The organism is Billgrantia endophytica (assembly GCF_002879615.1).
In the GTDB taxonomy this organism is placed as follows: Bacteria; Pseudomonadota; Gammaproteobacteria; order Pseudomonadales; family Halomonadaceae; genus Halomonas; species Halomonas endophytica.
Genome location: NZ_PNRF01000050.1, coordinates 57672 through 98240, shown reverse-complemented (window position 1 = coordinate 98240; position 40569 = coordinate 57672). Strand labels below are relative to the sequence as shown.

Here is a 40569-nt window from a genome sequence, read left to right as displayed (position 1 = left end):
GCTGGCTCCAACAGCTGTGTATCTCTCCCTTGGTGGAAAATATCGCTGTTGGAGCGCCGCTTTGCGTCGCGACTGGCGCCGGTAGGCGCCTCGGCAGTGTCGCGAAGGCACGAGCCCCCCCTGTCGCGAGCTGAAGCTGGCTCCTACAGCTGTGTATCTCCCCTTGGTGGAAAATATCGCTGTTGGAGCGCTGGTCCCCATCGCGACTGGCGCCGGAGGCGCCTCCTGCATTTTCCACGTTGCCGAAGCCAGTCAGGCGTGGTGCAGTTCCTTGCCGCCTTCCGCGAAGGTGGGCGGCGAGTTGGCGCTGACGATGACACATTCCTCTTCGCCAATGTTGCGGAAGCGGTGGGGCAGGCGCGAGTCGAAATAATAGGCGTCGCCGGCGCTCAGTACCCGGGATTCACCGGCTACCGATATCTCGATCTCGCCCGAGACCACCACACCGCCTTCCTCGCCTTCATGCTCCAGCATGGTATCCCCCGTATCCGCTCCTGGTGGATATCGCTCGTGAATGATCGACATGCTGCGGTCGGACCGGCGAGCGGCTACCAGGCGCCAGGACAGATGGCCGTCTCCAATTTCAGTCAGTTCATTGGCCTGATAGAACGCGCGAGGTGGGGCGGGTTCATCGCCGGCAAAGAAAGCACTGATCGATACGGGCAGGGCGTCGAGGATTTTCTTGAGCGAGCTGACCGATGGGCTGACGCTGTTCTGTTCGATCAGTGAAATCGTGCTGTTGGTGACGCCTGCGCGCTTTGCCAGCTCACGCTGGGAAAGTTTTCTGGCCGTACGCAGTTCGCGCAGTCGAGTGCCTACGTTAAGTCCTTCCATCGTCAAAGTCCGTCGGGTCCGTTCGATTTGTTTGACACATGATACTCGCTGACGCCCTCATGTATAAGCGTTGTGGCTGACGCGCATCATGGCGATTGCCGGATCGGGGGGCTCATCATGGCACCCCGGCGCCGGCTGAGGCATCATGAGGGAAAGCCCGGATTCGACCAGCAGGAGCCGCAATGAACCCGCTAAACGATGTGACTGGCTTGATCCTGGCCGGTGGGCAGGGCCGTCGAATGGGTGGCCGCGACAAGGGACTGGAACCCTTCAACGGCCGCCCGCTGGTTGCCCATGTGCGTGATCGCCTGTCCGGAAGGGTCGCCACTCTATTGGTCAATGCCAACCGCCATCTGGATCGCTACCAGGATCTCGGCGACCGGGTCATCACCGATATCGAGGGTGATTTTCAGGGCCCGTTGATGGGGATCTACAGCGGGCTGAGTGCCGCCACCACGCCCTGGGTGCTGGTCGTGCCCTGTGACACGCCGACCCTGCCCGACGATTTGGTATCACGTCTCGTCGAGGGTATCGGCGGTGCCGATATCGCCGTGGCGGATGATGGGGAGCGCCTGCATCCCGTGGTGGCCCTGGTGCGTACCTCGCTGGTCGAGGACCTGCATGCTGCCCTGGTCAGCGGCGAGCGCAAGATCGATCGCTGGTATGCCCGGCATGCCTGGTGTCGTGTGGACTTCGGCGATTGCCCCCAGGCCTTCACCAACCTCAATACCGACGCTGACAAGACACGCCTCGAAGCACACCTGCGTGAGGAGACCCGCACACCATGAGTGCCCATGCCCCTCTTGGCTTCGATGATCGGCTGCCATTGCTGGGTATTGCGGCCTGGAGCGGCACCGGCAAGACCACGCTGCTGGAGCGATTGTTACCGGCGCTCGAGGGGCGAGGTTTGCGTACGGCAGTGATCAAGCATGCGCATCATGGCTTCGATGTGGATCAGCCGGGCAAGGATAGTCATCGCCTGCGGCAGGCGGGCGCCGCGCCGATGCTGGTGGCATCCCGGGCCCGGTGGGCACTGATGATGGAGACCCCGGGCCAGCGGGAAGCCGATCTGGCGCAGCTGGTCGAGATGGTGCGTCCGCTGTGGCCCGACCTGGTACTGGTCGAAGGCTTCAAGGCCTGGCCATTGCCGAAGCTGGAGCTCTACCGTGAGGAAGTCGGCAAGCCCCTGCGGGTGGCGGGCGATCCCTGGGTGAAAGCCGTCGCCAGCGTACCCGCGGTGGCCGTTCCAGAGGGGGTCGACTCCCTGCCACTCGACGACGTGGAAGCGATTGCCGACTGGGTGGCGGCCTGGCCTGCCCGCTGGCCAGCGGAGCAGCGGCCCCGAGGGGTGATCGGCCCATGAGTCTCTCCTGTTTCGACTTCGGCGAGCGCATGCTGACGGTGGAGGAGGCAAAGACGATCATTGCGGGCCTGGTTACGTCCACGATGACGAGTGAATGGCAACCGCTGGCAACCTTGCATGGACGGGTCCTGGCCGAGGCAATGACCTCCCCCATCGACGTGCCCCAGAACACCAACGCCGCCATGGACGGTATCGCCCTGGCCTGGCCGCAGGCTGATGCGCCACGCCCCGGTAGCTGGCCCCTGGTCGGGGAGGTGCTGGCCGGCCACCACCGTGATGCTCCGCTGCCGCCAGGCGAGTGCGTACGCATCACCACTGGGGCACCGCTGCCGTCCGGTGCCGATACGGTCATCATGCGCGAACAGCTCGAAGAACAGGAGGGTCGAATCCGAATCCTGCAAACCGAGTCGGTCAGGCGTGGACAGCACGTTCGTCTCGCCGGCGAGGACATCGCCCGTGGCGTCGTCGCGCTGGAAGCGGGTACCCGGCTGAAGGCCGCGGAGCTGGGGCTTCTGGCATCGCTGGGGGTGGCGGGTGCGCAGGTATACCGGCGTCCGCGAGTCGCCATCTTCTCGACCGGCGACGAGGTGACCGCCCCCGGCGAGCCGTTGCCGCCAGCGGGCATCTTCGATGCCAACCGCTTCACCTTGCGCGGCCTGGTCGCGGAGCATGGCGGCGAGGTCGAGGATATCGGTATCCTCCCTGACGATCGCGACGCTCTGGTGGCGGCGCTTGCCGCAGCGGCTGTCGATGCGGATCTGGTCATTACCAGCGGCGGTGTCTCGGTGGGAGAGGCGGATCAGGTGCGTGCCGCCCTTGACGAGGTGGGCGAGCTGGGCTTCTGGAAGATTGCGATTCGCCCCGGACGCCCAATGGCCTGCGGCCGCCTCGGGCCTCGAGGCACTCCCTTCTTTGGCTTGCCCGGGAACCCGGTGGCGGCCATGGTCACGTTTCTCCAGTTCGTGGCCCCGCTGCTGGCCAGGCTGCAGGGGCGCGGAGAGTGGCCTTGTCGCCGGCTCACTGCCCTGGCCGAGGCGGACCTGCCAAGCCGCTCGGGGCGCGTCGACTTCCTGCGAGGCGTGTTTTACAGCGATGCGCAGGGCCGGCTCCGGGTGCGCAGCACCGGCCGACAGGGCTCGGGTATTCTCTCTTCAATGGTGGCCGCCAATTGCCTGGTCGAGATCCCCTCCGACAGGAAGGGCATCGCTCGCGGCGAGGCCGTTTCCATCCAACCGTTTGCTGATATCGACTGAGGCTTCCTCTATGTCCCTGACCCATCTCAATCAACGCGGTGAAGCCCATATGGTGGACGTCGCCGACAAGCCGGAGAGCCGCCGGGAGGCGAGTGCGTCCGGTTATATCCAGATGAAGCCCGAGACCCTGGCGCTGCTCCGCGAAGGTGGCCTACCCAAGGGAGACGTGCTGGCAACGGCGAGAATCGCCGCCATCCAGGCTGCCAAGCGTACCCACGAACTGATTCCGCTTTGCCACGCCTTGGCCCTGTCGAAAGTGAGCGTCGATTTCCGCCTGGACGAGGCGGCATCCCGGGTCGAGGTCACGGCCTCCTGCCGACTCAATGGCCGTACCGGGGTCGAAATGGAAGCGCTGACGGCGGTCTCGGTGGCATGTCTGACCCTCTATGACATGTGCAAGGCAGTGGACAAGGACATGGAAATAGGCGGTGTTCATCTCGATACCAAGCGGGGTGGAAAATCGGGTGACTACAGCCGCGGCTCCATACCGGCACCGTCGCCCATCGTGACGGGAGAAGGGGTTGCCGGGCAGGTATCGATCGGGACGCGCTGCGATATCGCTTCACCCTGTGTTCGGGTCAAGTGCCTTGCCGAGCTGCGCGAGCGGCTCGGTGTCAGTGAGCTGGTTGTCCCCCTGGACAGTCTCGCCAGTACCGACGTGGGAGGGTTGAAGGCGGCACTGGTAGAGCGTGACGAACGTTTTGCGGGACTCTCGGAGGGCCGGGTGCTATGTGCCGTCAATCAGGTGATGGCGGTGGACGCTACCCCCATCACCCACGATGATGAGATTGCCTTCTTCCCACCGGTCACGGGAGGTTGATGATGCAGCGGTTACGTGAAATCCGGGTCCAGGAGCCACCTTTCGATGCCGGTATCGAGCAGGCGGCGCTCCTGGCGGGGCGTTCCGATATCGGCGCCGTGGTGAGCTTCACCGGCCTGGTCCGAGACTTCAACGAGCAGCCCGATGTCACCGCGCTGACCCTCGAGCACTACCCGGGCATGACGGAAGCGGCCCTGGACGATATCGTGACGCAGGCCGAGGCTCGCTGGCCGCTACAGGGCGCGCGTGTCATCCATCGGGTTGGACGAATGACCCCGGGAGACCCTATCGTACTGGTAGTGGTGGCCAGCGCGCATCGTCGCGCGGCCTTCGAGGCCTGTGATTTCATCATGGACTACCTCAAGACACGGGCCCCCTTCTGGAAGAAAGAGCACAGTGCCAATGGCGACTATTGGGTCGCCGAGCGTGAGTCGGACCACAAGGATGCCAGCCGCTGGGAGAGCGATGATGACGATAGCCCCTGAGCTGATGGACGATTTCGGAAGACGGGTGCGTTACGTGCGTATTTCCGTGACGGACCGTTGTGACTTTCGCTGCGTCTACTGCATGAGTGAAGAGATGACCTTCCTGCCCCGCGCCCAGGTATTGACCCTGGAAGAGCTGGGCACGGTGGCTCGCGCGTTCATCGAAATGGGGGTGGAGAAAGTTCGCCTGACCGGTGGCGAGCCTTTGGTCAGGCGGGACATCGACCACCTGGTCGCCGAGATCGGGAGCATGCCCGGGCTCAAGGATTTCGCCATGACCACGAACGGTGCCGGTCTGGTGAAACATGCGAAACGCCTGCGTGAGGCGGGTCTGGGGCGGCTCAATATCAGCCTCGATACCCTGGACCCGGAACGCTTCCGCCAGTTGACCCGTACCGGCGAGCTGGGGCGGGTGCTGGATGGCCTGCGTGCCGCTCGCGAAGCGGGGTTTGATCGTATCAAGCTCAACGCCGTGATCCTGAAGGGTCGCAACGACGATGAAGTGGTCGATCTGGTGGCGTTCGCCAGGGCCGAGGGCGTGGATATCAGCTTTATCGAAGAGATGCCCCTGGGTGACGTATCGGACCATTCCCGGGCGGAAACCTTCTGTTCCAGCGATGACGTACAGGCTCTGATCGAGCGTCAATATGCCCTGATACCCACGACCGAAACCACCCTGGGGCCGTCCCGTTATTTCCGCATGGCCGACAGTGACAGCCGGGTCGGTTTCATCTCGCCTCACAGTCACAATTTCTGTTCGACCTGCAATCGTGTCCGGGTCACTGTCGAAGGGCGCTTACTGCTGTGCCTGGGGAATGAACATTCGGTCGATCTACGTGCCGTAATGCGTCGTTATCCTGGCGATCTCGATGCGCTGAAAAAGGCCATCGTCGAGGCCATGCCTCTCAAGCCGGAGCGGCACCATTTCACCACCGATGGCAATGTTCAGGTGGTTCGCTTCATGAACATGACGGGCGGTTAACGAGAAGAGCATTCCGCTTTCCTTGCCCATGATTGTTCAAAAAGCCTGTCAGGCTCCCTCTTGCTTTTCTTGCCTATTTACCATCAAGGCATATACTTTTGACGAGCAAGCCATTCAGCTTGCCCGTCGCAATCATGCATGGAGGAGGCCAATGTCCAGTGAAACCTTGGAGCGTATCGCCCGTAACAAGAACGTGGCTCGTGCTGCGGCCCGCCAACTGAGTATGGAGCAGCTGCACAAGCTCTTGGACGTCATTGGCGAGGTCATCGAACAGAAAAAAGAAGAAGACAAGCTCCGTGAGCAGGAGGAAGCGGACAAGGAAAGGAAGTTGGCCGAGATTCGTGAAGCCATGAGCGACGCCGGTCTCTCCGTGGAAGATCTCGTCGGTGAGCCACCGCGTCGTCGTCGCGGTCGGCCACCGAAAAATGCCAGTGGCTCGTGAACGGGAATACCTTGTCATTGCAGGGGCGAACCGATAGGTCTCGCCCCTGCCACTTCAATTTGCCACATCATTCCCGATCATCGAATGTCGGCGACTCCATTGCCAATAGCTGAAGGTGAACATCCGGCAATTGGCGCAAATGTTCTGCCAGCCAGGCGATGATCAATGGCTGCAGTGCAATGCGTAGCTGTGCCAGTGTCTCGGCCTCCAGTCCTTCCAGCCGCTCGTCCAGCCATTCCGCGAAGGCATCCTCATCCAGCGCACTGACCCGATGGGCATCCAGCATCAGCCGGCCGATTCGTACCCAGCCGCTGCCGGTGGACGCGATCGGCAAGGCGAGATGGAGGATGCCATGGCGAGAAGAGCCCCGTTCGGCGGCAAGCCCCGGCAACGGCGTGACGGCATTCTGGCTGACGATGCAGGGATTCTGGGGGTGGCGCGCCTCGAGGGTGAGCCCATCCCCGTCGAGCCGGACAAGGTCGCCATTGACTGGCGCCAACGGTGCATCGATCCCCATCGATTCGGCCAGTTCCCGATGGGCCCGCTGATGGTAGGCCTCCCCATGCACTGGCAGCAGATGGCGAGGCTTGGTCCAGCCATAGAGGATACGCAGCTCATCCTGGGCCGGATGGCCGGATGCATGTAGTTCGGGGTGATTGAATTCATCCCATAGGGTGACGTTCAAGCGTTTCAGGGCCCGCTTCAGCCGTTCGATCTGGGGTTCGTTGCCCGGTATCGCCTTGGTCGAGAAGATGACGGTGTCCTCCGCCAACAGCTCGAGGCTGGGATGTCGGCCGTTGGCGAGTCGACTCAGCGCCGCGCGCGGTTCGCCCTGGCTGCCGGTGGCGATCACCAGCACTTCCTCCGGGGGCAGGTACCCCAGGTCCCGCACCGGCACCAGGGGAGGCATGTCGCCCAGATAACCCAGCCCGCGGGCCACTCCCACCATTCGCTCCATGGCGCGACCCATCAGGCTGACCCGGCGGCCGCAGCTTTCGGCAGCCAGTGCGATGGCCAGAACCCTGGCCAGGTTGCTGGCGAAGCAGGTCACGACCACACGCCCGGAGCACTGGCCCAGCCTGTGCTCCAGGGCCCTGGCCACCTCTCCCTCGCTACGGGAGTGCCCAGGCAGGGGAGCGTTGGTCGAGTCCCCCACCACCAGGTCCACGGGTGCCAGGGCGCGGAACAGGGCCCCTTTCACCGGCGGGCCGATCAGTGGTTCGGGGTCGAGTTTCCAGTCACCGGTGTGCAGTACACGATACTCCCCGGCGGCGATGAGCAGGGCACAGCTTTCGGGTATGGAGTGGGTCAAGGGGAGATAGCGCAGGGTGAAGGGACCCGCTTCCAGCGCTTCACCTGGTTCGATTACCTGAATCGCATCGGTCGCGAGCCCTCGCTCGGTGAACTTGGCGCGCAGCAGGCCGGCGGCCAGCGGCGTGGCGTGAACGGGACACTGCCATCTGGGCCAGAGCCAGGCCACGGCGCCGATGTGATCCTCATGCCCATGGGTGATGATCAAGGCGGAAGGGGAGATGCCGAGCGCCTCGGGGGTTTCCAGGCTGGGTACCTGCAACGGGCTGTCCGGCAGGTCCTGCCGGATCATCATTCCACAATCGACGGCAATCCATTCGTCATCGTGGCCATACAACCCCAGATTCATGCCGATCTCACCGCACCCCCCCAGTGGCAGGAAGTAAAGCGGCGTGCGGCGGCGAGGACGAATCGTGACGCGGGGTGCAGGCATCGGCTTGCGTGATCCAGGTAATGGAGTCTTCTTCACTATACGGGATGGGCGCGACCCTTAACAATGCGATGCCCCCGGTGCGATTCAAGGTTTTCACGTGTTCTGGCGCCTGCGAGTTCGCTACACTGTGCGCACTCCGATTCACGCTTGGCTCCTTGATGGCTACCTATGTCCCATTACTATCGTCTCGTCGTTTCCTGTCCTGATCGCCGCGGTATCGTGGCGCGTGTTTCCGGCTTCATTGCCGGTCATGGCGGCTCCATTACCGAAGCCAGTCAACACTCCGATCTCGAAGCGGGGCGGTTCTTCATGCGCTACGAGATTCTGGCCGACTCCATCGGTATGTCGTCCGATGAGCTGAGAGAGGCTTTCGCGCCCGTGGCAAGGGAATTCGACATGGAGTGGGCCTTGCGTGACACCCGGCGACGCCCCAGAGTGGTCGTCTTGGTATCCAGGGAATCCCACTGCCTGGTGGACCTGCTTTATCGCTGGACCGCTGGCGAGATGGAGGGCGATATCGTGGGTGTCATCTCCAATCACGACGACATGCGCGGTCTGGTGGAATGGCATGATCTACCTTATTTTCACGTCCCGGTCGCCGCGGACGGCAAGGAGGCGGCCTTTGGCGAGGTGGAACGACGGGTGGAGGAGCTGGCCGCCGATACGGTTGTGCTGGCCCGCTACATGCAAATACTGCCTCCCGCCTTGTGCCAGCGCTATGCGGGGCGGGTCATCAATATCCATCATAGCTTTCTGCCCTCCTTCGCGGGCGCGCGCCCCTATCATCAAGCCTATGCCAGGGGCGTGAAGCTGATCGGAGCCACCTGTCACTACGTGACGGAAGAACTCGACGCCGGGCCGATCATCGAACAGGATATCCACCGGGTCAGCCACTGCCATACGCCCGGTGAACTGGTGCGCTTTGGTCGGGATGTCGAAAAGGCCGTGCTGGCTCGCGGCTTGCGCTGGCACCTCGAGGACCGCGTGCTGATCCATGGCAACAAGACCGTCGTCTTTGCCTGAGCCATGTGTCAACGAGGCAAGCCATGTCATTTTCCGAGACCGTACTCGCCCCCTGGCTATTGAGCCTGGCTGCCCTGGTCTCACTGGGGATGGTGGGGCTTGCCCTTCTCCAGCGGCCATGGGAAATACTCCTGGCGGATCGCGGCCTGCAGCACCGCTGGCTGGCGGCTACCGTGGCCGTGGTGTTGTTCTGGCAGCTTCGCGCCCAGGCGATAGACTGGCTGACGATGCATCTCCTGTTCACGGCCTTGATGACCCTCGTCTTCAAGGCGCCTCTGGCCCTGCTCACCAATGTTGCCGCCAACCTCTCCCTGGTCCTGCTCGGCAAGGCCACCTGGCCCTTGCTGGGTGTCAATGTCCTGGTGACGGGGGTGGTACCGACGCTGATCATGGTCGTGGTCTGGCGGCTGGTGGACCGGCGCCTGCCCGACAACCTGATGCTCTTTCTCTTCCTGTGCGGTTTCTTCGGCGCGGCGCTTGCCACCCTGGGGGCGGGGCTGGCTGCCGTTGGGCTGGTCATGCTCGGGGCGACCGATCCCGAGGTGATCCATCAGTCACGCGAATACGCCCGGTTCCTGCCGCTGCTGATGCCCTCGGAAGCCTTCATTACCGGCATGCTGTTGAGCATCCTGATGGTCTACCATCCGGGTTGGGTGGCGACCTTCAACGATCATCGCTACATCGACACCAAATAAGGAGGCCCGGCTGAGTGAACCGTCCAACTATTGGGGGGCAGTCACACCTGACGGGCCTGCCTCAGAGCGGCAGCACGAGCTGGCGTCGGGCCTCCTCCGATACCAGTCTGACGCCGACTCCCAGCAGCCGTACGGGGCGTTCCCGCCTTGCCCAGGCCTGTTCCAGCAAGGTGGAAAACGTCTCGCTGGTCAGCGCGCCGCCACGTCCTTCCATCGTGGTAAGGCTGAAATCGTTGAAGCGCACCTTGACGAACAGGCCCGCTACCGGCGGGTGCCCATGCCGGGCCAGGCGTGCCTGGAGGCGTTCGCAGAGTGGCGCCAGCTCTTGCCGGCAGTGGGGGAGGGCCGGCAGGTCAGTGGCAAAGGTCGTCTCGACGCTGACGGACTTTCGTTCACGCTCCACGCGGACAGGCCTCTCGTCGATGCCACGGGCGAGTTCGAAGAGCCGGCGGCCGAACTTGCCGAATTCCTCGATCAGCCGCTCCTGGGGCAGACGCTGGAGATCATCGCACGTGGCGATCTCGAGGGCATGAAGCCGCCTGGCGGTCGCGGGGCCGACGCCATGGAGCTTGGTGACCGGTAGCGCCTGCAGAAAGGAATCGACCTTTGCCGGAGAAATTACCGTGAGGCCATTCGGCTTTTCCCAGTCGCTGGCAATCTTGGCCAGGAACTTGCTCGGTGCGGCACCGACGGAGACGGTAATACCGACCCGGCGTTGGCACTCCTCCTTCAGCCAGCGTGCCATCCAGGTAGCGCTGCCCGAAAAGCGCGTCACATCGGTGACGTCGAGAAAGGCTTCATCCAGTGACAGGGGCTCCACCAACGGCGTCAGCTCATGAAAGATGCCAAGCAGCTGCTTCGATGCGTCGCGATAGCGGTCGAAATCGCCGGGCATCAAGGTAAGGTGAGGGCAAAGGCGAAGGGCGCGGGCCGTCGGCATGGCGGAATGGATGCCATAGGCCCGAGCGGGGTAGTTGCAGGTGGCGATGACGCCGCGCCCTTCGGGAGAGCCGCCGATGGCCAGCGGGATCTCGCGCAGCGCGGGGTTGTCGCGCATTTCCACCGCGGCGTAGAAGCAGTCGCAATCGGCATGCAGGATCTTGCGCACATGGCTCATGGGGGATCTGCCGGCGTACTGGGAAACTGGCTGAACGCAGACGGCGTCAGCCCAAAGCCTGGCCGCTGCCGCCACGGATGACTCCCACCCCGATGCCCTCTATCTCGAGCGCCTGGTGGCGAAGGTCCACGACGATGGCCGGAAAGTCGTCGTTCTCCGCTTCGAGAGTCACGTGATGACCGTTGCGATGGAAGCGCTTGACGGTGACTTCATCGTCAAGGCGGGCCACGACGATCTGGCCGTCACGAACCCGCTCGGTACGGTGTACCGCCAGCAGATCGCCTTCCAGAATGCCGATGTCCTTCATGGAGAGTCCGCGCACCTTCAGCAGGTAGTCGGCACGAGGCGTGAAGAATTCCGGGGGCAGGGGGCAGTAGCGGTCGATGTGCTCGGCCGCCAGGATGGGGCTTCCTGCCGCCACCTCGCCGATGATGGGCAGGCCTTCCGCGGCCGGTTCTCCGGCCATCGTTTCGGCTTCCTGGGCCGGCAGGCGTATACCCCGGGATGTGCCGCGGATGACCCGGATGGCACCTTTTCGCTCCAGAGCCCGCAGGTGCTCTTCCGCGGCATTCGGCGAACGAAAGCCCAGCGCCCGGGCAATTTCCGCTCGGGTCGGTGGGTAGCCGAACTCGCTCATGGTCTTGACGATGAAGTCATAGACATTCTGCTGACGCGAGGTAAGGGGGCGAGTCATGTGACCTCCGATGGGTGCCAGGCGGTATTGTTCAAGTATACAGCATGGAAGTCTATCCAGTAAAAGCGGATATGCGAGCCGATCTTGCCGGCCCCCTTCGCCGTTTTAAACAGAGGGGTATCGATCGGGATTGAGCAAGAAGCCGTGATGGCGTAGACTTTTGTAATGTTTAAAACAGGCGTTTCCAGCGGAACCAGGACCATGGCTCAGACCGATACCGTTACACGCATTCTCGATACCGCCGAAGTGCTGTTCGCTGAGCGGGGTTTCGCCGAAACTTCCCTGCGCACCATTACCAGCAAGGCCAGGGTCAACCTGGCGGCGGTGAACTACCACTTCGGCTCCAAGAAGGCTCTGATTCAGGCAGTCTTTTCCCGTTACCTGGACCCCTTTACGATACGCTTCCATCACGCCCTCGACGAGCTCGAAGCCCGCCACGCGGGCAGCGTCATCCCCCTGGAAGCGCTGCTGGAAACGATGGCCAGGACCGTGCTGGAAGTGCCCGCGGAACGCCATAGCCTGAAGGTTTTCATGAAACTGCTGGGATTGGCCTATAGTCAGGCCCAGGGTCACCTGCGTCGCTACATCCAGGAAGAGTATGGCAGTGCCTTCACCCGATTCACCGACCTGGTACGGCTCGCCACGCCGGAACTGCCGGACGCCGAGCGCTTCTGGCGCCTGCATTTCGTGCTGGGTACCGTGATTTTCACCTTGTCGGGCCTGGATGCGCTTCGCGATATCGCCGAAAAGGATTATCAGGAGCACGTCTCGGTGCGTGATCTGATCCGTCGCCTGCGTCCGGTTGTCGTGGCCGCCATGAATGCTCCGCTGCCGCCGCCCGCGGTGTCGAGGGCCGAGGCCAGCTGATCATGCGTACGCCTCGTTTGTCCGAGCTGCCTCCAGGGGCGGCCACCTGGCTCGAAGTGGATGTGAAACGCCAATGCCTGATCCAGTGGCAGGGAATCAGGCCACTTGCCGAATGGCCGGTATCCACGGCACTGGCCGGGGTCGGCCAGCAGGAGGGGAGTGGCCGTACCCCGCTGGGGTGGCACTATATTCGTGCCGCCATTGGCGAGGGGTTGCCGGCCGGGACCGTCTTTCGCGGTCGTCGGCCCACCGGTGAATGCTTCACGCCCGAGCTTGCCGCCGCCCACCCCCGACGCGACTGGATACTCACCCGAATCCTCTGGTTGTGTGGCCTGGAGCCGGGCCATAACCGGGGAGGGAAGGTGGATTCCCAGCGACGCTTCATCTATCTGCATGGCACGCCACCCGACCAGCCCATGGGGGTTCCGCGCTCCCATGGCTGCATTCGACTGCGGGACGAGGCGCTGCTCGAACTCTTCTCACTGGCCCTGCCCGGCACGCCGGTCTGGCTCCACGACTGATACCCGGGTTCGCCAGCACCGGCCACCGATCCGCCATGTCGGCTTGATGTCGCCCGGGGTTACCCTTCACTCGCACTCGATGAGCTGTCACCGGGCAACACTTTGGTCTAGAATCACCCCCCTTCCTCGCCCCAAGGAAACCGACATGACGCAGACCCTCGGCCCGGTGATGCTGGACCTGGAAGGCACGCGACTCAGTGCCGACGAGCGCAAGCTATTGCTGCGTCCCGAGGTGGGCGGTGTGATCCTTTTCGCCCGCAATCTCGAGGACGCCCAGCAGGTACGCGGACTCTGCGATGCTATCCGTCGCCTTCGCCCCCAACTCCTGCTGGCCATCGACCAGGAAGGCGGGCGGGTTCAGCGGATGCGTCACGGGGTGACCAGGCTGCCCTCCATGGGCCGTATCGGCCGCGATTACCAGACGTCCCCCGAGGTCACCTTGCGACTCTGCCTGGATACCGGCTGGCTGCTGGGGATGGAAATGGCGGCCTGCGGACTGGACCTCACCTTCGCCCCCGTACTCGATGTCGACGCAGGGATATCCAGCGTGATCGGCGACCGCAGCTTCTCCAGCGACCCGGTGGCGGTGACCGCCTTGGCTGGCGCCTTCGTCAGCGGCCTGCACGAAGCGGGCATGGCCGCCGTAGGCAAGCACTTCCCCGGCCACGGAGGGGTGGCGGCAGACTCGCATCTCGAACTCCCCATCGATGAGCGCTCGCTCGACACGCTGCGTCGACATGACTTGATCCCCTTTACCGAGCTGGCCACGCGGCTTGACGGTGTGATGCCGGCCCATGTGGTCTATCCCGCCTTCGATGCCCGTCCGGCCGGTTTCTCGACCAGTTGGTTGGGGATGCTGCGCGAGTCCCTTGGCTTCAAGGGCACGATCTTTTCCGATGACCTTGGCATGGTGGGGGCCGGTTTTGCCGGAACGCCGGGCGAGCGTGCCCAGGCCGCCCTCAACGCCGGCTGCGACATGGTACTGGTCTGCAACGACCGTGCCGCTGCCCTCGAAGTGCTCGATGCCTGTCAGGGGCGCTCCATCCGGCCCGCTTCCCGTCTTCGCTATGGCCGTGCCCGTCCCGAGTTGGACTCCCTCGGGGCATTGGGCCGTTGGCGTCGGGTACATGCCCGGCTCGAGGCCATGGCCAGCGACTGAGCTGCCTCTTCGCTTTTCCGCTTATCTTGCCGATACGAGTGTCATCCATGCCGAAACTCGAGCCCGATTTCCATCAATCCCTGGCCACCATGCGTGACGTCATGGAAACCGCTGACTGCCTGATCACACAAGAGGAAGTCGAGGTCGCCCTGGATCGCATGGCCGAACAGATCACCGCCGACCTCGGTGACAAGCTGCCGGTCTTCTACTGTGTGATGAACGGCGGACTGATCACCACGGGTCATCTGCTGACCCGCCTGGGGTTTCCCCTCGAGGTCGATTACCTGCACGCCACGCGTTACCGCGGCGGCATTCGTGGTGGCGAGCTGTTCTGGCGCGTCTCGCCGGAAGTGCCCATGGCCGGTCGGCACGTGGTCATCGTGGATGACATGATGTGTGGAAACGGATACACAACCAATGCAGTGATATAGACTGCAATCCGCTTTCAGTCGCAGGAAGTACAGAAAAATGTCAAATAAACCAAGAGCTTATCTATATATAAGGTGGTCATCTCTTAAACAAAATAACGGCGATTCCCGCCGAAGGCAGGAGATGGGGGTTAAGGAGTTCACCGAACGTACAGGGGTGGACATAACCCAAACCTTCACTGATGAAGCTATGTCTAGTCACCACGGACAGAATGCGAAAGAAGGTGACTTAAAGAAGATACTGGATATGGTCGAAAACGGAATCATTCGCAGTGGCGATTTTATCGTTTCAGAAAATGTGGACCGTATTTCGAGGCAAGGAGTGCTTGATACAACACTCGATATCGTGGGTAAAATCCTTAGAGCAGGTGTTCGTTTATACACCACGAATGACCATAAAATTTATGATTATAATGGAGTTGGCGAAGGCATAGGGGACTGGCTTACTCTTCAGATCTTGATGGAGAGAGCCTATCAGGAGAGTAAGCTGAAATCTGACCGTCTGAAAGCGGTTTGGAACCACAAGCGAGAAACGGTTTTAGAGAAAAAAGCGAAAGGTAAGTTTCTCACTTCAGCCGTACCCGTTTGGCTAGAAGTGAGAAAAGATGAGAATGGTAATCAATACTTTCATGTCAAAGAAGATATCGTAGCAGATATAAAAACCCTTCTTGAGCTTTTGAAGACAAGAGGCTACCGAGCTTCATTAAGAGTGTTTAACGAGAAATACCGTAAAAGCGACTTTCATTTTAGAGAGGTATATCTATCTAAACTACTTACAGATGGAAGGCTATACGGGAATCTCACACTTAAAGAAATCTATCACGGTGCTGACAGTAAGAAAAAGCACCGTATTCTTGAAGTGATAGAAAACTACTACCCAAAGGTAGTGGATTTTGGTGTAGTAGAAGAAGCTCGCCTTGCTGTTAAGAATCGTGACTTCACAATGAGCGGGCAATATGTTTCAGGTTCAATAGAAAATATCTTCAAGCACATTTTGAAGTGTGGTGCCTGCGGTGGTGCATTAAGCATTAAGACCAATACCAAATATTACAAAGGGAAGCCTCATAAGGTTTACTATTATCTTGAATGCAAAAATCACAGGATCGGTTCTTGCTTTCAGAGGAATATAAACCTATCAGCATTTGAAAATGCCTTTATACAGTATTTCGAGCTTTTCAAGATGGAACATATCTTGAATGAAAGTTTAGATACCGAGGTTCTAGAAACTGAAAAGCAGTTCTATGACATAAAAGAAGAATATTTTAAAATAAATAATGAGCAGAACAGTATAGAAGCAATGTTTGAAAACTATGTCTCTCAAGGAGTGGATATACCTGAGTCATTTAAAGATAAATCCATAGATGTTGGTAAGAGACTTCAAGTTAAGAAAAAGGAAATGGAGACGATAGAAGGAGATCTTGCCTTCAAAAAACAGCAGAGCCAGAAGAAATACTCTCTTGAAGATGTGAAGGGAGCATTAGAAGACAGCGAGAAGCGATTAGCACTCAACCACTACTTGAAGGCACAAAAGATAAAAATATATACAAGAGTTATCGGTGATCTTGTTTTTGTTGTTTTCGATAATATCAAAAGCAACCCATTCTATCAGTATTACGAAGATATTGATGAAGTGATACTTTCTGGTCATGACAACTTTGCAGTATCTCATGCTAAATTCTTCATCAAAAATCAAGAAATAGATGCTTTCAAGGAAGAGTTAGATGATGCCCCTGATTTAGATAAAGAGTTTGAGCGGTTGCAGTATGAGCATAAGATAACGAAGAAATTTGTATCAAATGTTGTGGATCATTATAAGGCTCAGCTAAAGAAGTGCAAGCAGGTCGTATATATCTATAACAAAGAAATAAATAAAAATACGGATGAATATAAAGAAAGGCTAGGTAGGCTCTTCAAAGACCCGCTTTTTGAAGCTCAGAGATACTACATCGAGTTTCTAGAGAACTTCGATGAAAGAACAGGCTGTGATAATCTCATTGAGATTAAAAAGAAACTGGATTCAGTAAATATATACTCCATTTGCGACCAAGTATATAAAGAAATGGAGGCTGAAATACAAAGCTATCATCAAGAGCTTTCTGATACTACTACAAGTTAAAATACAGGTGGTGTGAGACTAGAATTCGCACCACCTAAGCTTTTACTTCTTTTTGATAACAATTTTTTTATGAAGTCAATATCAACTAAATAAGACTTTCCATATAAAATGTGATATAATCATATTAAATAATAAAACAAGGAGAGTTAATCATGAAAAAAACAATACTATCTACACTATTGGCATCAATGGTAATAACTGGCACTGCTGTTGCGAATCCAGAGATACCTAACTACAAGCCTTCTACTGAGAATCAAGTTGGAAGGAATGTTGATCACAATAACGGGGATACCTATGTAGACCCTGAAAATTTCAAGTCATTGTCGTTAGCAGAAGCACAGCTAAGGTCATTAGAGAGATATGAAAGCGATATAGGCGAGCATCTAGGTCATGTAATTATCTATGGTAATCAGCTAACGAATGTAAACGAATTTATTGAAACCAGAATGATACATGGAAACCTAACCCTTCATGACAACCCTCTACAGCACATAAGAGGCTTTCAGAGCCTAGAAAGGATTGGTGGTGGCTTACAGCTATATAATACGAGAATCCAGCGAGAGAGCCTTGATGGCTTCCTGAGCCTAAAGTTTATTGGTGGTGACATTCTCATGGGGGAAAGCACCTTCAAGAGAAACGAAACAGTTAACATAAGAGGTTTCAGGAACCTAGAAACTGTTGGAAACGACTTCCGTTTATCAGGAATCAAAATTGAAAGTCTAAGCCCATTAAGCAATTTGTCTTCAGTTGGAAACTATTTTGACCTAAGCAACACTGGTATTAAAGATGTTAGTGGTTTGCAAAGGTTAAGATATGTAAGCGATATGAATCTATCAGGAAACCCCTTAATGGATATTAGTGGACTCCATAGGCTAGAAGTTGAAGGTCATATCCTAATTGACAAGCAAGCAGCCAATAACCCTAATTTCAGAGGTCTAAGACCTTCTGCCAAACTATGCCAACCAGGAATGGCTAAGCATTTCCATCCCGATGGAGCTACACAAGATGACGTATGTGGTTAATACACCAGTGAGTTTAAAAAAGTTGAGCATTTGCTCAACTTTTTTATTCGCTCTTTGAGCTAGGGTATTGAAGAAAGAATTATGGTTTGAAGCAAAGAAAGTTCAAGACACCAATACAACCAGATATTCGACCTTCAATAACTAAGCGAAGCAATAAAATCAGTTAAAAAAATATCAATAAATTTAATCTTTTTTCCAGAAAAGTCATTCTTCTAGTAAAACAGCAGGGTATAAAAAATGCACTAAAACTTGACTTAGTGTTCGGACTGTGATATAATATATAGATATTAAGAGATAAGAATAAAAATAATAAGGGGGCAGTATGAAAACAAGAATCGGATTAGCTATAGGAGTGTTAGTTTTTGGTGGTCTAGCGGTTGCAGGATATGAAGAGCAAACACCAGAAGCATACTGCAACAGCAATTTTTCAGACACTTCGTTAGTGATGGAATTGAGACAAGAGAGTATTGATAGCAAGAAGAATGTTGTTGAGATTATATCAAGTTCTCATTATGGCGGTGATAGAGAGATAGTTAGGAAGATAGTTGAGAAAGCATTTAATGTTCCATACTCTCCCGACCATACAGTTAAAGCTAGAGAAGTTTCAAATTTCAAAGATGCAGGGATGAAGATTTGCTTACAACACAAGAACAATAAATAAGGAGAGCATCATGTTATTATTAAATAAGGATATTGAATTAACAGTTGATTTTGATGGCAACTTTACAAGAGAAGCACTAAGACATTTAGAGAATGCTAAGTTGGTCTATATAGAAGCAGGAAGTGTTTACTTTTATTCGCAGAAGCATGATGCCTACATTTACTCTTCCAGTATCCACATAAATACAGTTGATGAAGTGGTTATGGAAGTATTGGAAAGAATTTTAGAACACGAAAATAAGGAAAAAGTCTTTTAAGACTAGGAGGATAGAAAAATGAAAATTAACAAAATAATTACTGAAATCAAAGATTGGGCGATCATCGGTTTATACTTTGTCCCTTTCTTTGCATTCGCATACCTTATTTCAAAGATTGTTTAAATAATAGGAGAAATGATATGAAAATTTTTAGAGGTTTGTTTGAAGCGGTCGTTATTCTTGGCTTGGTTACTGGCCCTATCTGGATGACTGCTTTATCTATGTTCTTGTTTCTGTAAGGGCATTTTAAGTTTTACCACTATCTCATTGATCGCAACTGAGATATATAAAGGTATATTGTGATATAATAATAAAGAATAACAATAACAGGGAGAGTTTTAAATGAATATAAAGAAGGTGATTAAGACTGTGATGCTTTCTTCTCCAATGAGAGGAATATATGGAGCTATCTTATTGATAGCAATAATCTTATTACTCTCTCTTGCGATTAGAAGCTTAACGGGTGGTAGCACCATTGTTGAAGACAATTCAAAGAGCCATATCGTTGATGATTGCTATGACAGTATTGTATTTTCAGATTATGGTGATAGAAATATAGTGGCTGTATTGGATAGGAATATACAAGATCAAAGGTTGAGTTTTGTTGAGAGTAATATTGACTTCAATGAAGTAACACAAAACGAGAATATCGTTATTATGAATGGAATTGAAAAGGTGAATACCTTTATATTTCCTGAAAGCTGTGAGCCTGAAGTGGTTGTTATCAATCAAGGTGAAGTAAATATATTAAGTAAAACACAATAAAAACAAAGGAGAAAGATTTTATGGAAGACAAGAAAAGAGAGGTTTTTTATGTAGAAGGAGTAGGAAGGATTAACAGCATTGAAGAAATGGCTGAAAAATCAGGAAACTCTATTGAATATATATTGATGCAGAGAGGTAAGGGAGCTACTGACGAACAAATTTTCAACAGGAACTCACCTGAGTTTTTTAAGTGTCATGGAGTAACGTATTTAAATTCTAGCGATTTTATTAAAAAGAACAAAATTAAACAAAGAAGAAGTGGTGTATTTCATAAGCTAAGAAAAGGAGCTAGTTTAGAAGAAGTTCTAGAATATGAAAGAAGTGGTAAAATACCAAATTACTACATTGCTAATAGATCTGGAAGAAAAGTTGTTCTAGAGGGAGTCGAATACGAGAGTATTCAGGCGGGCTATGATGCATATATAGACGATCCTAGAGTAACGGCTTCATACACAAATATAAAACAAAGAATAATAGAGTATGGTTGGGATGATGAAAGAGCCTTCTTTACAGAAACTAGAACACACACCACTAGATATCAAAATCCTTAACTCAATAACTAAGGGGTTAGTGAGTGGTCATATGATATAATGGAATGAAAAACAAGGAGAGTTTTAAATGATAATAAAAAAGAAAAAAGTGAGAGAGGTTGATAAACCTTTAACTCAAAACGTATCGGAGATATTTAAAAAGAATATTCTGGTGGTGTCACTGTTGGCAACAGGCTTTGCACCAACAGTTCAGGCATACGAGCAAGGAAAGCAGTCAGGAAGCCTTTCTACATCGCCTATGAATACCCAGCCCCTCAGTGTGGCTCCATTGAGCTCTGCCCCTGTAGAGAATCTAACAAGAAGGTCTGCTATTGAAAGGACAGACTCTCTAAATCGATCTCAGCAACCCGTTCTTATTGAACAAATGGATAGGAACCTTGCCGAACAAATACAAAGCACAGGTTTGATAGACATGGAGGAATTGCTTTCAAGAGGGATAGCTAGTTACAACGACGACAGAAGTGTTATGTCTCTGAATGTCGCTAGTAAACATGCGAGCAGTAATGCTTTCATTCAGATGGTTCAGGCACAGTCTCTAGTAATATCAGCATTTGACCCTTCCAATGATGTAGGAACAATAATCCTTGTTGAAAGCCAAAGACATTCTGACGGCTCAGCAACACTTACTATGAGACACATAAGCCCGAGATACTTTGATCGCATTTCAGATGGAGGGAGCTTAACTGATACCCAATACCAAACGATGATTGATGTGCTTGGAGATAACCCGGCAAGCGGGAATAGGACAGGTGGCAGGTTCGATCACAGCTTTACACGTATCACAGCCAATGGCTTAATGACTCTTTCGGGCTTGGTTATGCAACGAAACGGAGGAACCCTAGGTCTTCATACAAACTATAATCCAGATGTTAGAACGTGGGAAACAACATCAGGTAATGCTTTTAGGAAGAAAACGACAACCCATATAGCAGTAGACCTTCATCCAGACTGGATGATGTTGGTTCCAAAAGGGCAGGTCGAGGGTGGTGTTCATCCTATGTTCACCATAGATCATGACGGCGAAACTATTCTAGTAAACGGTGGTGTCACAGCACTATCAGTTGCTGACTTTGCTTCATCGTTTCCGCTTGATGAATTTGAGATATTTTATGATTCCATGACGAAAACATCATGGACAGGTTTATCACTAGTGTTGGTGACATTCGTTGTAGCTTTTGCAACAGCAGGTGCAGGTGCTTTTGCTGGAGCATATTATGGTGGTTTAACTGTTACTCAAGTAGCAGCTATTTCCGCAGGTGTAGTTGCTGGTGTGAGTGCTGCTTCTGGCACGTTGAATGAAGGTGTTACTACAAGCTTAGGTAATATACCTGCTGTAACTAATACCAACCCTGCAAAAGCACATAGCGAGTTTGGTGACAGATGGCAAGAAGAAGCTAGAAGCATCAACCTTGAAGGTCCTACAAGTTCTAGATACAGAGCTTCAGGTCAATACAATCAGAGAATTATAGATGATTGGCACCACCTTATTGATCCTACATATACCTGGCATGATGGCTCCCATTCATTTGAATATAGACAACCTGATCTCAAGGTTCAATCAAGGCCAGATCAAGATAGGATGTTTGATAATCCCCATGATAATCCAAATTATCACAGGAATGTATGTAGAAATTCCTTTGGCCTGGTTGCTGGCATGATATGTAGAGGATGGACCAGACAACCGCCCCAAGGCGGAGAGGCATAAATATTAAAATGGGGGCTATATAGCCCTCATTTTTTGGTTATTGATGAGGAAATAATAGGGTTTTATCTTGTCTCTATAGTTTTTTTTCAATTCAAAGCAAGTAATACTTCTTTATTACTGACATTTGTTGTAAAAAAAGGATAAAAAATTATAGAAATAAATGGACTTTACGTATAAACTGTGATATAATCATAGCATATTAAAAGATTAAACAACCAAGGAGTTAATTATGAAAACTACAACAATCAAAATGGTATTTGCAATAGTGTCACTAGCTGTTCTTTCTGGCTGTGCATCCATGGGACCATCTGCAACAGGTGTTTCAGAGTCCACTTACAGAGCAGATAAACACGTTTCAGCACAACATAAACTACATGGCAACGTTTCAGTTAAAACTGAAGGTTTTTTAAATACATCTAGAAATCCTCATTCAAGTAGATCAACGGCTAATCTTGATAATAGTGATGCCAAAAAGGCTATCGAGAAATCATTATCAAGTGCAAATCTTTTAGCTTCTTCGGGGGGCGAATACACACTTACTGCTGAAATGAAAGATCCTGACCTTGCTGGTGTCCTTATTGGAAGCAATAGGGTGTCGAAAAGAAATATTGTAATTAAATATTTCTTAAAAGATAAGGGAGGCTCTACAATCTATAGTAACGTCATAACAGGAAGTGGTGATAGGGATGCTCCAAGAATGGGTAATATTTGGAAGCAACAGAAAATAACTTCTGAAATCGCATATCAAGATAGCTTCAGGCAGTTAATCGAAGATCTTAAAGGGCTTTAAGAACATGGACTATAACCGCCTATATGTATAGGCGGTTTTTGCCATCAATCATGCGGCTCTAAATAATGATATAATAGTAAATCAAGGATGATAAAACAATAACAAAGGAGAAATACGTTATGAAACAAAAAACAAAAATAGTATCTGCTTCAGCTATGGTGGCTTCAATTTTGCTACCAACAATAGCTCAAGCGGGGATTCCTATTACCAGACAGACCCAAGATATGATATTCATGTATGACAATGGGGATACGGTAAGAGCTTATTCTAGAATGATTGCTTCTATGGACACCAATATAGGGAGTATTGAAAATGTAGAAAAAGAGCTTGGTGGTGATGTGTTGAGAACAACAACAAGCCATTTCTCCTGTCCTGCACCTTATAATAGATACAAGAGTCAAGACCAGTGGCTTTTCCCTAATCAAAGGTATGCAAGGCAGTGGATAGGAAGCTGTTTTGATCGCAATACAGTGTTCAATATTGAGGTGGATTTAGCGATTGCTATGGAGCATGAGCAGGCGACAAGGGGGGTATATCAATTTAGGGATACTGTAGAAATTAGAAATTTGTCGTCTCCAACAGGAACAGAAGAAAGACAGATTTACTATACGATTCAACTTGATAAAAACACTTACCCAGGGCAGGGAAACAAGTTAGGTGTGGCATTAAGTCCTTCTGAATACACTACAAACCTTTATGTAGTCTACGAAAACACTAACACTGTTGATCTTCTTGACGATATTGTAAGCTCGCCAAATGCTGGTGATTTAGTCGTTTATGAAATGGATGGTCAAACCCCTGAAACATCTTCGCTAACTGAATTAGAAAGGTTTCAGAACGATAGCTTTGATACTTTTCGTTTAGACGAGCCTTCTGAGTATTTCCTATACGATACGGAAGGTGTTAAGAATGTTCTAGGATATGCAAGCCTACTAAGAGAGCAGTATAATCCTGATGTGATGGTTGTTGACTACAATAACCCAATAAATTTTAGAGAATGTGCAGTAGCTCCTGATGGTTCTTGCTTACCTGAATCACACTCTGATCCAGATCCATACTTCAAACCTATGGTTGATATTTACACTACAGATAGAACCTTCTATAGAAATGTCTGCACTGGCGACGGTGTTACCTACACTCAAAATAATAGACTAGAAGCGGAAGTTGAAGGCTATATAGAAAGATACATCATCAATGAACAGAGCAATATCAGTGATGATATGAGTGATGAAGACCTTCTTGCTCTCAATAGAATGGCACCTTACAAAATGAATAGTTTTGGACAAGTGACTGAAGACTTCTTTGGTTCTCACTCAGGCTTCCCATATGGCTTGAATATTTCAGCATTTGACGACCATGTGACTGAGTTTCTAGGTAAGAGGTCATCTTCACCTAATAACACTCTATCGCCATTCTGCACAGGTCCAGGAACCTACGAGGATGAAAATTGCTATGATAGATGGAATAACCTACACCACGACCACTATATCAAGCCACTCCCCGAGGTAGAGGATATCAGCATAGTAGATGTGAAGTATGAAGAGAGAGTTATGGTTTCACCAGCTACAACAGAAACCGACAGCAATGGTAACGAGGTTGCAGTTCCAGCGGAATACGAATGGCAAGAGAAGTCTAGCTGTGATATCGGAGGAACAAGAACCTATAATGTTAATGAATTTTGCTCTCAATCTGATATCAACTGCACAGGTGTTATTAGGCAGTAAGTCTAACAAAATAAGAACGGTTTAAAAGAGCAATCAAAAGATTGCTCTTTTTTTATAAAAAACTGTAGTTTGCAAATTTTACCATTTGCGATATAATAGACACATACTCTCTAATAAAAGTAAGCATTATGCCTGATAGCAATAAGTCGCCTATTATTATATATGGTAAGCGGTATTCTAGTATTTCTGAAGCTATCGAAAAATTAAAGCCTGATGTTCCTGAAGTCACTATACGAGCAAGAAAGAGGTATAAATGGACACCAGAAGAAATGTTTGGATTCGAGAAGCGAGACAAAAGAAAGGAGAAGAGTGAAACGAAGCAGAAACGACAGCGAATTTTTCAAGATGAAGAAATTGTCGTCAACGGAGTTAAATACAATTCAATAAGGGAAGCTTGCGACGACTACGATATCAAGCCCGCTGTTGTTTACAACAGGCTCAGCCAGAACAAGAAAAAACCACTAAACAAGCAATGGACTATCGAAACAGCTATCACAACCCCTGTAATGGATCGGTCTGTTGTCGTCAATGGAGTGAAATACCGCTCAGCTAACGATGCCTTCAAAAAAATAGGCAAAGTCTCATTCACGACCTACCAAGGCAGGAGAGAGTTAGGGAAAAGGCTAGAGGTATGCCTAGGTCTTGAAGATGATGACTAGCTAGCTTGAATCGCCCTGAGAAGCCCCGTAAGGGGTTTTTTTATGTCTAGAAGCCCTATCCCCCAGGGTCAGGAAGGAAACCCCCTGAGAAACCCGCATAGAGCCTAGATACCACACTCAATATTTAACAACCAGATATTCCACGTTCAATAACTAAGCGAAGCGATATAGCTCTTGGATTTAATAAATAATAAATATTTAAATTGATTTTCCGTATAAACTGTGATATAATTATACAGTTTTAAGGGAGAAATAATATGAGTTTAAGAAATACATTAAGGAACAGCTTCAATAACAACAATAGTTTTAAAATTGAAATATCGAAAGATGGTGACGAACTGATAGGTTTCATCGTATCTTTCAATAATCGTGGCAAATCCATAAAACACGAAGGGGCTATGGTTAAAGAATGGCTTGATATACAAAGTTTCAGCAATAAATATTTTTATGCAGTTGAGTATATGAAGAGACAGACATTTCTTTATGAAATGTTTGAGAGCATAGTTCACACGGTAATTAGTGACATTTCAGTTGATGAAAGAGCCGAGGCACTTCATTTGTATGAAGACCATGAGGGTAGTCTTTATGTAGATGAAGGTATCACCTTTATCTGTGAGTATGTTTTTGATTATCTAACAACAATAATAGGAGAAACTAACAATGACAAAAAGAAAATTTGAGAACAAGGTTAAGAAAGAAGTTGAAGCCATACATTTAAACGAAGTGGCTTTTTTTAACTTGAATATACTAGATATTGAGCCTATCGAGAGTTGTAATAACGACGGCGAAGCTATGGTTCAGATAAACCTACATACAGGGAATTCAGTGCAAAGCTCAATACTAACACTCCTATATTCCAAAAAGGTTAGTAAAAAAGAGGAAAAGCTTAATGTTGGCATATTCCTTGAGAGCCAATCAGTATCGAGACTAATCAAAACTTTCAGGTCTTTTCTTTCAAGTGATGTTGTGAGCAATAAAGACTATGCAGATGTTGTTGATACCACGATAGCAAAACACTTGCTAGCTCTATATAAAGATAAAAAGAAAGAATATACAGCTAATCCAATAGGAGTTTAATATGAATTCAAAGAGAAAGCTTCAATTGCTTGAAAGAGATATTGGCTATATGGAAAAGACGTTAGTTAATGACTATGTTTCGTTGAAGTCAAAAATGTTGCTGACAAAGAAAGAAAAAGAGGTGACTAGAGAGTATCAAGAGGTAGAAGAGATTATAAAATCTATGATACCGCAGTCAGCACAGTATATTGATACTCTCACCTACTGGAATATCGGCATAGATGATATAGATGACCCGATAGACTTCAGTGAATGCTGATAATACATTTATTGATAAAATGTGATATAATGATGTAAGTATATAACAATAATTACAAGGAGAGTAATATGAAAAAACAAAATGAAAAGGATGATCCTAAAGAAAAGAATGAAGGGTCTGGTGTAGTTAAGATAGCACTAGCCCCTTTTAAGTGGGTTTATAAGGCATATCCTAAAAAATATATGAGTATAGGTAGAACATACACTTCGCCAGGTGCTATATCGAAGAATACAGCAGATCACTATAAGTCTGTTAAAGCAAATAAAGCCTATAGTCGTGAGCAAATAAAAAAGGAATTTAAGAGCATTACCACTAACCTAAGTAGATCTAGAAGAAGATATATCGGAAATATGAAAAGGCTGGGAATGCATTACGAAGATAGAGTTCGTGAGTATAGGTGGGGTCAGTTTGTCCAATTTGCTTCAATGATTTTCTTTGCTTGTATGTTTATCCATGCACAGTTACATATTTTTATTGCAAACACTAATGGAGAGTATTTGTTAATAATCAATAATGGAATAAATTCAACCATACTTTCATTGACTGCAATAATATCTAGTGTGGGATATTTCGTAGGAGCATGGAAAGGCTTCTCAGCAAGAAATATGATGCAGTTGAATCCTTTTCAGTTTCTAGAGATACTTATTAGGCATCCTTCTGAGATATTGCCTTTACAGGATTTTGAAGAAAATTTAGAAAGTTGTTACGGTTACAATTTTTCAGGGAGTAAATAAATATGGATAAAAAAAATGTAGTGAATAAAACATGGAGAGGCACGAAGTTTATAGGCCACTCTTTTAACCCTGTTAATTGGGTCACACCTTTTTTTAGATATAACCCAACAGGTATATCGGGGATCACAAAAAATATTCTTAATGGCATCAATGTTAAAAAGATTTTCAGTAAAAAAGGTAATAAAGATCTTTATGAAGCTTTAATGTCAGCTAAATCTAAAAGCACATTTAAAAGAAGTATGGAAAAAGAAGGATTAACAGAAGCGGATCTAAAAGTAGGTCATAGTAGATATCAAAAAATGATGTTAGCTATGATAATAATACCCCTTTGGCCTATTTATCATCTATTCAATTTAATGAATACTTTGTTTAATCAGGGCTTTTCTTTGCTTCCTTTTTTATCTTCGATACTTATACCTTTAGCTGGTTTTATGTTCTGTATATTCTTATACTTTTATTTTGCATGGTTAGCATTACGGATTAGAAACAATATGCTTTTTAGCCCAAGGGAGTTCTTTATTATCTGTAAGCAAGATATAACTAACTTATCACCTTTTGAAGAATACGAGGATACACTAGTAAATAAAGAAAAGGAGGGGAAAGATAAGAAGAAAAATAAACTGTAAAAGGCTCGCTGAAGCGAGCTAGGTATTGAGGATGGAGGTAATTTAAAACGTGAAGATAAATTACAACGATCAGGGATAAATCCACCCTTCAATAACTAGAGAGACAGCCTTTAACAAAAATATAGAATATAGCTGTGATACAATGATAATATAACAAGGAGAAAAATATGAAAAAAATGAAATTGCCAACATTCAGGCAAGCAAAAATAATAGCAACAGTGGTTTTTTTAAACATACTTATACTTACGATAAATATAGTCACTGAAGGTGATAAGAGCCTACTGTTCATACTAGGTATCATCAATACCTACACATTGATAAATGTGATTTTATACTACAAACAAAATAGGAGAAACAAATATGCAGTATTTACAAAAGTTAGTTAAGCTTCAGTTAGTTAAGGTGGTAGGTGAGGATCGAGTAGAATATTACTATATTGATTTCTTCAGCCAGCATGACTTTAATCAGATCCAGAATCTTCCCCATAAGATTCTTGATGAAGTCCTACTCCCAATATCTCACTGTGAAGCCATTAGAGATAATTTCAGAGCTCTCTATGTGTCATACGAAACCGATGGAGTCGTATCAGATAAAGTTGCCTACAATCTCAACGGCGACCGATACAAGAGGGTGCGAAAATGGATAGAATTTTATCGCAAATTTAGTGATGATTTCCTTCCTGAATAACTACCTAAAGAAGCCATAAAATATGGCTTCTTTCTTTTTGAAGTTCTTTTCCATCTTTTTAATTATTAAAAAAGTATAAAGTCAAGGTCAAATAAATAAGACTTTCCGTTTTAAATGTGATATAATTATATTTGATGACAACAATAACAAGGAGGTTATTATTATGGATGAATTAGATTTTGAAAGACAAGGGATTATAACTGAGTCATACGACTACTATAATGATCACAGACAACTATCTATTGATGATATCAATTATGAAAGATTCGAGTCTGATTATGGAAGAGAACAGTTAACTGAAGAAGAATTGAGATCAATATAATAATAAAAGGAGAAATATATGTTTAATACTCAAGCGAGATTCCAAATAGAAGCAAGCAATGGTGGCGAGCCAATATACTACAAAGGGAAAATGTATAGCTGTGAAGAAGAGCTTTTTGACGACAATAATAAAGTTGAAGGATTAACTTTCAATAGCTATAGGAAGAGATTATCTAGGCAGAGAGTAAATAACCAGTTGCTTGATCGAGATAGTGCATTAGAGACACCACTAAAAAGACAGCCATTTAGCTTCGAGTATGAAGGTGATTATTACAGGTCTTTGAATAGTTTCTACAAAGGTCTTACTGACGAAGACAAAGATCCGAATTTAAAGAACACAACCTTCTCAAGTCGTGTAACTGAGATATTGAATGCTGAAAGAGGGCATTCAGTTGAGGATGCTATCTTCATTGCTCTCAATGCAAAGCCAAAAGAATCACTGTTCTTGCATATCGAGCACTACATAAGAAATAAAATAATAAGAAACAATCAGGGTGATGTTGAGTCACTAGTCAAGGAAAGCATTAACAGAGAAATGAAAGGGAGAAAATTATGCTAAATAAAATAAAAACAATGTTGAGAGCAATAGGGGGAGGGGTAGTTAAGACAGCGAAATGGATATTGATGCTTCCCGTTAGGTTCATCAAATTTGTAGTAAGAATGCCGTTTACCCTTGCCTTGCTCCTAACTCGTAAGCCAGTTGATTTTTATCAATCATTTAATACTGACAATGATACAGAACACGGGAGGAAGGCTAAATATCTTATACTTACATCTTTTGTGTTTCTTTCAATTAGTAGGTTTCCTGATTTAATGAATTCTCAAAATCCTATTTATGTGGCATTGGTCCCAATAGTAATTTTTTGTTTATTATCAGCGACAGTTCTTTTATGCGGGGGGTTGATCCATAAGTTTAATAAAGCACTCATAGTATTTAATGTATTAAGTCATTACAATGCTTTTTCTTACAGAAAAGCCATTCGTTTTATTGCACAGATACAAGTATTGATAGCTGTGCCTTCATCTATACTTGTTCTTATGGCTTATGCAAATTTAATCGAAGATTTTGCATACTGGTTGATTGTCACTGTTGTTACTTCATTAACATTGATAGCAATGTTTAGCTATGCTGTTTTACAATATTTAGAAGAGGGTGAGCGAGAGGGGCTAAGATATAAAAGCCTGGAAGATAACTCATTTTCTTCAAAGCCAATTGAAGATGTTGTTAAAATCCCGAAGCTAAATAAGTTCCATACTATATTTTTTGTTTTAGTAGCAACTTTCTTAGCTACTGTCTTTAAACCAATAGTGTTGATTGTTGGTGGCTTAGAAGCTTCGAAGTTCGTATTCGGTTAATACACACGAAGGATGGAACCATAGCCCCCCTCACTACAGGGGGGCTTTTTGTTTTCGCTCCACAGGCTTCAAGGAAGCTCTCAGAGGCTGTTCAACACAGCAAGCAGGGTCAACATACCCCTTACCTAGTAGAAGCTGGCTCAGAGCCACACAGAAGGAGCTAGCCATATACCACCACAGAAGCTCTCAGACGAGATCCAGCATCGAGGGTAGGGCAACACACCACCTAGCCACCAGGAACCTTTGTAGAGCTTCACAGAAGCCCGTTGCCACTGACAAGCATGATAGGAGCGAAGATAAAATCACTATTTAAATGCTCTTCAATAGTTGCCTCACAATCTTCCTATTACTTCTCCCTAATTTTATCTCTTATAAAGCTAATTATTAAGTAATAAAGACTTATTAACAAAAATGTGATATAATAATAGATATAAGGTAAAGGATTACCTTAAAAATAACAACAATAACAAGGAGTGTTATATGAGTTATGACAAACAAAAGGAAGTTTATAAAAATCATATAGAGCCAAATATAACGAGATATACAAGAATTGAGTTCAACAAGCAAGAATTGATGCCAATTATAGAGCTAACAAAACAGATAGTGGAAGAGAAAGAAAAAGAGTTCAACTATCAGATAGATGGCATAAGCACACACAAGAGATATATGACAGGGCTCATAGGTGAATTAGCGGTTGAGAGATTACTTGGCATCAACTTCATAGACTACACACAAGAAGCCAACCAGACCCATTCTAAATATTTCAATACACCAGATTTAGAAAATGCAGGTATCAACCTAGGTGTTAAAACGGTTGAATATGGCAAAGTCCCGCTAATCCCTTTTTATAATAACTACTCCCAAATCATTTGTATAAGAGATACACCAAAGAGTGTGTTGGTTTGCGGTATTGCGACCAATGAAATACTTAATACCTATCAAGATGAAGAGTTGGTGCTATCAAAGAAGTTGAGAGAACTTAATGATATCAAAAGAAGCAATAACAATATCAGGAATATAAAAACGGGCTTCTATGGTTTTCATAAGCTTATTGATATCAACACAATAAAAACAAAAGTGGCATAAAAGGAGAGAGCTATGAGACAAGATATAACATATTTCGCAGAATATCTAAGAGGCGAAGAAACAAAAAGAAGAACAGGGAAAGACTTTGATAGGGCTGTATTATCAAAACTAGACACTACTCTATATCTTCTGCAAGACCTACCTACAAGAGCAGGGATATCTACAAGAACAGGAATATTTGAGAATTTCTTGGCTTATAGCGATAGCCAACAATCCTATATCGCTTACTTGATACTACAACAGCAAGGAGAATAACTATGGACTACAACACTTTTTATCTACATATAGAAAACGAGATATCTTATCTAAACAAACAAATATGTGAGGCAGAGAGGAACCTGAAAGGAAATTCTCTATCAGTTAGAATGAAATCACTACTCGAAGATAAAGATATTGTCATCAATAAAGCATTTAAAGAACTTCAAGTGCCATTACACCAACAAGAAGAATTTAAAGATATTCTGTTCACTGATGATGAATTTGACCATCTATGTGATGTAGCATAATTAAACATAGCTTTTATAATTAAATGTGATATAATTATATTATTATGGTTAAATAGTTTTATAATAAAAATAAGGAGAGAGTGTATGGATGAAAGTATTTCAAAAACTAATAGTATAGAAGTTATGATTGATGGCAAAAAATATCCAAGTATAAGGCAAGCGGCAATAGCAAAGAAACTGCCACCCTATGTTGTTTACAACAGAATATCGCTTTACGGCATGTCAAAAGAAGAGGCATTGAGTAAGCCGATAAAGAAGCCTGCTTCTGTTGTTATAAAAGGTGTGAAATATCCGTCTCTAAAGAATGCCTTTGAGAAAATTGGCAAGGTGAGTTTTTCAACATATCAATTCAGAAGGCATAAAGTGGTTGAAGCTAAGAAGAGTTTACAGCACTTTGCTGAATACATTGTTGGCCTCAATTCAAAAGCCCCCTGATAGGGGCTTTTTTATGCTCGCTGAAGCGAGCTAGGTATTGAGAGAAGGAGTGAAGGCAGGAGTTGTGACACAGGGCGAGGGTCGGGGTAGGCATAGAGATACCCTGGAGGAAACAAAGGCTCAGAGAGCAAAACTAGCCCGCTTTACACCACATAATTCGATTATTCGACCCTTCAATAACTAAGCGAAGCGATATAATCCCCTTGACTCAATAAAAAAATTATATTCAAAACTAGCAGAAGTGCTTTATATATTGCATAAACAGCATATTTATTTAAATAAGTCAATAAATATTAAAGACTTTCCGTATAAAATGTGATATAATCATAAAATAGAGATAAGGGAATGTCTCAAAAACAAAATAAACAAAAAAGGAGTAAGATTATGAATAACAAAATAATGAAAACAGTAGGAATAGCTTTAGTATCAACAACAATGTTTTTATCAACTTCAACATTAGCCCATTCGCTCAGTAATGAAGCAGATTATATGGCTAAAAGTAAGTCCTTAACAGAAGTAGTTGAATCAACAAATGGTTATTTAAGTGCGGTATTACCACAATCCTTTATAGTAATACCTTTACTAATGGTAGCCCCAGCTTTAAATTTATTTATAGATTTTGATAACTATTCCGATAATGAAGTTGCCAGCTTCCCTAATGAAGTTGATAAAGGTTAAAGCAAACAATAAAAAACACAAAGCCCGCAAGAATTGCGGGCAACAAAACAAAAAAGGAGAAATATTATGAAAAAAATAATCAAAGAAGTAATACCATATAGCCTAGCTATTACCTCGTTATCTGTAGTATTAAGTTTAATGTTTAATCCTACAACATTTCTTACATTAGGTTTATTACCTCTTGCAGGTATGGTTTTATTTCTATTTACATGGGCGACTGTTTCACTTGTCTTTGTAGTTCTATGTTTTATTAAAGCCACTAATTCATTTGGTAATAATCTTGATAACAATCCAGCAATTAAATTCAAAGAAGTCGAAAAGTAAGAAAAAGCCCGCAGTCATTGCGGGCAATTAAAACAACAAGGAGAAACTATGAGTAAATTGAAAACAATATCAAAGAAAGCAGGAATAGTAGCTTTACAGATTATAGCAGTGCCAGTGGTTACTGTTGTCGGCTACTATATTCTAAAAGCAATTCAAATAATTTAACAACAAAAACCAAGGAGAAAGACAATGAGAAATTTAACAAAAACAGCATTAGCAACAGCATTGATAGCAATATCAGCAACAGCCCTAGCAGAAGACAGGCAGATCCACATGAGCTTCATAGAAGCCACAGGGCATGACAGACAGCTTGTTATCAATCATGACACACACGGCTACCCAACCGATGCAAACGAGCTCACAGCAATTCTAGAAGCACAGGGAGCCACAATCGAAGCAAGATACGGCCTACAGATGCCTTCAGAACCAGGTGTGCCAGAGACTATCAATCGAACGTCTATTCATAACGTCGGCGGTGATATCGTTGATCGAGGTCTTGAATACAGCATCATGACTTCAGATGCCTACCCTGGTGGCTACGATGTTCATTACAGTGTGAGCCATAGCGGTATCGCTGATATCGTCGTAGAAGATGGAATCATCGTTCCTGTCATGGATGCTAAGCACTTAACAGAAACCTTCAATGTTGAAGAGGGTTATGACTTCAACCATACAGCTACATATCGAATTAAAGATATGGATGATGAAGGCTTCTTTATGCCCAAGCGAGTCTATGTTGTTATCAACGTAGAATAGCTATTATACAGCCCCTATTAGCGAGGGGCTGTTTATTAACTCAATAGAGGGTTTTTATTGAGTGTATAAGAATAAGAAAAGGAGTTTGTTATGATAAAGGGATTAGCGGTATTAGGATTGATGGCAATAGGTTTTGGCACTTCTGCATTAGGTTTTCTTGGTAGCAATAAAGTGAAACCGCACGAATACTGCGAGGTTATTATAAGTGATCTTGTGGATGAAGCTTATAAAGAAAGTGAATATTACACATCAAACGAAATTAACCGCTCAGCTAGAATGTATAATAGAAACGGAAACGGTATAGATATGTGCCTTCAGACTTTTGAAAATCTTGGCTACGACATAAGCGAAGAAGGGAGAAGAAGCTTTATCGGCAGGGCAATAAATAGAATAAAACAATATTAAAGGAGAAATGATATGGGAACCACAAGAATAATAGCAGGATTTTTATTAGTAAATATAGCAATATGGAATGTGTCTATGGTATATAATGTGCCAGCAATTCTAGCTTACTTGCTTATGTTTATTGTATCAATCGGCATAATCAAGCTTGTCTTGTATGTGAATAAAAGTGAAGCAAGAGAGCTTGCTTTAAAAGAAGAATATGAGAAAAAACAAGCATCGAATGATGAAAAAATAAAGGAGCAGGTAAATGAGAAAGGCTAAAACCGTCTCGCTCTTATTGCTTTCAATATCATTGATATCAATTTCGATAAATGCACAGTTCAGCCCGCTATCTCACTCAATCGCTATTGCAGTGCTAGCGGGATGCTCCACATTATTGATAGCAAAAAAATATAGAGTTATCTAAGTGTTCTCTCTTTTACAGAATAGGGTTATACCCCTGAAAAAATAATTCTAAGAAAGAGAGACCATATGATTCACTTCAATGGTGATAGGTTCTTAGGTCCGCACTAATTTTTTTGTCGGCAACATCGGCAGGCTCTTGAAAGCACTAGCTAAGCCTTAAATTCGCTTTCAAGGGCTTTTTTATTGAGATCAACCGTAGTTATTGAGATCAAAAGCTTTTGTCTTTGATAGCAATGAGAGGAAAGTGTATTTAAGACTTAGCTAGTGCTTTCAAGTTGCCTGCAATAGAAGTGGATCTAAACCCCGTTTGTGATATAGTGATAGTGGTCAGGAAAATAAGAGGCAAGGAATGATGGTGCTATCACAGTGCTACTCAATTACTAAAAACACAGTCAATATATTGATAGTGTGGGCTGTATACTTATTTGTTCTCAATGTGGCGATGCTTTATGAAGATACCGCTATTCTTTTATGGCTTGCTCGCATTGCTCTTTTTGTATCAGCAGTGGTGACAGTGAAGGGGTATTTGCTCAAAGTTCTTGAAAGCATCTATGTCTTAATGACCAATAGGTAAGCTGACGACCGTAGATCTCTTCTACGGTTTTTTATGCTCGTTGAAGCGAGCTAGGTATTGAGAGAAGGGATGAAGGCAGGGACTGTGACACAGACGAGAGGTGGGGTAGGCATAGAGGCACCCAGGGTAAAACAACGGCTCAGAGAGTAAAACTAGCCCACCACACACCACAAAACCCTATCAATCCGTCCTTCAATAACTAAGCGAAGCGATATAAGCCCCTTGACTCAACAAAAAAATTATATTCAAAGCTAGCAGAAGTGCTTTATATATCACATAAACACCATATTTATTTAAATAATGCAATAAATATTAAAGACTTTCCGTATAAATTGTGATATAATCATAAAATAGAGATAAGGGAATGTCTCAAATAACAAACAAAACAAAAAAGGAGAAATATTATGAAAAAAAAGATAATCTATACAATAGGTGCATTACTAAGTCTTATTAGTGTTTTACCAATATTTTCTGGTGTAAGTCTTATACAAAAAGCTATATTATCTATCGATCAATTTATAGCAAGCCTAAGTGATACGAGTCTACTCATATTCCTTAGCTTACTTATGATTTCTGGCTTAATAGTCTTGATATTAGATAAAAAGGGTAATAGGTAATTAACAATAACTATAAAGAGGTAGTAGAGAATTTTTAAAGAAAAACAAAGCCCGCAGGAATTGCGGGCAATAACAAAAAAGGAGAATAATATGAAAACAACAATCACTTTGTCAGCAATAACAGCACTAACCACAACAGCCGTATTCAGCTTCACAGGGATAGCAGTAGATGGCTTAACACCCATCGCAACAGGAGTAGTAGTTTCAGTATTCGCTATCGCTGTGCTTACTCCAAAATTTAATAAGATAGCAAAAAAAATAGAATAACAATAAAGGAGAAAACTATGAGACACATTAAAGGATTATATTTAGAAATAGTTAATAGAGAAAATATGCTTTTGTTTATTGCTTTTATGACTGGTTTTGCAGTATTTAATATTATTGCAAAGCATAGAGGTGCTGAAGAAAATGTTTTTAGTTTAGAATATGGGTTTTTTTTCACAGCTATTTATATAATAGTGCATTCAGCTTTTAAATATAAGCCTAAGAAGATTAAAGAGATTGAAGGAGAAGAAAAATGAAAAAAATAATGGATAACAAAATAAGCGAGCATATACTTTCAATCTGGGCATTAGCTATCTTTTTCAATGTCTTTATCTATATTGCACATATGACAGGTAGCCCTATTGCAAATCCGTTTGTTAGTATGCTTCAAGAAATAGGATATAAAGCTATGATATTGCAATTTTTTAATTCATTGATAGCAGTGACAGCATTATATTCAATCTTTATGTTTATAGCATATATGATGATTAAGTTTAAAAGGAGGGGGAAATGAAAAAACTACTACTAGCACTACCACTATCAACCCTTTTGCTTTCAACAGCACAAGCCCAGCAGAACACAGAGCAAGATCTGCTAGACAGTATGCTCTACCAGATGACAGGTCAGCTACAGGGAAAGCAGACGAACCCAGCCGACAACCCGCTTCTACAAGCCTTAGAGGCAGAGAAGCAGGAGAGAAGGGTAAGTGTTGAGAGCAACCGCTTATCGAAGCCCCTAGCGAGCTTTGATAGTAATAGAGATAGGCAACCTATATCCAGATCATTCAGAGATCAATAAAATAATAAGGAGAAAATATGTTAAGAAATATAGAATACAAAGGGAAGATATACAAAAACCCAAGGGAATTATATAGACACAACAAACCACATCATTCAGTGACTATCAATGCCTTTGAAGCTAGATGCAGAGGCAATTGGGATATTGATGATGCTCTTGATACACCTAAACAACCAAAAGGAAGGCGAAAAAAGCCTAAGACCAAGGAAGAGCTAACCCAGAGGCTCAAGCAGGTTGTCAGCAAGAACAAGCCCACAGAGGCCGAGGGAGCCATGCAGGGAGCCTTCAGAGAGGCGATAGGCTCACAGCAGGGCAAGGCACCTACGGAGATACCGAAGCCCGTAGAACAGCATAGGTTCAAGCCTAACACCGCCCTTGCTCTCAACAAGGAGATACACCCAACAGAGAAGCGAGTAAGCCTATATGTCGCCAAGACAGAGCTATCAGGCCAACACAGAGCCGTAATAGGCTTCACCACAGAGAAAACACCTTCAGATCTGGAATTCCTTGATACCGAAATCCTATTGATAGCAAAAGTGGGATTCACCACAGCAGGCCAGATACAGAACAAGATCGTTGAAGTGTTCTTCAGTCAGCACAACATAGATGAATCAGCAGATATGGCTTCATCACAAGTGTTTGACTTCAATGATGGAGACTACTTCAATGCTCTTGATTACATCTACTCATTGATTTCAAGCTATCAGAATTCACAGCAACAAGCTTAATAAAAAGTCCTGATAATTTCATCAGGACTAAAACAATAATAAAAGGAGAAGATAATGATACAAAAAGTAAGAGCATTGAAAAAGAAAATATCTAGTTTACATAAGAAGCTTGAGGTTGCTAACAATAATATTGAAGGCAAAAAAGAGGCTTACGAAAATTCTATTAGATACAAAGAGAATATTCAGCGACAGATATACGAAGCACAGCAGGAGCTTGAAAATACGAGCAAGAGCGATGAGTTAATAGTATCTGACCATTCACTTATCAGATACCTTGAAAGGGTTAAAGGGTTAGATATAGAAGCTTTGAGACAAGAAATAGTAACTGATGAAATGAAAGCTCTATATAAAAAGTTAGGAGATGGAAAATACCCTATAGAGCAAGAAGGTGGTAAAGCAGTCATAAAAAATGGAATAATCGTTTCAATCGTTTAAACAAGGAGGGAGCATGGATAACAAGGGAGTTATTTTAGAGAAAGGAATACATATAGTGCCAGAGAAGATAGCATCAAGCGAAGATGATGCTACCTTCAAAATCACAGTCAGATGGTATGACGACGATAAAAAGAAAACCTTCGATATTCACTATATGTATTTAAATGTCGCTTTTGATAGCAATGGTAGGTTGACGACAACAAAGGAAGAAATACTTGAAATCAAAAAGTATTTCTTTGGTAGATCGGTATTTCATGGCTATCTATTGAAAGCAAAAAATCCGAAAGCCAAGCTGTGCGAAACTATCATGGAGCTTATCGAAGCCGAAATTCAAAAGCTGTGATGAAACCACGAACTCAGAACTTCAAGCCACTTGGTAGCAAGTGGCTTTTTTTTGCTAGCAATAGAGCTATTGAGAAAGGTGAATCAGTCAATGAACCTTAAATATGATATAATGTTCAAACAATAATAATAAGGAGACAATATGGAATACAAAAAAGTTGATAAGCTAATACAAGATATAAAGAGTGGCACCATTGATATCAATGAAAAGCCCGAGTTAATACAATTCGTAGAATATGAAGAAGACTACCACCTACTACTTTCAAAGCTCTCCCTATTGAAGTCAATATTAGGGTATAACTATTTCACTGATAACCGTATAGAAGCAATAGCAAAGAAAATGCAAGCCAAAAGATACGATGGCATGTTCTATAAAAATGGTTTATCAGTGTATTCTTCGCACGATAAAAATACCAAAAAGATTGAAATACAGAAGCTGAGAAAATACATAATAATTCCACAAGAAGTTTTCAGAGCTTACCAAAAAGAATTTCAGTTTAGAGACTTGCCAAACCCGTTAGATGTAATGATAGGGCAGATGGTGGGTTATGAAGATGTTGATATCAAAGTGGTGAAACAGCTAAACAAGCCAAGACATAGATATGAAGTAGTAATGGCTGAAAGTGAAAACTACTTCTTAGTATCACAAGTAGATGAATATACTGGACTACCACTAGACTTCGTATTTGAGGGCAAAGAAAAGGACTATATCAAACAACTCATAGAAAGCTATATTTGATGGAAGAGCCACCTAATCAGGTGGCTTTTTTGATAGCAAAGCATACTCGCTTTGCTCGCAGGAATTGAGAGAAGGAATGAAGGCAGGGGCTGTGACAAAGGGCAAGAAGGTGGAATAGGCATAGAGATACCCTGGAGCAAACAACGGCTCAGAGAGCAAAACTAGCCCGCTACACACCACAAAACCCTATCATTTCGCCCTTCAATAACTAAGCGAAGCGATATAATCCCCTTGACTCAATAAAAAAGTTATATTCAAAGCTAGCAGAAGTGCTTTATATATAACATAAACACCACATTTATTTAAATAAATCAATAAATATTAAAGACTTTCCGTATAAAATGTGATATAATCATATATAGAGATTAGGGAATATCTCAAATAAGAACAAAACAAAAAAAGGAGAAAGACCATGAAAAACAAAAAATATAGAATAGGAGCTTTAATAGGTGGAATCATATCACTTGTGGTGAGTTTTTTTATTAGTTTATTAGCATTATCATACTCATATAATATTCAAAGAGATCCTTATTCAAGCACTTTAGAAAAAGTAGAAGAGTTTAAGAATAAAAATGAAGAGCTTAAAGGGAAAATAAGCAAGCAGGGTGAGATGATTATTTATAACGATAAAGAAAATACTATTGAATGCCATATTGTGAAAAATAAATATAAAACTTTATTCGATTGTGAAAGTGATAATTTGGATAGTTCAATGAGTTTTGCTGTTAATATTGATAGTAGAAGGCCGTCCGACCAATTCATCTATACAGATGTTATTAACTTCGATGACTATCATTGCGACATTGATGGAAAATTAAATGATCATACTCTTATCAAGTGTCTATTTAGTGCAATAATAATTAAAGATATACAAGGAGAAATTTATGAATAATAATAGTTTTAAAAAAGGGGTATTTGTCGGAGCTATAAAAGTTTCAATGATCGTTTTTGCTCTTACAGCAATTTTCATTAGTTCTGATTATTATGGCAACAAAAGTCTTCAAGAGGATGCTGAAAATAGATTAGAAATTCAGCAAGCAGAATTTGAAAGATTACAGCAAGATTTTGAATATAGAAAAGATAAGGAAAATTTAAAATCTTATCATACTTATTCTGATGACTTAGATTGTAAAATTATAAGTCTGGTTGAAAAAAATATTGAAGCTAAATGTCAGGACGGTAGTGCTTACGATATAACTATGAAGGTGATATCTTGGTATATGGAAAAGAATACAAGCTCTTTACCGACTAATAACTAGATCTTTTAATAGGAATAATAAGTTAAATACTAAGGAAGGCACTTTTAATAATAACATATATAAAACCAATAAAAAGCCCGCATCAGCGGGCTTTCTCTTGCTCAGAATCAAGCAACAAAACCACCACACAGCTTTCAGCAGGGCGAGTAGGCCACCACACCACCAGCCATAGGAAGCCCATACAGCACCGCTCAGATGAGATCCAGCATCGAGGGTAGGGCAATGCCACACCTATCCACCAGAAGCCAGCACGGAGCTCCACAAGAAGATCCAGACCACAAAACCTATCAATCCGCCTTTCAATAACTAAGCGAAGCGATATAGCCCCTTGACTCAATAAAAAAGTTATATTCAAAGCTAGCAGAAGTGCTTTATATATAACATAAACACCACATTTATTTAAATAATGCAATAAATATTAAAGACTTTCCGTACAGATTGTGATATAATTATACTATTGAGATAAGGCAATGTCTCAAATA

The 40569-nt window shown here is 45.7% G+C and carries 53 protein-coding genes and 1 pseudogene; 50 read left to right on the top strand and 4 right to left on the bottom strand.

Annotated features, from left to right (window positions below; all coding sequences use genetic code 11):
* Window positions 1-252: 252 nt before the first annotated feature.
* The gene (locus C1H69_RS23155) at window positions 253-834 is read right to left on the bottom strand and encodes a cupin domain-containing protein (protein WP_102655742.1); all 582 of its coding nucleotides are present in this window, start codon (window positions 832-834) and stop codon (window positions 253-255) included.
* Window positions 835-1016: 182 nt separating this feature from the next.
* On the opposite strand from C1H69_RS23155, the gene mobA reads away from it, so the two are divergent.
* From mobA to C1H69_RS23120, 7 genes are all read left to right on the top strand, one after another.
* A complete protein-coding gene (gene mobA, locus C1H69_RS23150) occupies window positions 1017-1622 on the top strand; it encodes a molybdenum cofactor guanylyltransferase MobA (protein WP_102655741.1) in 606 nt (201 codons plus the stop codon).
* Window positions 1619-2197: a molybdopterin-guanine dinucleotide biosynthesis protein B gene (gene mobB / locus C1H69_RS23145; protein ID WP_102655740.1), complete on the top strand. Its 579-nt coding sequence runs from the start codon at window positions 1619-1621 to the stop codon at window positions 2195-2197. The genes mobA and mobB overlap by 4 nt, the downstream gene beginning before the upstream one ends.
* The gene (gene moeA, locus C1H69_RS23140; protein WP_102655739.1) at window positions 2194-3450 is read left to right on the top strand and encodes a molybdopterin molybdotransferase MoeA; all 1257 of its coding nucleotides are present in this window, start codon (window positions 2194-2196) and stop codon (window positions 3448-3450) included. Before mobB ends, moeA begins: the two co-directional genes overlap by 4 nt.
* A gap of 10 nt (window positions 3451-3460) precedes the next feature.
* Window positions 3461-4270: a cyclic pyranopterin monophosphate synthase MoaC gene (moaC, locus tag C1H69_RS23135; protein WP_102655738.1), complete on the top strand. Its 810-nt coding sequence runs from the start codon at window positions 3461-3463 to the stop codon at window positions 4268-4270.
* A gap of 2 nt (window positions 4271-4272) precedes the next feature.
* Window positions 4273-4755, top strand: coding sequence for a molybdopterin synthase catalytic subunit MoaE (moaE, locus tag C1H69_RS23130; protein ID WP_422666920.1), 483 nt, complete (start codon window positions 4273-4275; stop codon window positions 4753-4755).
* A complete protein-coding gene (moaA, locus tag C1H69_RS23125; protein ID WP_422666919.1) occupies window positions 4739-5737 on the top strand; it encodes a GTP 3',8-cyclase MoaA in 999 nt (332 codons plus the stop codon). Before moaE ends, moaA begins: the two co-directional genes overlap by 17 nt.
* A gap of 151 nt (window positions 5738-5888) precedes the next feature.
* Window positions 5889-6179: an H-NS family histone-like protein gene (locus C1H69_RS23120; protein WP_102655736.1), complete on the top strand. Its 291-nt coding sequence runs from the start codon at window positions 5889-5891 to the stop codon at window positions 6177-6179.
* A 67-nt stretch (window positions 6180-6246) separates the two neighbouring features.
* Here C1H69_RS23120 and C1H69_RS23115 read toward each other — a convergent pair whose 3' ends face one another.
* Complete coding sequence (locus C1H69_RS23115; RefSeq protein WP_102655735.1) at window positions 6247-7839, bottom strand: ribonuclease J; 1593 nt, start codon at window positions 7837-7839, stop codon at window positions 6247-6249.
* 252 nt (window positions 7840-8091) lie between these two features.
* On the opposite strand from C1H69_RS23115, the gene purU reads away from it, so the two are divergent.
* A complete protein-coding gene (purU, locus tag C1H69_RS23110) occupies window positions 8092-8946 on the top strand; it encodes a formyltetrahydrofolate deformylase (RefSeq protein ID WP_102655734.1) in 855 nt (284 codons plus the stop codon).
* Between the two features lie 23 nt (window positions 8947-8969).
* Window positions 8970-9641: an energy-coupling factor ABC transporter permease gene (locus C1H69_RS23105; RefSeq protein ID WP_102655733.1), complete on the top strand. Its 672-nt coding sequence runs from the start codon at window positions 8970-8972 to the stop codon at window positions 9639-9641.
* 61 nt (window positions 9642-9702) lie between these two features.
* On the opposite strand, the gene dinB is transcribed toward C1H69_RS23105, so the two are convergent.
* Window positions 9703-10749: a DNA polymerase IV gene (dinB, locus tag C1H69_RS23100; protein ID WP_102655743.1), complete on the bottom strand. Its 1047-nt coding sequence runs from the start codon at window positions 10747-10749 to the stop codon at window positions 9703-9705.
* 55 nt (window positions 10750-10804) lie between these two features.
* Window positions 10805-11452: a transcriptional repressor LexA gene (lexA, locus tag C1H69_RS23095; protein WP_102655732.1), complete on the bottom strand. Its 648-nt coding sequence runs from the start codon at window positions 11450-11452 to the stop codon at window positions 10805-10807.
* 201 nt (window positions 11453-11653) lie between these two features.
* Between lexA and C1H69_RS23085 the strand changes: the two genes are divergently transcribed.
* The 41 genes and pseudogenes from C1H69_RS23085 (at window position 11654) to C1H69_RS23400 (ending at window position 40087) form a co-directional block, all read left to right on the top strand.
* On the top strand, window positions 11654-12319 hold the full coding sequence (locus C1H69_RS23085; RefSeq protein WP_102655730.1) for a TetR/AcrR family transcriptional regulator: 666 nt from the start codon (window positions 11654-11656) through the stop codon (window positions 12317-12319).
* Window positions 12320-12321: 2 nt separating this feature from the next.
* A complete protein-coding gene (locus tag C1H69_RS23080) occupies window positions 12322-12840 on the top strand; it encodes a L,D-transpeptidase (RefSeq protein WP_102655729.1) in 519 nt (172 codons plus the stop codon).
* 145 nt (window positions 12841-12985) lie between these two features.
* Window positions 12986-13999 carry a beta-N-acetylhexosaminidase gene (gene nagZ, locus C1H69_RS23075; RefSeq protein WP_102655728.1) on the top strand — a complete coding sequence of 338 codons (1014 nt, stop codon included), beginning with the start codon at window positions 12986-12988 and terminating at the stop codon, window positions 13997-13999.
* A gap of 47 nt (window positions 14000-14046) precedes the next feature.
* A pseudogene (locus tag C1H69_RS23070) lies at window positions 14047-14427 on the top strand (phosphoribosyltransferase family protein); the annotation flags it as partial.
* Window positions 14428-14467: 40 nt separating this feature from the next.
* On the top strand, window positions 14468-16543 hold the full coding sequence (locus C1H69_RS23065; RefSeq protein WP_102655727.1) for a recombinase family protein: 2076 nt from the start codon (window positions 14468-14470) through the stop codon (window positions 16541-16543).
* Between the two features lie 152 nt (window positions 16544-16695).
* Window positions 16696-17565, top strand: coding sequence for a hypothetical protein (locus tag C1H69_RS23490; RefSeq protein ID WP_133155041.1), 870 nt, complete (start codon window positions 16696-16698; stop codon window positions 17563-17565).
* Window positions 17566-17887: 322 nt separating this feature from the next.
* Window positions 17888-18226, top strand: coding sequence for a hypothetical protein (locus tag C1H69_RS23485; protein ID WP_133155040.1), 339 nt, complete (start codon window positions 17888-17890; stop codon window positions 18224-18226).
* 10 nt (window positions 18227-18236) lie between these two features.
* A complete protein-coding gene (locus tag C1H69_RS23060) occupies window positions 18237-18482 on the top strand; it encodes a hypothetical protein (protein ID WP_102655726.1) in 246 nt (81 codons plus the stop codon).
* Between the two features lie 342 nt (window positions 18483-18824).
* Window positions 18825-19247, top strand: coding sequence for a hypothetical protein (locus C1H69_RS23480; protein WP_133155039.1), 423 nt, complete (start codon window positions 18825-18827; stop codon window positions 19245-19247).
* 20 nt (window positions 19248-19267) lie between these two features.
* Window positions 19268-19798 carry a hypothetical protein gene (locus tag C1H69_RS23475; protein WP_133155038.1) on the top strand — a complete coding sequence of 177 codons (531 nt, stop codon included), beginning with the start codon at window positions 19268-19270 and terminating at the stop codon, window positions 19796-19798.
* 67 nt (window positions 19799-19865) lie between these two features.
* The gene (locus C1H69_RS23470) at window positions 19866-21503 is read left to right on the top strand and encodes a hypothetical protein (protein WP_133155037.1); all 1638 of its coding nucleotides are present in this window, start codon (window positions 19866-19868) and stop codon (window positions 21501-21503) included.
* A 229-nt stretch (window positions 21504-21732) separates the two neighbouring features.
* Window positions 21733-22293: a hypothetical protein gene (locus C1H69_RS23465; RefSeq protein ID WP_133155036.1), complete on the top strand. Its 561-nt coding sequence runs from the start codon at window positions 21733-21735 to the stop codon at window positions 22291-22293.
* 119 nt (window positions 22294-22412) lie between these two features.
* Window positions 22413-24017 (top strand): hypothetical protein, encoded by a 1605-nt coding sequence (locus tag C1H69_RS23460; protein ID WP_133155035.1) that lies wholly within the window; start codon window positions 22413-22415, stop codon window positions 24015-24017.
* Window positions 24018-24145: 128 nt separating this feature from the next.
* Entirely contained in the window at window positions 24146-24676 is a 531-nt protein-coding gene (locus tag C1H69_RS23050; RefSeq protein ID WP_133155034.1) for a hypothetical protein, read from the top strand.
* A gap of 257 nt (window positions 24677-24933) precedes the next feature.
* A complete protein-coding gene (locus C1H69_RS23045; RefSeq protein ID WP_102655723.1) occupies window positions 24934-25356 on the top strand; it encodes a hypothetical protein in 423 nt (140 codons plus the stop codon).
* A complete protein-coding gene (locus C1H69_RS23455; protein WP_133155033.1) occupies window positions 25337-25753 on the top strand; it encodes a hypothetical protein in 417 nt (138 codons plus the stop codon). The genes C1H69_RS23045 and C1H69_RS23455 overlap by 20 nt, the downstream gene beginning before the upstream one ends.
* Before the next feature lies 1 nt (window position 25754).
* Window positions 25755-26012, top strand: coding sequence for a hypothetical protein (locus tag C1H69_RS23040; protein ID WP_102655722.1), 258 nt, complete (start codon window positions 25755-25757; stop codon window positions 26010-26012).
* A gap of 68 nt (window positions 26013-26080) precedes the next feature.
* Window positions 26081-26746 carry a hypothetical protein gene (locus C1H69_RS23450; protein WP_133155032.1) on the top strand — a complete coding sequence of 222 codons (666 nt, stop codon included), beginning with the start codon at window positions 26081-26083 and terminating at the stop codon, window positions 26744-26746.
* 2 nt (window positions 26747-26748) lie between these two features.
* On the top strand, window positions 26749-27372 hold the full coding sequence (locus C1H69_RS23445) for a hypothetical protein (protein WP_133155031.1): 624 nt from the start codon (window positions 26749-26751) through the stop codon (window positions 27370-27372).
* Between the two features lie 360 nt (window positions 27373-27732).
* Window positions 27733-28059 carry a hypothetical protein gene (locus tag C1H69_RS23035; protein ID WP_102655721.1) on the top strand — a complete coding sequence of 109 codons (327 nt, stop codon included), beginning with the start codon at window positions 27733-27735 and terminating at the stop codon, window positions 28057-28059.
* A gap of 340 nt (window positions 28060-28399) precedes the next feature.
* A complete protein-coding gene (locus tag C1H69_RS23440; RefSeq protein ID WP_133155030.1) occupies window positions 28400-28939 on the top strand; it encodes a hypothetical protein in 540 nt (179 codons plus the stop codon).
* The gene (locus tag C1H69_RS23435) at window positions 28933-29736 is read left to right on the top strand and encodes a TMEM33/Pom33 family protein (RefSeq protein ID WP_133155029.1); all 804 of its coding nucleotides are present in this window, start codon (window positions 28933-28935) and stop codon (window positions 29734-29736) included. The genes C1H69_RS23440 and C1H69_RS23435 overlap by 7 nt, the downstream gene beginning before the upstream one ends.
* A 480-nt stretch (window positions 29737-30216) precedes the next feature.
* Complete coding sequence (locus C1H69_RS23030) at window positions 30217-30822, top strand: hypothetical protein (protein WP_102655720.1); 606 nt, start codon at window positions 30217-30219, stop codon at window positions 30820-30822.
* A gap of 12 nt (window positions 30823-30834) precedes the next feature.
* A complete protein-coding gene (locus C1H69_RS23430; RefSeq protein ID WP_133155028.1) occupies window positions 30835-31077 on the top strand; it encodes a hypothetical protein in 243 nt (80 codons plus the stop codon).
* Window positions 31078-31079: 2 nt separating this feature from the next.
* Window positions 31080-31328: a hypothetical protein gene (locus C1H69_RS23025; RefSeq protein WP_102655719.1), complete on the top strand. Its 249-nt coding sequence runs from the start codon at window positions 31080-31082 to the stop codon at window positions 31326-31328.
* Window positions 31329-31412: 84 nt separating this feature from the next.
* Window positions 31413-31763, top strand: coding sequence for a hypothetical protein (locus tag C1H69_RS23425; RefSeq protein WP_133155027.1), 351 nt, complete (start codon window positions 31413-31415; stop codon window positions 31761-31763).
* 384 nt (window positions 31764-32147) lie between these two features.
* Window positions 32148-32441 (top strand): hypothetical protein, encoded by a 294-nt coding sequence (locus C1H69_RS23420; protein WP_133155026.1) that lies wholly within the window; start codon window positions 32148-32150, stop codon window positions 32439-32441.
* Window positions 32442-32507: 66 nt separating this feature from the next.
* Complete coding sequence (locus C1H69_RS23415) at window positions 32508-32765, top strand: hypothetical protein (RefSeq protein WP_133155025.1); 258 nt, start codon at window positions 32508-32510, stop codon at window positions 32763-32765.
* Window positions 32766-32954: 189 nt separating this feature from the next.
* Window positions 32955-33521, top strand: coding sequence for a hypothetical protein (locus C1H69_RS23020; protein WP_102655718.1), 567 nt, complete (start codon window positions 32955-32957; stop codon window positions 33519-33521).
* Window positions 33522-33611: 90 nt separating this feature from the next.
* Window positions 33612-33926: a TraR/DksA C4-type zinc finger protein gene (locus C1H69_RS23410; RefSeq protein ID WP_133155024.1), complete on the top strand. Its 315-nt coding sequence runs from the start codon at window positions 33612-33614 to the stop codon at window positions 33924-33926.
* A gap of 12 nt (window positions 33927-33938) precedes the next feature.
* Window positions 33939-34187, top strand: a complete 249-nt coding sequence (locus tag C1H69_RS23015; protein WP_133155023.1) for a hypothetical protein — start codon at window positions 33939-33941, stop codon at window positions 34185-34187.
* A 1425-nt stretch (window positions 34188-35612) separates the two neighbouring features.
* Window positions 35613-35789: a hypothetical protein gene (locus C1H69_RS23760; RefSeq protein ID WP_165789571.1), complete on the top strand. Its 177-nt coding sequence runs from the start codon at window positions 35613-35615 to the stop codon at window positions 35787-35789.
* A 17-nt stretch (window positions 35790-35806) separates the two neighbouring features.
* Window positions 35807-36043: a hypothetical protein gene (locus C1H69_RS23005; protein WP_102655715.1), complete on the top strand. Its 237-nt coding sequence runs from the start codon at window positions 35807-35809 to the stop codon at window positions 36041-36043.
* Entirely contained in the window at window positions 36040-36300 is a 261-nt protein-coding gene (locus C1H69_RS23000; protein WP_102655714.1) for a hypothetical protein, read from the top strand. Before C1H69_RS23005 ends, C1H69_RS23000 begins: the two co-directional genes overlap by 4 nt.
* Window positions 36297-36584, top strand: a complete 288-nt coding sequence (locus C1H69_RS22995; RefSeq protein ID WP_102655713.1) for a hypothetical protein — start codon at window positions 36297-36299, stop codon at window positions 36582-36584. The genes C1H69_RS23000 and C1H69_RS22995 overlap by 4 nt, the downstream gene beginning before the upstream one ends.
* Before the next feature lie 17 nt (window positions 36585-36601).
* The gene (locus C1H69_RS22990) at window positions 36602-37312 is read left to right on the top strand and encodes a hypothetical protein (RefSeq protein ID WP_102655712.1); all 711 of its coding nucleotides are present in this window, start codon (window positions 36602-36604) and stop codon (window positions 37310-37312) included.
* Window positions 37313-37366: 54 nt separating this feature from the next.
* A complete protein-coding gene (locus C1H69_RS22985) occupies window positions 37367-37747 on the top strand; it encodes a hypothetical protein (RefSeq protein ID WP_102655711.1) in 381 nt (126 codons plus the stop codon).
* 13 nt (window positions 37748-37760) lie between these two features.
* Window positions 37761-38090, top strand: a complete 330-nt coding sequence (locus C1H69_RS22980; RefSeq protein WP_102655710.1) for a hypothetical protein — start codon at window positions 37761-37763, stop codon at window positions 38088-38090.
* 141 nt (window positions 38091-38231) lie between these two features.
* Window positions 38232-38828, top strand: a complete 597-nt coding sequence (locus C1H69_RS22975; RefSeq protein ID WP_102655709.1) for a hypothetical protein — start codon at window positions 38232-38234, stop codon at window positions 38826-38828.
* A gap of 412 nt (window positions 38829-39240) precedes the next feature.
* On the top strand, window positions 39241-39720 hold the full coding sequence (locus tag C1H69_RS23405; RefSeq protein ID WP_133155022.1) for a hypothetical protein: 480 nt from the start codon (window positions 39241-39243) through the stop codon (window positions 39718-39720).
* The gene (locus C1H69_RS23400) at window positions 39713-40087 is read left to right on the top strand and encodes a hypothetical protein (protein ID WP_133155021.1); all 375 of its coding nucleotides are present in this window, start codon (window positions 39713-39715) and stop codon (window positions 40085-40087) included. The genes C1H69_RS23405 and C1H69_RS23400 overlap by 8 nt, the downstream gene beginning before the upstream one ends.
* Window positions 40088-40569: the final 482 nt, after the last annotated feature.

Coding starts and splice junctions, on each gene's coding strand:
- C1H69_RS23155 (WP_102655742.1), bottom strand. CDS start 834: ATGGAAGGACTTAACGTAGGCACTCGACTGCGCGAACTGCGTACGGCC.
- mobA (WP_102655741.1), top strand. CDS start 1,017: ATGAACCCGCTAAACGATGTGACTGGCTTGATCCTGGCCGGTGGGCAG.
- mobB (WP_102655740.1), top strand. CDS start 1,619: ATGAGTGCCCATGCCCCTCTTGGCTTCGATGATCGGCTGCCATTGCTG.
- moeA (WP_102655739.1), top strand. CDS start 2,194: ATGAGTCTCTCCTGTTTCGACTTCGGCGAGCGCATGCTGACGGTGGAG.
- moaC (WP_102655738.1), top strand. CDS start 3,461: ATGTCCCTGACCCATCTCAATCAACGCGGTGAAGCCCATATGGTGGAC.
- moaE (WP_422666920.1), top strand. CDS start 4,273: ATGCAGCGGTTACGTGAAATCCGGGTCCAGGAGCCACCTTTCGATGCC.
- moaA (WP_422666919.1), top strand. CDS start 4,739: ATGACGATAGCCCCTGAGCTGATGGACGATTTCGGAAGACGGGTGCGT.
- C1H69_RS23120 (WP_102655736.1), top strand. CDS start 5,889: ATGTCCAGTGAAACCTTGGAGCGTATCGCCCGTAACAAGAACGTGGCT.
- C1H69_RS23115 (WP_102655735.1), bottom strand. CDS start 7,839: ATGAATCTGGGGTTGTATGGCCACGATGACGAATGGATTGCCGTCGAT.
- purU (WP_102655734.1), top strand. CDS start 8,092: ATGTCCCATTACTATCGTCTCGTCGTTTCCTGTCCTGATCGCCGCGGT.
- C1H69_RS23105 (WP_102655733.1), top strand. CDS start 8,970: ATGTCATTTTCCGAGACCGTACTCGCCCCCTGGCTATTGAGCCTGGCT.
- lexA (WP_102655732.1), bottom strand. CDS start 11,452: ATGACTCGCCCCCTTACCTCGCGTCAGCAGAATGTCTATGACTTCATC.
- C1H69_RS23085 (WP_102655730.1), top strand. CDS start 11,654: ATGGCTCAGACCGATACCGTTACACGCATTCTCGATACCGCCGAAGTG.
- C1H69_RS23080 (WP_102655729.1), top strand. CDS start 12,322: ATGCGTACGCCTCGTTTGTCCGAGCTGCCTCCAGGGGCGGCCACCTGG.
- nagZ (WP_102655728.1), top strand. CDS start 12,986: ATGACGCAGACCCTCGGCCCGGTGATGCTGGACCTGGAAGGCACGCGA.
- C1H69_RS23065 (WP_102655727.1), top strand. CDS start 14,468: ATGTCAAATAAACCAAGAGCTTATCTATATATAAGGTGGTCATCTCTT.
- C1H69_RS23490 (WP_133155041.1), top strand. CDS start 16,696: ATGAAAAAAACAATACTATCTACACTATTGGCATCAATGGTAATAACT.
- C1H69_RS23485 (WP_133155040.1), top strand. CDS start 17,888: ATGAAAACAAGAATCGGATTAGCTATAGGAGTGTTAGTTTTTGGTGGT.
- C1H69_RS23060 (WP_102655726.1), top strand. CDS start 18,237: ATGTTATTATTAAATAAGGATATTGAATTAACAGTTGATTTTGATGGC.
- C1H69_RS23480 (WP_133155039.1), top strand. CDS start 18,825: ATGAATATAAAGAAGGTGATTAAGACTGTGATGCTTTCTTCTCCAATG.
- C1H69_RS23475 (WP_133155038.1), top strand. CDS start 19,268: ATGGAAGACAAGAAAAGAGAGGTTTTTTATGTAGAAGGAGTAGGAAGG.
- C1H69_RS23470 (WP_133155037.1), top strand. CDS start 19,866: ATGATAATAAAAAAGAAAAAAGTGAGAGAGGTTGATAAACCTTTAACT.
- C1H69_RS23465 (WP_133155036.1), top strand. CDS start 21,733: ATGAAAACTACAACAATCAAAATGGTATTTGCAATAGTGTCACTAGCT.
- C1H69_RS23460 (WP_133155035.1), top strand. CDS start 22,413: ATGAAACAAAAAACAAAAATAGTATCTGCTTCAGCTATGGTGGCTTCA.
- C1H69_RS23050 (WP_133155034.1), top strand. CDS start 24,146: ATGCCTGATAGCAATAAGTCGCCTATTATTATATATGGTAAGCGGTAT.
- C1H69_RS23045 (WP_102655723.1), top strand. CDS start 24,934: ATGAGTTTAAGAAATACATTAAGGAACAGCTTCAATAACAACAATAGT.
- C1H69_RS23455 (WP_133155033.1), top strand. CDS start 25,337: ATGACAAAAAGAAAATTTGAGAACAAGGTTAAGAAAGAAGTTGAAGCC.
- C1H69_RS23040 (WP_102655722.1), top strand. CDS start 25,755: ATGAATTCAAAGAGAAAGCTTCAATTGCTTGAAAGAGATATTGGCTAT.
- C1H69_RS23450 (WP_133155032.1), top strand. CDS start 26,081: ATGAAAAAACAAAATGAAAAGGATGATCCTAAAGAAAAGAATGAAGGG.
- C1H69_RS23445 (WP_133155031.1), top strand. CDS start 26,749: ATGGATAAAAAAAATGTAGTGAATAAAACATGGAGAGGCACGAAGTTT.
- C1H69_RS23035 (WP_102655721.1), top strand. CDS start 27,733: ATGCAGTATTTACAAAAGTTAGTTAAGCTTCAGTTAGTTAAGGTGGTA.
- C1H69_RS23440 (WP_133155030.1), top strand. CDS start 28,400: ATGTTTAATACTCAAGCGAGATTCCAAATAGAAGCAAGCAATGGTGGC.
- C1H69_RS23435 (WP_133155029.1), top strand. CDS start 28,933: ATGCTAAATAAAATAAAAACAATGTTGAGAGCAATAGGGGGAGGGGTA.
- C1H69_RS23030 (WP_102655720.1), top strand. CDS start 30,217: ATGAGTTATGACAAACAAAAGGAAGTTTATAAAAATCATATAGAGCCA.
- C1H69_RS23430 (WP_133155028.1), top strand. CDS start 30,835: ATGAGACAAGATATAACATATTTCGCAGAATATCTAAGAGGCGAAGAA.
- C1H69_RS23025 (WP_102655719.1), top strand. CDS start 31,080: ATGGACTACAACACTTTTTATCTACATATAGAAAACGAGATATCTTAT.
- C1H69_RS23425 (WP_133155027.1), top strand. CDS start 31,413: ATGGATGAAAGTATTTCAAAAACTAATAGTATAGAAGTTATGATTGAT.
- C1H69_RS23420 (WP_133155026.1), top strand. CDS start 32,148: ATGAATAACAAAATAATGAAAACAGTAGGAATAGCTTTAGTATCAACA.
- C1H69_RS23415 (WP_133155025.1), top strand. CDS start 32,508: ATGAAAAAAATAATCAAAGAAGTAATACCATATAGCCTAGCTATTACC.
- C1H69_RS23020 (WP_102655718.1), top strand. CDS start 32,955: ATGAGAAATTTAACAAAAACAGCATTAGCAACAGCATTGATAGCAATA.
- C1H69_RS23410 (WP_133155024.1), top strand. CDS start 33,612: ATGATAAAGGGATTAGCGGTATTAGGATTGATGGCAATAGGTTTTGGC.
- C1H69_RS23015 (WP_133155023.1), top strand. CDS start 33,939: ATGGGAACCACAAGAATAATAGCAGGATTTTTATTAGTAAATATAGCA.
- C1H69_RS23760 (WP_165789571.1), top strand. CDS start 35,613: ATGAAAACAACAATCACTTTGTCAGCAATAACAGCACTAACCACAACA.
- C1H69_RS23005 (WP_102655715.1), top strand. CDS start 35,807: ATGAGACACATTAAAGGATTATATTTAGAAATAGTTAATAGAGAAAAT.
- C1H69_RS23000 (WP_102655714.1), top strand. CDS start 36,040: ATGAAAAAAATAATGGATAACAAAATAAGCGAGCATATACTTTCAATC.
- C1H69_RS22995 (WP_102655713.1), top strand. CDS start 36,297: ATGAAAAAACTACTACTAGCACTACCACTATCAACCCTTTTGCTTTCA.
- C1H69_RS22990 (WP_102655712.1), top strand. CDS start 36,602: ATGTTAAGAAATATAGAATACAAAGGGAAGATATACAAAAACCCAAGG.
- C1H69_RS22985 (WP_102655711.1), top strand. CDS start 37,367: ATGATACAAAAAGTAAGAGCATTGAAAAAGAAAATATCTAGTTTACAT.
- C1H69_RS22980 (WP_102655710.1), top strand. CDS start 37,761: ATGGATAACAAGGGAGTTATTTTAGAGAAAGGAATACATATAGTGCCA.
- C1H69_RS22975 (WP_102655709.1), top strand. CDS start 38,232: ATGGAATACAAAAAAGTTGATAAGCTAATACAAGATATAAAGAGTGGC.
- C1H69_RS23405 (WP_133155022.1), top strand. CDS start 39,241: ATGAAAAACAAAAAATATAGAATAGGAGCTTTAATAGGTGGAATCATA.
- C1H69_RS23400 (WP_133155021.1), top strand. CDS start 39,713: ATGAATAATAATAGTTTTAAAAAAGGGGTATTTGTCGGAGCTATAAAA.